Source organism: Klenkia soli, from assembly GCF_900103975.1.
Lineage (GTDB): Bacteria > Actinomycetota > Actinomycetes > Mycobacteriales > Geodermatophilaceae > Klenkia > Klenkia soli.
Map to the genome: position 1 here is coordinate 1 of NZ_FNIR01000018.1, position 57095 is coordinate 57095.

At 74.4% G+C, this 57095-nt stretch carries 53 protein-coding genes and 1 riboswitch (1 of these 54 running past the window's edge); of the genes, 23 read left to right on the forward strand and 30 right to left on the reverse strand.

Annotated elements, in window-relative coordinates:
- The coding region (locus tag BLS67_RS21645; RefSeq protein ID WP_479723818.1) for an NAD(P)/FAD-dependent oxidoreductase at window positions 1-843 on the reverse strand (843 nt) is incomplete at its 3' end.
- Window positions 844-966: 123 nt separating this feature from the next.
- Here BLS67_RS21645 and BLS67_RS21650 point away from each other — a divergent pair.
- Window positions 967-2133 carry a GAF domain-containing protein gene (locus tag BLS67_RS21650; protein ID WP_165617688.1) on the forward strand — a complete coding sequence of 389 codons (1167 nt, stop codon included), beginning with the start codon at window positions 967-969 and terminating at the stop codon, window positions 2131-2133.
- Here BLS67_RS21650 and BLS67_RS21655 read toward each other — a convergent pair.
- From BLS67_RS21655 to BLS67_RS21665, 3 genes are all read right to left on the reverse strand, one after another.
- Window positions 2039-2914: a YhjD/YihY/BrkB family envelope integrity protein gene (locus tag BLS67_RS21655; RefSeq protein WP_242654269.1), complete on the reverse strand. Its 876-nt coding sequence runs from the start codon at window positions 2912-2914 to the stop codon at window positions 2039-2041. The two genes, BLS67_RS21650 and BLS67_RS21655, sit on opposite strands and share 95 nt — an antisense overlap.
- An 80-nt stretch (window positions 2915-2994) precedes the next feature.
- The gene (locus BLS67_RS21660; protein ID WP_131801818.1) at window positions 2995-3870 is read right to left on the reverse strand and encodes a Vgb family protein; all 876 of its coding nucleotides are present in this window, start codon (window positions 3868-3870) and stop codon (window positions 2995-2997) included.
- Between the two features lie 93 nt (window positions 3871-3963).
- Entirely contained in the window at window positions 3964-5994 is a 2031-nt protein-coding gene (locus BLS67_RS21665) for a glycogen debranching N-terminal domain-containing protein (RefSeq protein WP_091249957.1), read from the reverse strand.
- 138 nt (window positions 5995-6132) lie between these two features.
- Here BLS67_RS21665 and BLS67_RS21670 point away from each other — a divergent pair, with 138 nt between their 5' ends.
- Genes BLS67_RS21670 through BLS67_RS21685 form a run of 4 tightly spaced genes read left to right on the forward strand, consistent with a single transcriptional unit; the run spans window position 6133 to window position 10561 of the window.
- Entirely contained in the window at window positions 6133-7209 is a 1077-nt protein-coding gene (locus tag BLS67_RS21670) for a LacI family DNA-binding transcriptional regulator (RefSeq protein WP_091249962.1), read from the forward strand.
- 55 nt (window positions 7210-7264) lie between these two features.
- A complete protein-coding gene (locus tag BLS67_RS21675; protein ID WP_091249965.1) occupies window positions 7265-8503 on the forward strand; it encodes a sugar ABC transporter substrate-binding protein in 1239 nt (412 codons plus the stop codon).
- Window positions 8500-9660 carry a carbohydrate ABC transporter permease gene (locus BLS67_RS21680; protein ID WP_091249968.1) on the forward strand — a complete coding sequence of 387 codons (1161 nt, stop codon included), beginning with the start codon at window positions 8500-8502 and terminating at the stop codon, window positions 9658-9660. Before BLS67_RS21675 ends, BLS67_RS21680 begins: the two co-directional genes overlap by 4 nt.
- A 7-nt stretch (window positions 9661-9667) precedes the next feature.
- A complete protein-coding gene (locus tag BLS67_RS21685; protein ID WP_109504779.1) occupies window positions 9668-10561 on the forward strand; it encodes a carbohydrate ABC transporter permease in 894 nt (297 codons plus the stop codon).
- On the opposite strand, the gene BLS67_RS21690 is transcribed toward BLS67_RS21685, so the two are convergent.
- Both BLS67_RS21690 and BLS67_RS21695 read right to left on the reverse strand, forming a co-directional pair.
- A complete protein-coding gene (locus BLS67_RS21690) occupies window positions 10558-11673 on the reverse strand; it encodes an NDMA-dependent alcohol dehydrogenase (protein ID WP_091249971.1) in 1116 nt (371 codons plus the stop codon). The genes BLS67_RS21685 and BLS67_RS21690 overlap by 4 nt on opposite strands.
- A 1-nt stretch (window position 11674) precedes the next feature.
- The gene (locus BLS67_RS21695; protein WP_091249973.1) at window positions 11675-13201 is read right to left on the reverse strand and encodes a phytoene desaturase family protein; all 1527 of its coding nucleotides are present in this window, start codon (window positions 13199-13201) and stop codon (window positions 11675-11677) included.
- Window positions 13202-13415: 214 nt separating this feature from the next.
- Window positions 13416-13562: riboswitch (cyclic di-AMP (ydaO/yuaA leader) on the forward strand.
- Between the two features lie 15 nt (window positions 13563-13577).
- On the opposite strand from BLS67_RS21695, the gene BLS67_RS21700 reads away from it, so the two are divergent.
- The 3 genes from BLS67_RS21700 (at window position 13578) to BLS67_RS21710 (ending at window position 16432) form a co-directional block, all read left to right on the forward strand.
- Entirely contained in the window at window positions 13578-14654 is a 1077-nt protein-coding gene (locus tag BLS67_RS21700; RefSeq protein ID WP_091249976.1) for a C40 family peptidase, read from the forward strand.
- Window positions 14655-14769: 115 nt separating this feature from the next.
- On the forward strand, window positions 14770-15108 hold the full coding sequence (locus BLS67_RS21705; protein WP_242654270.1) for a DUF3817 domain-containing protein: 339 nt from the start codon (window positions 14770-14772) through the stop codon (window positions 15106-15108).
- A 10-nt stretch (window positions 15109-15118) separates the two neighbouring features.
- Complete coding sequence (locus BLS67_RS21710) at window positions 15119-16432, forward strand: serine hydrolase domain-containing protein (protein WP_091249985.1); 1314 nt, start codon at window positions 15119-15121, stop codon at window positions 16430-16432.
- Here the strand turns inward: BLS67_RS21710 and BLS67_RS21715 are convergent, their stop codons facing one another.
- From BLS67_RS21715 to BLS67_RS21725, 3 genes are read right to left on the reverse strand one after another with little or no spacing between them, the layout of a single operon-like run.
- Window positions 16433-16951 carry a hypothetical protein gene (locus BLS67_RS21715; RefSeq protein WP_091249990.1) on the reverse strand — a complete coding sequence of 173 codons (519 nt, stop codon included), beginning with the start codon at window positions 16949-16951 and terminating at the stop codon, window positions 16433-16435.
- Window positions 16952-16989: 38 nt separating this feature from the next.
- Window positions 16990-18498 carry an alpha/beta fold hydrolase gene (locus BLS67_RS21720; protein WP_091249993.1) on the reverse strand — a complete coding sequence of 503 codons (1509 nt, stop codon included), beginning with the start codon at window positions 18496-18498 and terminating at the stop codon, window positions 16990-16992.
- Between the two features lie 19 nt (window positions 18499-18517).
- Window positions 18518-18988, reverse strand: a complete 471-nt coding sequence (locus BLS67_RS21725; RefSeq protein WP_242654271.1) for an Lrp/AsnC family transcriptional regulator — start codon at window positions 18986-18988, stop codon at window positions 18518-18520.
- A 130-nt stretch (window positions 18989-19118) separates the two neighbouring features.
- Between BLS67_RS21725 and pdhA the strand changes: the two genes are divergently transcribed.
- Genes pdhA through BLS67_RS21740 form a run of 3 tightly spaced genes read left to right on the forward strand, consistent with a single transcriptional unit; the run spans window position 19119 to window position 22727 of the window.
- Entirely contained in the window at window positions 19119-20252 is a 1134-nt protein-coding gene (pdhA, locus tag BLS67_RS21730) for a pyruvate dehydrogenase (acetyl-transferring) E1 component subunit alpha (RefSeq protein WP_242654272.1), read from the forward strand.
- On the forward strand, window positions 20249-21223 hold the full coding sequence (locus BLS67_RS21735; RefSeq protein WP_165617690.1) for an alpha-ketoacid dehydrogenase subunit beta: 975 nt from the start codon (window positions 20249-20251) through the stop codon (window positions 21221-21223). The genes pdhA and BLS67_RS21735 overlap by 4 nt, the downstream gene beginning before the upstream one ends.
- Before the next feature lies 1 nt (window position 21224).
- Window positions 21225-22727, forward strand: coding sequence for a dihydrolipoamide acetyltransferase family protein (locus BLS67_RS21740; RefSeq protein ID WP_091250002.1), 1503 nt, complete (start codon window positions 21225-21227; stop codon window positions 22725-22727).
- Between the two features lie 89 nt (window positions 22728-22816).
- On the opposite strand, the gene BLS67_RS21745 is transcribed toward BLS67_RS21740, so the two are convergent.
- From BLS67_RS21745 to BLS67_RS21760, 4 genes are all read right to left on the reverse strand, one after another.
- Entirely contained in the window at window positions 22817-23077 is a 261-nt protein-coding gene (locus tag BLS67_RS21745) for an HPr family phosphocarrier protein (RefSeq protein WP_091250005.1), read from the reverse strand.
- An 82-nt stretch (window positions 23078-23159) separates the two neighbouring features.
- A complete protein-coding gene (locus BLS67_RS21750; RefSeq protein WP_091250008.1) occupies window positions 23160-25268 on the reverse strand; it encodes a PTS fructose transporter subunit IIABC in 2109 nt (702 codons plus the stop codon).
- Between the two features lie 26 nt (window positions 25269-25294).
- Window positions 25295-26278 carry a 1-phosphofructokinase family hexose kinase gene (locus tag BLS67_RS21755; RefSeq protein ID WP_091250011.1) on the reverse strand — a complete coding sequence of 328 codons (984 nt, stop codon included), beginning with the start codon at window positions 26276-26278 and terminating at the stop codon, window positions 25295-25297.
- Window positions 26275-27042 (reverse strand): DeoR/GlpR family DNA-binding transcription regulator, encoded by a 768-nt coding sequence (locus BLS67_RS21760; protein WP_091250014.1) that lies wholly within the window; start codon window positions 27040-27042, stop codon window positions 26275-26277. The genes BLS67_RS21755 and BLS67_RS21760 overlap by 4 nt, the downstream gene beginning before the upstream one ends.
- 237 nt (window positions 27043-27279) lie before the next feature.
- On the opposite strand from BLS67_RS21760, the gene BLS67_RS21765 reads away from it, so the two are divergent.
- The gene (locus BLS67_RS21765; protein ID WP_091250017.1) at window positions 27280-28989 is read left to right on the forward strand and encodes a phosphoenolpyruvate--protein phosphotransferase; all 1710 of its coding nucleotides are present in this window, start codon (window positions 27280-27282) and stop codon (window positions 28987-28989) included.
- A gap of 230 nt (window positions 28990-29219) precedes the next feature.
- The gene (locus tag BLS67_RS23945) at window positions 29220-29378 is read left to right on the forward strand and encodes a hypothetical protein (RefSeq protein WP_165617691.1); all 159 of its coding nucleotides are present in this window, start codon (window positions 29220-29222) and stop codon (window positions 29376-29378) included.
- A gap of 81 nt (window positions 29379-29459) precedes the next feature.
- Here BLS67_RS23945 and BLS67_RS21770 read toward each other — a convergent pair whose 3' ends face one another.
- Window positions 29460-30284 carry a tyrosine-protein phosphatase gene (locus tag BLS67_RS21770; protein WP_091250020.1) on the reverse strand — a complete coding sequence of 275 codons (825 nt, stop codon included), beginning with the start codon at window positions 30282-30284 and terminating at the stop codon, window positions 29460-29462.
- Window positions 30285-30375: 91 nt separating this feature from the next.
- On the opposite strand from BLS67_RS21770, the gene BLS67_RS21775 reads away from it, so the two are divergent.
- The 5 genes from BLS67_RS21775 to BLS67_RS21795 all read left to right on the forward strand — a co-directional run bounded on the left by BLS67_RS21775 (window position 30376) and on the right by BLS67_RS21795 (window position 35451).
- On the forward strand, window positions 30376-31707 hold the full coding sequence (locus BLS67_RS21775) for an MFS transporter (protein ID WP_091250023.1): 1332 nt from the start codon (window positions 30376-30378) through the stop codon (window positions 31705-31707).
- A gap of 120 nt (window positions 31708-31827) precedes the next feature.
- Window positions 31828-32775: an ABC transporter ATP-binding protein gene (locus BLS67_RS21780; RefSeq protein ID WP_091250027.1), complete on the forward strand. Its 948-nt coding sequence runs from the start codon at window positions 31828-31830 to the stop codon at window positions 32773-32775.
- On the forward strand, window positions 32772-33626 hold the full coding sequence (locus BLS67_RS21785; protein ID WP_091250029.1) for an ABC transporter permease: 855 nt from the start codon (window positions 32772-32774) through the stop codon (window positions 33624-33626). The genes BLS67_RS21780 and BLS67_RS21785 overlap by 4 nt, the downstream gene beginning before the upstream one ends.
- A 41-nt stretch (window positions 33627-33667) precedes the next feature.
- Entirely contained in the window at window positions 33668-34849 is a 1182-nt protein-coding gene (locus tag BLS67_RS21790) for a sensor histidine kinase (protein ID WP_207500800.1), read from the forward strand.
- On the forward strand, window positions 34846-35451 hold the full coding sequence (locus BLS67_RS21795) for a response regulator transcription factor (RefSeq protein ID WP_091250032.1): 606 nt from the start codon (window positions 34846-34848) through the stop codon (window positions 35449-35451). The genes BLS67_RS21790 and BLS67_RS21795 overlap by 4 nt, the downstream gene beginning before the upstream one ends.
- A 98-nt stretch (window positions 35452-35549) precedes the next feature.
- On the opposite strand, the gene BLS67_RS21800 is transcribed toward BLS67_RS21795, so the two are convergent.
- The 9 genes from BLS67_RS21800 to BLS67_RS21835 form a co-directional block, all read right to left on the reverse strand.
- Entirely contained in the window at window positions 35550-37394 is a 1845-nt protein-coding gene (locus BLS67_RS21800) for an acyl-CoA dehydrogenase family protein (protein ID WP_091250035.1), read from the reverse strand.
- A 107-nt stretch (window positions 37395-37501) separates the two neighbouring features.
- Window positions 37502-37783, reverse strand: coding sequence for a lipopolysaccharide assembly protein LapA domain-containing protein (locus BLS67_RS21805; RefSeq protein ID WP_242654273.1), 282 nt, complete (start codon window positions 37781-37783; stop codon window positions 37502-37504).
- A gap of 37 nt (window positions 37784-37820) precedes the next feature.
- The gene (locus BLS67_RS21810; RefSeq protein WP_242654274.1) at window positions 37821-38471 is read right to left on the reverse strand and encodes a TetR/AcrR family transcriptional regulator; all 651 of its coding nucleotides are present in this window, start codon (window positions 38469-38471) and stop codon (window positions 37821-37823) included.
- 163 nt (window positions 38472-38634) lie between these two features.
- Entirely contained in the window at window positions 38635-38760 is a 126-nt protein-coding gene (locus BLS67_RS24855) for a hypothetical protein (RefSeq protein WP_278247156.1), read from the reverse strand.
- Window positions 38761-38825: 65 nt separating this feature from the next.
- On the reverse strand, window positions 38826-39713 hold the full coding sequence (locus tag BLS67_RS21815) for a metal ABC transporter permease (RefSeq protein ID WP_242654275.1): 888 nt from the start codon (window positions 39711-39713) through the stop codon (window positions 38826-38828).
- A 12-nt stretch (window positions 39714-39725) separates the two neighbouring features.
- Entirely contained in the window at window positions 39726-40511 is a 786-nt protein-coding gene (locus tag BLS67_RS21820) for a metal ABC transporter ATP-binding protein (protein ID WP_091250044.1), read from the reverse strand.
- Window positions 40508-41479: a metal ABC transporter solute-binding protein, Zn/Mn family gene (locus tag BLS67_RS21825; protein ID WP_207500801.1), complete on the reverse strand. Its 972-nt coding sequence runs from the start codon at window positions 41477-41479 to the stop codon at window positions 40508-40510. The genes BLS67_RS21820 and BLS67_RS21825 overlap by 4 nt, the downstream gene beginning before the upstream one ends.
- 81 nt (window positions 41480-41560) lie before the next feature.
- Window positions 41561-42571 (reverse strand): TIGR03617 family F420-dependent LLM class oxidoreductase, encoded by a 1011-nt coding sequence (locus tag BLS67_RS21830; RefSeq protein ID WP_091250047.1) that lies wholly within the window; start codon window positions 42569-42571, stop codon window positions 41561-41563.
- Complete coding sequence (locus BLS67_RS21835) at window positions 42571-44100, reverse strand: acyl-CoA synthetase (protein ID WP_091250050.1); 1530 nt, start codon at window positions 44098-44100, stop codon at window positions 42571-42573. Before BLS67_RS21835 ends, BLS67_RS21830 begins: the two co-directional genes overlap by 1 nt.
- A gap of 91 nt (window positions 44101-44191) precedes the next feature.
- Here BLS67_RS21835 and BLS67_RS21840 point away from each other — a divergent pair, with 91 nt between their 5' ends.
- Complete coding sequence (locus BLS67_RS21840; RefSeq protein ID WP_207500802.1) at window positions 44192-45349, forward strand: acyl-CoA dehydrogenase family protein; 1158 nt, start codon at window positions 44192-44194, stop codon at window positions 45347-45349.
- Window positions 45350-45352: 3 nt separating this feature from the next.
- Here the strand turns inward: BLS67_RS21840 and BLS67_RS21845 are convergent, their stop codons facing one another.
- A complete protein-coding gene (locus BLS67_RS21845) occupies window positions 45353-45541 on the reverse strand; it encodes a hypothetical protein (RefSeq protein ID WP_091250054.1) in 189 nt (62 codons plus the stop codon).
- 146 nt (window positions 45542-45687) lie between these two features.
- Window positions 45688-46602, reverse strand: coding sequence for a ribokinase (locus BLS67_RS21850; RefSeq protein ID WP_091250056.1), 915 nt, complete (start codon window positions 46600-46602; stop codon window positions 45688-45690).
- 69 nt (window positions 46603-46671) lie between these two features.
- Between BLS67_RS21850 and BLS67_RS21855 the strand changes: the two genes are divergently transcribed.
- Genes BLS67_RS21855 through BLS67_RS21870 form a run of 4 tightly spaced genes read left to right on the forward strand, consistent with a single transcriptional unit; the run spans window position 46672 to window position 51479 of the window.
- Window positions 46672-47655 carry a LacI family DNA-binding transcriptional regulator gene (locus tag BLS67_RS21855; RefSeq protein ID WP_091250060.1) on the forward strand — a complete coding sequence of 328 codons (984 nt, stop codon included), beginning with the start codon at window positions 46672-46674 and terminating at the stop codon, window positions 47653-47655.
- A 23-nt stretch (window positions 47656-47678) separates the two neighbouring features.
- Complete coding sequence (locus BLS67_RS21860) at window positions 47679-49685, forward strand: glycoside hydrolase family 31 protein (protein WP_242654276.1); 2007 nt, start codon at window positions 47679-47681, stop codon at window positions 49683-49685.
- A gap of 20 nt (window positions 49686-49705) precedes the next feature.
- Complete coding sequence (locus BLS67_RS21865; protein ID WP_242654277.1) at window positions 49706-50428, forward strand: methyltransferase domain-containing protein; 723 nt, start codon at window positions 49706-49708, stop codon at window positions 50426-50428.
- Between the two features lie 22 nt (window positions 50429-50450).
- Window positions 50451-51479: a type III polyketide synthase gene (locus BLS67_RS21870; RefSeq protein WP_091250064.1), complete on the forward strand. Its 1029-nt coding sequence runs from the start codon at window positions 50451-50453 to the stop codon at window positions 51477-51479.
- A gap of 203 nt (window positions 51480-51682) precedes the next feature.
- Here BLS67_RS21870 and BLS67_RS21875 read toward each other — a convergent pair whose 3' ends face one another.
- The 5 genes from BLS67_RS21875 to BLS67_RS21895 form a co-directional block, all read right to left on the reverse strand.
- The gene (locus BLS67_RS21875; protein ID WP_207500803.1) at window positions 51683-52219 is read right to left on the reverse strand and encodes a GNAT family N-acetyltransferase; all 537 of its coding nucleotides are present in this window, start codon (window positions 52217-52219) and stop codon (window positions 51683-51685) included.
- 4 nt (window positions 52220-52223) lie between these two features.
- Window positions 52224-52793, reverse strand: a complete 570-nt coding sequence (locus BLS67_RS21880; RefSeq protein WP_091250067.1) for an NADPH-dependent FMN reductase — start codon at window positions 52791-52793, stop codon at window positions 52224-52226.
- 63 nt (window positions 52794-52856) lie between these two features.
- Complete coding sequence (locus BLS67_RS21885; protein ID WP_091250070.1) at window positions 52857-54635, reverse strand: EAL domain-containing protein; 1779 nt, start codon at window positions 54633-54635, stop codon at window positions 52857-52859.
- Window positions 54632-56149: a GAF domain-containing protein gene (locus tag BLS67_RS21890; RefSeq protein WP_207500804.1), complete on the reverse strand. Its 1518-nt coding sequence runs from the start codon at window positions 56147-56149 to the stop codon at window positions 54632-54634. Before BLS67_RS21890 ends, BLS67_RS21885 begins: the two co-directional genes overlap by 4 nt.
- A 653-nt stretch (window positions 56150-56802) precedes the next feature.
- Window positions 56803-57095: the 3' end of an NAD-dependent epimerase/dehydratase family protein gene (locus BLS67_RS21895; protein ID WP_091250077.1), read on the reverse strand. Its footprint extends 715 nt past the window's final position; the window shows 293 of its 1008 coding nt (coding positions 716-1008); the start codon falls outside the window, past its right edge; it ends in the stop codon at window positions 56803-56805.

Genomic DNA, 57095 nt, shown 5'->3' on the forward strand with positions numbered 1-57095 from the left:
GACGTCCCAGTGCCCGGCGGCCTCGTCGAAGGAGGCGGACTCGACGGTGGTGGAGCTCCAGTAGTTGAGCTCCATGACCTTGGTGTACATCTCCAGCCAGTCGCCGATCTTGTCCTTGGGCGCGAACACCGGCCAGTTCTCCGGGAACGGCAGGTAGGGCAGGTGGTCGTACCAGACCGGGTCGTGCAGGCACAGGGACTTGTAGCGGCTGCGCCACTGGTCCCCGGGCCGGGCGTGCCGGTCCACGACGATGGTGGGGACGTCGAGCTGCCGCAGCCGGGCGCCCAGCGCGATGCCACCCTGCCCGCCGCCGATGACCAGCACGTGCGGCTGACGGGTGTAGCCGAGTTCGGTGGCCTCGGCCTCGCGGCGCTCCAGCCAGGTCTGCCGGTCCTTGTTCGCCCCGTGCTCGGCCCCGCGCGGCCGACCGGGGCCGGCCGGCTCCTCGTGGCCGGTCAGCTCGTAGAGGGTGGTGAGCAGCGTCCAGGCCTGGCCGTCCTGCAGGCGGAGGTGTCCCCGGCCGCGGCCGACGGAGGTGTCGAACTCGATCCACGCCTCGTCGACGCCGTCCGCGCCGGTGGGCTCGGTCCCCTCGGCCACCCGGAAACCGGTCGGGTCGACCCGGTCGGTCACCTCGGTCAGCCGGGCCCGCACGGCGTCGCGGCCCTCGGCGGTGGTGATGTTCCAGGTGAAGGCGATCAGGTCGCGCCAGAAGCAGGTGGTGGCGAACAGCTCGACGGCGGCGTCGGCGTCGCGGGCGGTCAGCGCGGCCTGGAAGCTGTCCAACCAGGTCTCGACGCGGCCGGCGGGGGTGTCGGTGGGCCGTTCCAGGGTCTGGGTCATGCGGGTGCCTCCTCGCTCGGGCGGCCTCGTCGCCGTCCCGGGCCCATGCCACACCTCCGGCGGGCGCTGCGGCAGGGTTGCAGGGGGTTGCGCGATCGGTGGCCCAGGTCACACGCTGGTCCGGTGCCCAGGCCCCTCATCGACGCCTCGTGGCGACGGGTGGCCGCGGCCGGGGTGGACCCGGGCGGCGGCGGAGGGCCGGCGGTGCTCTCGGACGCCGAGATCGCCCGCCGGGTGGTGACCGGCCCGCTCGCGCCGATGATCCCGGTGCTGCGCGAGCGGTTGGAGCCCGTGGCCCGGGCGTGCGGCCAGCTCGTGGTGGTCACCGGTACCGACGGCACGGTGCTCTGGCAGGGCGGCGCCCCGGAGGTGCGGCGGCGGGCCGACGGGCTGGGCTTCGTCCCGGGCGCGGCCTGGGACGAGCCCACCGTGGGCACCAACGCGATCGGCACCTGCCTGGTGCTGGGCACCCCGGTCGGCGTGCACGGCGGGGAGCACTTCGTCGACGGCCACCAGCAGTGGACCTGCGCGGCGGCCCCGCTGCGCGATCCGGTCGGGGGCGGGCTGCTCGGCGTCGTCGACCTCTCGGGCCCGGCCCGCACCGCGCACCCGGGCGCGCTGGCCCTGGTGTCCGCCGTCGCCGCGCTGGCCGAGCACGAGGTGCGGGCGGTGCACGACCGGTCGCTGGACCAGCTGCGCCGGGTGGCCGGCCCACTGCTGGCCCGGGTCGACGGCCGGGCGCTGGTGCTCGCCCCCGACGGGCTGACCGCCGCCGCGACCGGGTTCGCCGGACCGGCGCGGGTGGCGCTCCCCGCGGACCTGGACGGCGGCGGACGCCGGGTGCTGCCGGTGCTGGGGCCCTGCCGGGTGGAACCGCTGCCCGGTGGCTGGCTGGTCCGGCTGGACGACGACGACCCCGCCGTCGCCACCCACGCCGTCCTCGACCTGGCCGGCGACCGGCCGCGGCTGCGGGTCGAGGCGGCCACCGGGTCGTGGACCGACGTCCTCGGCCTGCGGCACGCCGAGATCCTGCTGGCCGTCGCCCGGGCGCCGCGCGGTCTGACCGCCGCCGAGCTGGCCGGTGCCCTGTTCGACGACCCGGCGCGCACGGTCACGGTGCGGGCCGAGGTCTCGCGGCTGCGGCGCACGGTCGGGCCGCTGCTGGCGACCCGGCCCTACCGGCTCGCCGACGGCGTCACGCTGCAGGTCGTGCTGCCCCCGCCGGGCCGGGTGCTGCTCCCGGGGTCGGTGGCGCCGGTCGTGCTAGCCGCTCGTCCACGGCTTGGGTGAGCAGCCACCCGGCGATGACCACCAGGTGCAGCAGGAACAGCCACAGGCCGAGGGCGACCACCCCGCCGACGACCTCCAGCCCGCCGAACGGCGCCCCGATCGACAGGGGGAGCCGGAGGAAGAGCACGAACCCCTGCAGGAACCCGGCCAGCGACGCCGCGGTGAAGAACGCCCCGATGCCGATCGCCCGCCAGCGCAGCATGCCGGCCGCGACCACCCGGAACCCCCACACCAACGGGCCGACCAGCGCGAACAGCACCGCGTAGAAGCCGACGGCGACCTCGGCCACCCGCGACCCGAACCCGCCGGTCTGCAGGTCGGCCAGCACCGGGACCACCAGCAGCACCGGGTGCAGCAGGAACGGCGAGACCAGCAGCAGCGGGACGACGGCCAGCCGGCCCCGCCAGCCGGTGTAGGTGTCCCGCTCGGCGGTGAACCGCAGCAGCGCCCGCCGCAGCCCTTCCCCGTAGAAGGTCATCGGCAGCAGCGCCAGCACCCCGCCCAGGAAGGTCAGCGTGGTGCCCGCCTCGGCGAGGGCGGCCAGCGCGTCGGGCGCCCCGAGCTCGTCGGGCAGCACCCCGCCCAGGGTGTCCAGGTACCCGCGCACCGTCTCCGGGCTGGTGAGCAGCGAGGTCAGCGCGATGGCCAGCAGCAGCAGCGGGACGACGGAGATCCCCGCGTAGAAGGTCAGGCCGGCCGCGATCAGCGCCAGGTCCCGCCCGCGCAGCCCCCGACGCACGGAGCCCATGAGGAACCGGATCTCTGCACGCCACCGGTTCACCGCACCCACTCCACCACCTGCGCCGCCCCACCGCCGTCCCACCTCCCAGAAACCGTGGTTTCCGGGATCCCCGCGGGGCGTCAGGCGGTGCCGGCCACCACGCGGACGAGGGTGCCGGACTCCAGGGCCACCCGGACCGAGCCGTCGGCGGCGACGGCGAGGCCGTGCGGCTCGCTGCCCGTGCCCAGGTCGAGCGAGGTCACGCCGCGCTCCGGGTAGACGTGCAGCAGGGCGCCCTGACCCCAGGCCGTCACCCAGCACCCGCCCGCGCCGTCGTCGGCCACGGCGTGCGGTCGGGGCGTGGTCCCGGGCAGGTCGACGGCGGACACCACGCCCTGCGAGGTCCGGTGACCGATGCGGCCCGCGCCGATCTCGGTCCACCAGATGCCGCCGGAGTCGTCCGGGCAGATCCCCACGGGAGCCGCGGCCGGTCCGGTCGGGTGCAGCTCGACGGGGCTGCCCGGCACCCACCGCGCCAGGGCGTCGGCCTGGTTGAGGGTGCACCAGACCGCGCCGTCGGCGGCGACGGCCACCGCGCCCGGGAACGACCCGGGCGGCAGGTCCACGGCGGCCACGACCCCGCCGTCCCGGATCCGCAGCAGCGCGCCACCCAGCCCGGCGACCAGGAGGTCCCCGCCGGCGCCGGCGATGCCGTACGGGTCGGTGCCCGCGGGCAGGCCGACGTCCTGCAGCACCCCGCCGGGTCCGACCAGGCGCAGGCGCTGGTCGCCGGTGCAGGTGACCCACACGCCCTCGCCGGCGGCGTCGACCGCCAGCACCGACGGCCGGGCGGCGGGGCCGCCGGCGTCGAGGTGGTCGACCCGGGCCCCGGACCCGTCGAACCGCACCCGCGCCACCCGGCCGGAGAACGGCAGCGTCGTCCAGAGGGCGCCGTCCGGCGTCTCGACGACCGCGTACGGCCCGTCGCCGGCGGTCCCGACCGCGACCTCGTCCACGACCCGCACGTCGCCCCCTCCCCCGGGGGGTTGCCCGGCGTCGGCCGATCGTGCGCCGGGGGACCGCGCCGGGGCAACGGGATTCGGCGGGGATCAGCCGACGACGACCTCGCCGGTGAAGCCGGTGACCTCCACCTCGCCCGTGGCGCTGACCGCCACCGTGACGTCGTCCGCACCGACCCGCAGGCCCTCGACGCGCACCGCGCCCAGCGGGGCCGGGCGCAGCGGCCGGACCTCCAGCCGGCCGGCGGGGACGTCGGGGCGCAGCCCGAGCACGGCGGTGAGGACGGCGACCGACGCGGCGGCCGACCACGCCTGCGGCCGGCACGAGGCGGGGTAGGCCAGCGCGCGGCGCACCTCGGTGGCGGCGTCGCCGGCGAACAGCTCGGGCACCCGCCGGTCGAACGACTCGCCCGCCGCCAGCACCCCGCGGGCCAGCGACCCGGCGACCGCGGCGTGCCCCTCGCGGGCCAGCCCGGTCAGCGCGATCGCGGTGTCGTGCGGCCACACCGAGCCGCAGTGGTAGGTCAGCGGCCCGTAGCCGCCCGCGGTGGTGGCCATGGTGCGCAGACCGAAACCGGAGTCCATCGCCGGTGAGCCGACCCGGGCGGCCACCGCGGCCGACTCGGCCGGGTCCAGCAGCCCGGTGCCCAGCAGGTGCGCGATGTTCGAGGTGGGTGCGTCGACGGCGGTCTTGGTGCCGTCGAGGGCGATGGCGGGGTAGCGGCCCTCGGCGTCGGCGACCCAGAACGCCTCCCGGAACCGACCAGCCAGGTCGGCGGCCCACCCGCGCCAGCGGTCGGCGCCGGGTCGGCCGAAGGCGTCCAGCAGGGCGGCCCCGGCCAGGGCGGCCTCGTGCGCGTAGCCCTGCGCCTCGCAGAGGGCGATCGGCCCCTCGGCGATCCGGCCGTCGGCGAACCGCACCGAGTCGTGGCTGTCCTTCCAGCCCTGGTTGGCCAGCCCGGTGCCGGTGCGGTCGAGGTACTCGAGGAACCCGTCGCCGTCCGGGTCGGCGTCGGTGGCCAGCCACTCCAGCGCACGCTCCAGCGGGTCGAGCAGGGCCTCGACCTCGGCGGCGGGCAGACCCCAGCGCCAGGCGTCGTGCAGCAGGCAGACCCACAGCGGGGTGGCGTCGATCGTGCCGAAGTAGACCGGGGGCAGGAAGGGGGTCGTGCCCTCCTCCGCCACGGGGGGCCGGCGGATCTCGTGCAGGATCTTGCCCGGTTCCTCGCCGGTCGCGTCGTCCCGGCGGGTGCCCTGGCGGGCGGCCAGGGTGCGCAGCGTGCCGCCGGCCAGCTCGGTGCCCAGCGGCAGCAGCAGCCGCGCCGTCCAGAGGCTGTCCCGGCCGAAGAGGGTCAGGTACCAGGGCGCGCCGGCCGCGGTGAAGACGTCGTCGGGTTCGGTGGTGGTGGCCATCCGCAACCCGGCGAGGTCCTCCAGCGACTGCTCGACCAGCGGGGCGAGCCGGGAGTCGTCGCAGGTCACCAGCGGGGTCGACCAGCTCGCCGCGGTGCGGGGCGCGGCCGTGACCCCACCGGGGTCGACCACGCGGACCGACCAGTCGACCTCCACCGATCCCCGGGGCGGGACGACGACCGACCAGGTCAGCCGGCCGTGCTGCCCGTCGGTCTCCAGCCCCGGGACGGCGACGACCACCCCGCGGCCGGCCCACCCCTCGCCGTCGGGGGCCACGAGCGGCCGGGTCTGCCCGCTCTTCACCTCCTCGACCGTGGCCAGGTCTGTGGCGAGGGTCAGCACCACCTCGGCCGCCAACGGCTCGGCCGCGGTCGACACCAGGCGCAGCGTCTCGACCAGCCCGTCGTCCCCGAGCGTGCGGTGCGTCTCCAGCCGGATGGTCGGGTCCGGGCCCGGGTCGCCCAGCCCGCGCAGGACGGCGACGTGCCGGCTGGTCCCCGTGCCCGTGCTGCCGCCGCCGATGCCGTCGGGCCGCCGCCCGGCCACGGTCACCTCGACCACCGACAGCGCCCGGACGTCGCCGCAGAACACCCCCTCGGCGCCCTGGCCGCGCACCGCGCCGTCCCGGGCCGACAGCACCGTGACCGGCGCCCGGAGGCAGACGTCGAGCTCGTGGACGGTCGGCTGCAGGGCCGCGGTGCTCGTCATTCGACCGATCCAACCGGAACCAGGTCCCAACTCGCAAGAACCGCGGTTTCTGGGATCGGGTGGGCTTGACAGGCCAGCACCGGGAGGCGCACTGTGCCTGTCGTCACTTGGAACGGTCAAATGGGCAGGGAGGTCTCGGTGGACCCGGACGACGGCGTCGAGCGCCCCACCCTGGCCAGCGTCGCAGCGCTCGCCCAGGTCTCCAAGCAGACCGTGAGCAACGTGCTCAACGCCCCGCACCTGGTCAGCGAGACCACCCTCGACCGGGTCCGCGCCGTCATCGACGAGGTCGGCTACCGCCCGCTGCGGGCCGCCCAGCAGATGCGCAGCCACCGCTCGCAGCTCATCGGCATCCGCATCGACCCGGTGCGCGAGGGCATCGGCGGCATCGTGCTCGACCAGTTCCTGCACGCCCTCACCCGCAGCGCCGAGGAGTCCGGGCACCGCATGGTGCTGTTCACCGCCGACGACGCCGAGGCCGAGGTCGGCGCCTACGACGAGCTGGTCGCCTCGTTCGCCGTCGACGCGTTCGTGCTCACCGGCACCTCGCACGGAGACCCCCGCACCGCCTGGCTGCGCCGCCGCCGGCTCCCGGTGGCCAGCTTCGGCCGACCCTGGGACGACCCGGCCGGCCGCAGCTGGGTGGACACCGACGGCGCCGCCGGAACCCGGGCGGCCGTCGAGCACCTGGTCGCCCAGGGCCACACCCGGATCGCCTTCCTGGGCTGGCCGGCCGGTTCGGGCACCGGCGACGACCGCCGCGCGGGCTGGAGCTCCGCCATGGCCGACGCCGGCCTGCCAATCGCCGGGCTGGACGCCGGGCTGCCCGACGACCCCGCCGTCGCCCAGGCCACCGCGCTGGGGCTGGTCGCCGCCCGCGGCGTCACCGCCCTGGTCTGCGCCTCGGACTCCCTCGCCCTCGGCGCGCTCGGCGCGGTGCAGGAGCTCGGCCGCCGTCCGGGTGCCGACGTCGCCGTGGTCGGGTTCGACGACAGCCCGGTGGCCGCGGCGATCGGGCTCAGCTCCGTGGCCCAGCCGGTCGCCGCCGCCGCGGCCGCCTGCATCGGGCTGCTCCGCGGCCAGCTCGACCCCGGTCCCGGGCAGGTCGCCGACGAGCCCGTCCTGCTGACCCCCCGCCTGGTCGTGCGCGCGTCGTCCGACCGCGGCACGGCCGCCGTCCCCACCGCCACCCCGCCGGTCCTGCCCGCCCCCTGACCAGCCCCGACCGGTGGCACCGAGGCCGCCGGTCCCTCGACGAGGAGGAACCCCCATGAGATCGCCCATCCGCCGGTCCGCGCAGGCGGCCGTCGCCGTCGCCGCGCTCTCCCTGGCCGCCGCCTGCGGCGGCGGGTTCGACGACACCGCCGAGCAGCAGGAGTCCGGCAGCGCCTCGCTGACCATGCTCATCGCCAGCTCCGGCGACGCCGAGACCCAGGCCGTGCAGGACCAGGTCGCCGCCTACGAGCAGGAGTCGGGCAACACCGTCGACGTCCAGGTCGCCGCGGACCTCTCGCAGGAGCTCGCCCAGGGCTTCGCCGGCGGCAACCCGCCGGACGTGTTCTACCTGGACGCCAGCCGCCTGGCCGACCAGGCGGACGCCGGCAACCTGTTCCCCTACGTGGACCAGGTCGACGACGTCGACGACTTCTACCCGAACCTGATCGACGCCTTCACCTACCAGGACACGCAGTACTGCCTGCCCAAGGACTTCTCCACCCTCGCCCTGGAGATCAACGACGCCGCGTGGTCGGCCGCCGGGCTCACCGAGGCCGACTACCCGACCACCTGGGAGCAGCTGGCCACCGTCGCGCAGCGGCTGACCACCGGCACGCAGACCGGTCTGGTCATCGGCGACACCCGCGACCGGGTCGGCGCCTTCATGGTCGAGGCCGGTGGCTGGTTCCTCAACGGCGACGGCACCGAGGCCACCGTCGACAGCTCCGAGAACCTCGAGGCGCTGCAGTACCTGCAGACCAACCTCGCGGCGGGGAGCTTCAGGTACCCCAGCGGGGTGGACGCCGGTTGGGGCGGCGAGGCCTTCGGCACCGGCAAGGCCGCGATGACCATCGAGGGCAACTGGCTGGTCGGCGCCATGGAGGCCGACTACCCGGACGTCGGCTACACCGTCGTCCCGCTGCCCGAGGGCCCCGGCGGCCCCGGCACCCTGTCGTTCACCAACTGCCTGGCCGTCGCCGCCGACAGCGACGCGCAGGACGCCGCGGTCGACCTCGCCACCTACCTGACCGGGGCGGACGCGATGACCGCGCTCACCCAGGACACCGGCGTGCTGCCCTCGCGCCAGTCGCTGGCCGACGCCTACCTGCAGCAGTTCCCCGAGCGGCAGGCCTACATCGACGGCGCCGAGTACGCCCAGGGCCCGGTCAACGCACCGGGTGCCGAGCAGGTGCTGCTGGACTTCGACAGCCAGCTCGGCGGCCTGGCCACCGGTGACCCGCAGGCGATCCTCGACTCGACCCAGACCAACCTCGAGCAGGCGATCGGCGGATGACCGCCGTCCCGGCCCCCGCGGGGGGTCTGCGGACGCGCCCCCGGCGGGAGCCGGGGCGCAGCTCGGCACGCGCCGGCCAGGGGCGCGCCGGGTGGGCCTTCACCGCCCCGCAGGTCGTGCTGATCGGCCTGTTCGTGCTGGTGCCGATCCTCATGGCCTTCTGGGTCAGCCTCACCGACTGGCGCGGCCGCGGCTCGCCGTTCACCGGCCAGGTCGGCTTCGTCGGGTTCGACAACTACGCCACGATCCTCACCGAGCCCGGCCTGGCCCGGCAGGACTTCATGACCGCCCTGCGCAACAACGCCTGGTACGTGCTGCTCGTCGTCCCGCTGCAGACGGCGATCGCGCTGGGCCTGGCCCTGGTGCTCAACTCCAGGATCCGGGCCAAGGGCTTCTTCCGGACGGCGTTCTACTTCCCGACCGTCACCAGCTCGGTGGCGATCAGCCTGGTGTTCATCTTCCTGTTCACCGGCGGCGGTGCGGTCAACGGCCTGCTCGGGCTGGTCGGCATCGACGGACCGAACTGGTTCAGCGACAGCCGCGGCCTGGTGCACCTGCTCGGCGACGGCCTCGGGTTGTGGGACGCCGCCAACCCGCCGGCCGCCCTCACCGACGGCGGCCCGCTCGGGCTCTCGTGGTGGGACTGGTTGAGCGGGCCCTCGATCGCGCTGGCCGCGCTGATCCTGCTGGTGGTCTGGACCTCGGCCGGCGGCTACATGCTGATGTTCCTGGCCGCGCTGCAGGACGTGCCGAACGACGTCCGCGAGGCCGCCGTGATGGACGGCGCCAACGCGTGGCAGCGGTTCCGCGCGGTGACCCTGCCGGCGCTGCGGCCCACCCTGTTCCTGGTGACCACGCTGGGCCTGATCGGCACCTGGCAGGTCTTCGACCAGGTGTACCTGATCAGCCAGGGCAACCCGGCCAAGACCACGCTCACCCCGGCGTACCTGAGCTACACCTCGGCGTTCGAGACCGGGCAGTGGGGCCGGGCCGCGGCGATGTCGTTCGTGCTGTTCGCGATCATCATCGTGCTCACCTCGCTGCAGCGGTTCCTCATGCGCGACAAGGACGCCGCCGCCGAGAAGAAGGCCGTCCGGGCCGCTCAGCGGGCGCGCGCCGCGTCGTCCAAGACCACCTTCTTCCAGGCCGGACGGTGAGGCAGTCGTGACCACCACCCTCGAGACCCCCGTCGCCGAGACCCCGGCGACGCCGCCCCCGCGCACGCGGCGCACCGGCCAGCAGGTGGGTCGCTTCCTGGCCTACGTCGTCCTGGTGTTCTTCGCGATCGTCTACCTGTACCCGTTCCTGATCCAGATCGTGACGTCGTTCAAGACCGACACCGACGCCACCAACACCCCGCTCTCGCTGCTGCCCGACCCGGTGACGACGGCGGCGTTCAGCCGGCTGTTCGACACCGACTTCCTGCTCTGGGGGTTCAACTCGGTCTGGGTGTCGGTGCTGGTCACCGTCGGCCGGGTGTTCCTGTGCTCGCTGGCCGGCTACGCGCTGGCCCGGCTGCGGTTCCGCGGCCGGTCGGCGATCTTCACCGCGGTGCTGGCGGTCATGGCGGTGCCCGGCGTCGTCCTGCTCATCCCGAAGTTCCTGGTGCTCAACCAGCTCGGCATCTACGACACCCCGGTGGCGCTGTTCCTGCCGCTGGTCGCCGACGCCGCGGGCATCTTCATCATGAAGCAGTTCTTCGAGAGCGTGCCGGCCTCGATCGAGGAGGCCGCCCGCATCGACGGCGCGGGCACGTTCCGGGTGTTCTGGTCCGTCGTGCTGCCGATGGCGCGGCCGGCGCTGATCACGCTGACCATCCTGAGCTTCCAGGCGTCGTGGAACGAGCTGCCGCACTTCATCGTGGCCAGCCAGGACCGCGACCTCTACACGTTGACCAAGGGCGTGGCGACGCTGACCACCGGCCAGCTGGGCTCGGGCAACCAGTTCCCGCTGACCCTGGGCGCGGCGCTGCTGATGACCATCCCGGTGGCCGTCGTCTTCTTCGTCTTCCAGCGCTACTTCGTCGGCGGCGCGAACGAGGGCGCCGTGAAGGGTTAGTCCGCGTGCACCAGCAGGCCGCGGATGGTCTCGCCGGCGGCCTGGTCGGCGAAGCCCTGGTGCAGCTGGTCGAGGGAGTACCGGCGGGTCACCAGCCGGTCGAGCTCGAGCTTGCCCTCCTCGGCCAGCCGCAGCAGCATCGGGACGTCGCGGTGGGCGTTGCAGCTGCCGAACAGCGCGCCCTGGATGCGGTGCTCGTAGGCGGTCACGCCGTTGCCCTGCAGCGACAGCGTGACGTCGGAGGCGACGTCGGCCAGCGCGGTCAGCACCAGGGTGCCGCCCTTGCCCAGGCAGCGGGCGGCCAACCGGGTGCTCTCGGCGTCGGTCGAGCCCAGCGTGAGGACGACGACGTCCGCGCCGTTGCCCCACGTCAGCTCGCGGGCCAGCGCCGCGGCCTCCTTCGAGGTCTCCACCGCGTGGGTGGCGCCCACGGTCAGCGCGAACTCGCGCCGGAAGGCCACCGGGTCCACCGCCACCACGTGCGAGGCGCCGGCGTGCACCGCGCCCTGCACCGCGTTGGCGCCGACCCCGCCGCAGCCGACGACCACGACGGTGTCGCCGGGCCGGGTGCCGCCCGCGTAGACCGCCGAGCCCCAGCCGGTGGGCACGCTGCAGGCCATGAGCGCGGCGGTGTCCAGCGGCAGCCACGGGTGGATGCGGATGACCGAGGACTCGTGCAGCAGCGAGTGCCGGGCGAAGGCGCCGACCATGCAGAACGCGCCCAGCTCCTCGCCGTCCAGCCGGAAGGGCCAGGTGCCCGTGGGCAGCTGCCCGGTGGCGATGGTGGCGCCCAGGTTGCACAGGTTCGACCGGCCCGAGGCGCACCACCGGCAGGTGCCGCAGGCGGGCAGGAAGCTCGCGACCACGTGGTCGCCGGGGGCCACCCGGCTCACCCCGGGGCCGACCGCCAGCACCCGGCCGGAGCCCTCGTGGCCGCCGACGATCGGGTACCGGCCGCCGGCGTTGGAGTGCCGGAGGTGCTCGTCGGAGTGGCAGAGCCCGGCGTAGGCCATCTCCACCAGCACCTCGCCGGGGCCGGGGTCACCGACCTCCAGCGTCACGACCTCGTACTGGTCCCCCTGGTTGCGCAGCACCGCGCCCGTGGTCTCCACCTCAGGTGTCTAGCAGGTGGCGGGCCGCGGCGTAGCCGCCCAGGCCGCTGACCGCACCGCCGCGGACGGTCCCGCCGCTGGACGCCGCCACCACGCGCGGGTGGGTCGTGGCCGCGCCCCAGGTGCCGGCGGGCTGGGCGTCGGTGGCCACCGGCCAGCTCAGGTCGCCGTGGAAGATGTGCCCGCCCGGCATGGCCAGGGACGCCTCGACGTCCAGCGGGGACGCCGCCTGCAGGCACGGCCGCCCGTCGGCGTCGGTCGCCAGGCAGTCGGCCAGCGGCTCCTCGAGCTGGGCGTCCAGCTGGGCCACCACCCGGCGCACCGCCTCGTCGCGGGTGCCCGCGGGGTCGGCGGTGAACAGGTCGGCCGGGGTGTGCAGCCCGAACAGGGTCAGCGTGTGCAGCCCCGTCTCCCCGACGATCGAGGGGTCGGTCAGGGAGTGGCAGTACACCTCGAACGGGACGGTGGTCGGCAGGACGCCGCCCGCCGCCTCGGCGTACGCGGCGTCGAGCTGGGAGGCCGCCTCGTCGACGTGGCAGGTGCCCCCGAAGGCCACCGCGGGGTCCAGGCCCGACCGGGGCCGGGGCAGCCGGGTCAGCACCATGTTCACCTTGAGCTGGGCGCCCACCGGCCGTGGTCCCGGCGGCGTCCCGATGAGCTCGTCGAGGACGGCCGGTGCGCAGCCGGCGACCACGTGCTCGGCGTCCACGGCGTGCGTCGTCCCGGCGTCGTCGGTCCAGTGCACGGTGACGCCGTCGTCGCGGGTCTCGACCGCGGTGACCGACGCCCGGGTGCGCAGGTCGGCGCCGGCGCGGCGGGCGGCGTCGGCCATCGCACCGCTGACCGCGCCCATGCCGCCGACCGGTACCCGCCACAGACCCGTGCCGTTGCCGACCAGGTGGTACAGGAAGCACCGGCCGGCCAGGCCGTCGGCGGCGTGGACGTCGGCGAAGGTGCCGATCAGCCCGTCGGTCAGCGCGATCCCGCGGGCGACGTCGGAGTCCAGGTGGTCGGCCACGACGTCGGCCAGCGGGCGCTCGACCAGGTCGCGGTACAGCTGCGGGTCCCGGAGCCGGCGCTCCAGCTCGGCGGTGGTGGGCAGCGGCTCGACCAGGGTGGGGGAGAGGTCCTCGGCGAGGGTGGCGAGCCGGCCGTAGAACCGCTGCCAGCCGGCCCACTCGGCGTCGGACCCGGTCAGCGCGCGGAACGAGTCGGCGGTGGCCGGGCCGGGGTCGCGCTCGACCACCAGCGCGTGGTCGCCGAGCAGCGTCGCCGAGCTCACCGCCCGGTCGGCCAGCACGACGCCCAGGTCGAGGTCCCGCACGACGCGGTCGGGCAGCAGGCTGACCAAGTACGAGTAGGCCGACAGCCGGACGTCGACGCCGGGGAACACCTGCTCGCCCACTGCCGCCCCGCCGAGCCCGGCCCGGCGTTCGAGCACGAGCACCGACCGCCCGGCCCGGGCCAGGTACGCCGCGGCGACCAGACCGTTGTGCCCACCGCCGACCACCACCACGTCGAACCGCATGACGGCATCGTCACCCACCCGAGCGGACGCAGTTGTCCGCTCACGCGTTGTGAGCGTGCTCATGGCGTGTCCCGCGCCGGAACGTGGAGAACTCCACAATCGGAGGGGGCTCACTTGTCACGAGTCGGTAACGCACCTACGGTCTCGGAGTCCGGACGGATCGTTCCGCCACCTCCCCTGGGTGGCAACGGCCGGACGCCGCCGAACCACAGCCGTCCCACCAGCACCACCGGGGCGCGTGGACCGGGGACCCACCGCAGCACTGGGGTGAAGCACCGCAGGCCCGAGAGGGCCGAGGTGCCGGGCGAACTTCCCGCCCGAATCCGTCAGCTAACTCGGTAGGCGGCTCGTTGGAAGAAAGGACCACCCGCCGCACATGGCGAGTACCAGCTCGATCGCGCGCCGCCCTGCCCTCCGCGGGCGCCGCGCCGTCATCACCCTCTTCGCCGCGGCCGGGGTCCTGATGACCACCAGCCCGGCCATGGCCGCCCCCGGTGACACCGCCGCCGAGCCCACCACCGCTGCCGAGGCGGCCCAGCTCATCGTCGACCGCGGGCAGCAGCTCGAGGTCCTCACCGAGCAGTTCAACAGCGCCCGCGTCGCGCTGGAGGCCGACCAAGCCGCAGCCGACCAGGCCACCGCCACCGCGGCCGCCGCGTCGGCCGCGTTCGACACCGCCCGCGGCACCGTCACCGACGTGGCGCGCACCGCCTACCAGGGCGGCAACCAGCTGAGCTCCCTGCAGGCGCTGCTCACCTCGCAGTCCGCCGGTGACTTCGTCGAGCAGACGGCCACGCTGGACCTGCTCTCCGAGCACACCACCGAGGTGCTCACCCAGGCCCAGCAGGCCAACGACGCCGCGGCCGCAGCGCAGGCGCAGGCGCAGCAGGCCACCGCCGACGCGCAGGCCCAGCTCGACGACGTCACCGCCCAGCAGGACGCGCTGAACGCCCAGATCGCCGACTACCAGGCGCAGTACAACGCGCTGAGCGCCGCCGAGCAGGCCGCGGTGGCCTCCACCGGCAGCGTCTCGAGCAGCAGCGGCGGAAGCAGCAGCGCCGCCGCCAGCTCCGTGGGCTCGGTCGTGGCGAACTCCGCCGCCGCCCAGACCGCCGTCGACACCGCACTGGCCCAGCAGGGCGACCCCTACGTGTGGGCCGCCTCCGGTCCCGACAGCTTCGACTGCTCGGGCCTGGTCCAGTACGCCTACGCCGCGGCCGGCATCTCGCTGCCGCACTCGAGCGCCTCGCAGGCCTCGATGGGTCAGTCGGTCTCCCGCGCCGACCTGCAGCCCGGCGACCTGGTCGCGTTCTACTCGCCGGTCAGCCACATCGGCATCTACATCGGCAACGGCATGATGGTGCACGCCCCCACGTCCGGTGACGTGGTCAAGGTCGCCAGCATCGACGCGATGGGCTCCTCTCCCACGGCGTACCGCCGCCTCGCCGGCTGATCGCCGCAGGCGCCCCGACGGAGCCCCGCTCACCAGACGGTGAGCGGGGCTCCGTCGCGTGCGGGGTCCGTCACACCCGGGGACGACGTCGTCCGGCCGGTCGTTGGGACCGGTCGTGGCCGCACTCCTCGCTCCCCGCACCGTCGCCCGCGCGTTCCGCGTCGTCGCCCTCGCCGAGGCGGTGAGCTGGGCGCTGCTGCTGGCCGGCATGTTCGTCAAGTGGGTGCTGCGCACCTCCGAGGTCGGGGTGCAGGTCGCCGGCCCGATCCACGGGGCCGTCTTCGTGGCCTACGTCGTCGTCGCGCTCGTCGCCTGGCGGGTGCTGCGCTGGGACCTCCCCACCGTCGCCCTGGCCCTGGTCGCCTCGGTCCCGCCGTTCGCCACCGTCTGGTTCGAGCGCCGTGCGGCCCGCACCGGTCGCCTCCCGCTCGGTCAGCCGGTCACCACCCCCTAGCCTCCAGGGCATGGTCGAGCCCACCACTGCCCGCACCCTGCTCGCCCGCACCGCTCGGGTGCAGCGCGACGGCCGGGCGCCCAGCCTGGTCGCCGGTGTCGTCCGGGACGGCGGGCTGGCCTGGTCCGCGGGTCGGGGCGAGGTCGCCGACCCGCACACCGACGTCCAGTACCGGCTGGGCTCCATCAGCAAGTCGATCACCGCGGTGGTGGTCATGCGGCTGCGCGACGAGGGCCGGCTGCGCCTCGACGACCCGCTGGAGCGGCACGTCCCCGGCACCCCGCTGGGCGACCGCACGGTGGGGCAGCTGCTGTCGCACCTGGCCGGCGCCTCCAGCGAGAGCCCCGGCGGGTGGTGGGAGCGGGTGCCCGGCGGGTCGCTGGCCGACCTGCACCTGGGCCCCGAGCACGTCGTGCTCGGTGCCGCCCGCCGGTTCCACTACTCCAACCTGGGCTTCGGCCTGCTCGGCGAGCTGGTCGCCCGGCACCGCGGCCGGTCCTGGGTCGACGTCGTCACCGCCGAGGTGCTCGGCCCCCTGGGCATGGCCCGGACGACGCCCCGGCCCACCGGCGCGGCGGCCCGGGGGACCGCCGTCCACCCGTGGGCCGACGTCGTCCTGCCCGAGCCCGAGCACGACGCCGGGGTGATGGACGCCGCCGGTCAGCTGTGGGCCACGCTGGCCGACCTGGGCCGGTTCGCCGCGTTCCTGCTCGGCGACACCGGCGACGTCCTGGCCGGGGCGACGCTGGCCGAGATGGCGGTGCCCGCCGGCGTCGACTCCTCCGCCGCCGGCTGGTCGGCCTACGGGCTCGGCCTGCAGGTGCTGCGGGTCGACGGCGCCACGCTGGTCGGGCACGGCGGCTCGATGCCCGGGTTCCTGGCCGGGGTGTTCGTCGACCGGTCCGAGCAGGCCGGTGCGGTGATGCTGGCCAACACCACCAGCGGCCTGGACCCGTTGGTGCCGGGGTTGCTCGCCGACCTGCGGGCGGCCGAGCCGTACGTGGGGGCGGCGTGGACGCCGTCGCCGCCCCCGGTGCCGCTGGACGTCCTCGGGGTGTGGTTCTGGGGGCCGGCGCCGTACGTGCTGCGCGCCCAGGGCGGCGGACTGCTGCACCTGGGGCCGCTGCCCGGGCGCGGTGGCCGGGCCAGCCGGTTCGCCCGGCGCGCCGACGGCGCCTGGATCGGCCTGGACGGCTACTACGCCGGGGAGACCCTGCGCATCGCGCCCGACCACCTGGACCTGGCCACGTTCGTGTTCACCCGCACGCCCTACGACCCCGCCGCGCCCGTGCCCGGCGGGGTCGACCCGGCCGGCTGGCGCTGATCAGGCGCGGTCGAGGGCGGCCAGCGTGGAGTGGGTGGCGAAGCCGTAGGCCAGGTGCGGCACGACGTCGGCGGCCCAGTCGGTGGTCGACCAGGTGCGCGGGTCGCTGATGCCCAGCGCCGCCATCGGGCCGTTCGCGCCGACCAGCGCGCCGACCGTGGCCACCAGACCGCCGACCACCGGGTTGGGACGGAAGCCGGCCGCCCGGGCCAGCCCGGCGAGCACACCGACACCCACCCCGGCGACGATCCCGGTGAGCGGGCCGAGACCGGCCACCCGGTTGTCGCGGGTGTCGCCCTGGCCGGGGATGCCCACGTGCGCCTTGTCGGCCAGGGCCTCGACCGTCTGCTCCGGGGTGTCGCTGGTGCCGCGGCCGCGCACGGCCATGTCCAGGTAGGTCACCGTGTTCAGCACGGTCGTCCCGGCGGCGCCGGCGGCCGCACCGCGGACCAGCCACCCCCCGGTGGAGATGCCGCGTCTGCCCTTGCCGATCGCACCCAGGGGTGTCTTCTTCGCCATGGCCTCGCGCTACCCGGGCCGGACCCAGGCGGAAACGGTCACCAGGTGCAGAGGGTGACCCGCTGGGCCGGGAGCTCGCCGGTCTCGACGAAGGAGTGCACCGGGTCGTCGACGCACGGGTCGCCGTAACCGTAGATGACGTGCGGGCCGTACCGCTGGATGATCGCCGCGTCGGCCGGCCCGGCGTCCGGCACCAGGCGGCCGAACACGGCCCGGGCGCCGACGAACGGCGTGTTGGCGTCGGTGTCGGAGTTCAGCACCAGGACCGGGTAGGGCGGGTCGGTGACCGGCTCCGGGCGGGCGAAGTCGGGGTCGGTCGTCGACCCCGGCCAGAACAGGCAGTCCTCGTCGCCGTAGTAGTAGGACAGCCGCAGGTCGTCGACACCCGCCGCGGCGGCGACGCCCAGCCAGTCGTCCAGGGCAGCGCGGGGGTCACCACCGGCCGGCACGAAGTCGTAGTCCTGGCACTCCACCGCCAGGTAGAGGGCCTCGGAGAAGTCCGCCGTCGGGCCGGAGGAGCCGTTGCCGAGCTCGTCGAGGCCGGCGACGTCCCCGTTCAGCGCGTCGTTGAGCGCTTCGGTGAAGTCCTCCCGCGAGTACGGGTCGCTCATCGACGCAGAGGCCGCCGACCGCAGCGTGTAGTCGTCCACCGGGTAGCCGCCGGGCGGCGTCACCGGGTCGTCGGCCAGCTGGTCGAGCAGCGCGTCGTAGTCGGCGAGGGAGTCACCGGGTGCGGCCGCAGCGCAGGTCGGGTCGGCATCGCACCGCGCGAGGGTGGCCTCCAGGACGGCCGAGATGCCCTCGGCCTGCTGGACGGCGAAGGCCGTCTGGTCGGTGGTCAGGTCCACCACCCCGTCGAGGACGAGGCGCTCGACCCGGTCGGGGTGCGCCGCGGCGTAGGTCTGCACGTACTGCGTGCCGTAGCTCTCGCCGTAGAGGATCAGCTGCGGGGCGTCCAGCCACTGCCGGAAGTCCTCGAGGTCCTCGACCGCCTGCGCGGTGGCGTAGCGGGGCGCGGTGGCGGGGTCGACACCGGCCTCGGCGAAGCAGTCCTCGCCGAAGCGGGTGCTGTCCTGCGCGAAGGCGTCCCGGTCGGCGGCCGAGGACGAGCTGTCGACGAACGCGTAGTAGTCGAAGTAGGTGTCGTCGCAGCGGAACTCCTGGGACAGCCCGATGCCGCGCTGGTCGAAGAAGACCACGTCGAAGTCCCGCCAGAGCTCGTCGGGGAACTCGGTGGAGTAGGCCTCCGCGAGGTCGAGCCCGCTGGAACCCGGGCCGCCGGTCGACGTCACGAACACCCCCCGGCGCTCGCCCTCGGCGCGGTGCACGCCGAAGGTGACGTCCCAGTGCTCACCGGCCGGTCGTGCGTGGTCGACCGGGACGCTCAGGGTCACGCAGGAGAACTCGTCGGCGCCGCTGGCCGTGGTCTCGGCGCAGGGGCGCTCGGAGACGAACTCCCAGCCGTCGGGGGCGGGGGACGCCGTCCCGTCGATCCGGCACCCGGCCAGCAGCAGGACGACGAGGACGAGGAGGGGCCGGATCCGCACGGCGCACCCTAACCAGCCCTCAGCGGTCGGCGGCGCGCCTGAGCAGCGGTGTCATGCGGTGGTCGACGAACCGGCGCAGCGCCAGGTTGGTGTCGGTGCGCTGCACGCCGGGGATGGCCAGCACCTGCTCGCTGATCCGCCACAGGTCGTCGGCGTCGCGGGCGACCACCTGCACGAGCAGGTCCGCCGCACCGGACAGCCCGATCACCTCGAGCACCTCGGGGATGTCGGCCAGGCCCGCGCTCACCTCGGCCAGCGACGTCTGCACCACCGTCACCGTGACGTAGGCGCCCAGGGGGTAGCCGAGGGCCTCGGGGCGCACCCGGCGCTCGAAGGGGTCCAGCACCCCGCCGGACTCCAGCCGGGCCAGCCGGGCCTGCACGGTGTTGCGGGCCAGCCCGAGGGACTGCGACAGCGCCATCACGGTGGCCCGGGGGTCCTGCGACAGGGCGAGCAGCAGTCGGGCGTCGGTGGCATCGATCCCGCTCACGGTGCTCAGTGTGCCACGCCACACCGGTCGTCCACTGAACATCCTGCTCAGATTCGTCGACCCGCCTTGCGCATCTCGGCGCGGGAGTGATGTGCTGCACACGGAGCTCTGCGACGTGAGGAGAACGACGGTGACCGCAGTACGCGAGATGGTCGACCCGGTACCGGGGGCGGGTGCACCGCACCTGCCGGCCCAGCCGGACCTGGTCCAGCTGCTGACGCCCGAGGGCGAACGGGTCGAGCACCCCGACTACGCGGTGGACGTCACCGACGACGAGCTGCGCTCCCTGTACCGCGACCTGGCCCTGGTCCGCCGGTGGGACGTCGAGGCCACCGCCCTGCAGCGGCAGGGCGAGCTGGGCATCTGGGCCTCGCTGCTGGGCCAGGAGGCCGCCCAGATCGGCGCCGGCCGGGCGCTGACCGACCAGGACATGGCCTTCCCGACCTACCGCGAGCACGGCGTCGCCTGGGCCCGCGGGGTCGACCCGCTGCACGTCATCAGCCTGTTCCGCGGCAACGACCTCGGCGGCTGGGACCCGGTGGCCACCAAGTTCAACCTGTACACCGTCGTCATCGGTGCGCAGTGCCTGCACGCGACCGGCTACGCGATGGGCATCCAGCGCGACTCGGGCACGGCCGGCGGCGACGGGGCCGCCATCGCCTTCCTGGGCGACGGCGCGACCAGCCAGGGCGAGGTCAACGAGGCGATGATCTGGGCCGCCACCTTCGACGCCCCGGTCGTCTTCTTCTGCCAGAACAACCAGTACGCCATCTCGGTGCCGATCGAGCGGCAGTCCAAGGTGCCGCTGTTCCGCCGCGCCGCGGGCTTCGGGTTCCCGGGCGTCCGGGTCGACGGCAACGACGTCCTCGCCGTCCTGGCCGTCACCCGGGCCGCGCTGGCCCGGGCACGCGAGGGCTCGGGCCCCACGTTCATCGAGGCGTTCACCTACCGCATGGGCGCGCACACCACCTCCGACGACCCCACCCGCTACCGGCTGGCCGACGAGCTCGAGGAGTGGAAGCTGCGCGACCCGGTCGCCCGGCTGAAGGCCTACCTGTCGCGGTCGGGCAAGGCCGACGCCGACTTCTTCGCCGGCGTCGAGGCGGAGGGCGACGAGCTCGCCGTCCGGATCCGCAAGGGCACCCTGGAGATGCCCGACCCGGCCGGCACCGAGATGTTCGACCACGTCTACGCCGAGCAGACCGACGAGATCGCCGCCCAGCGCGCGGAGTTCCTCGCCTACCAGGAGGGCTTCGCCTCGTGACCACGCTGACGCTGGGCAAGGCCCTCAACACCGGCCTGCGCAAGGCCATGGAGGACGACCCGAAGGTCGTGCTCATGGGCGAGGACATCGGCAAGCTGGGCGGGGTCTTCCGCATCACCGACGGCCTGCAGAAGGACTTCGGCGAGGCGCGGGTGGTCGACACCCCGCTGGCCGAGGCCGGCATCCTGGGCACCGCGGTCGGGCTGGCCATGCGTGGCTACCGGCCGGTGGTGGAGATCCAGTTCGACGGGTTCGTGTTCCCCGCCTACAACCAGATCGTCACCCAGGTGGCCAAGATCCACGCCCGCTCGCGCGGGAAGCTGCCCATGCCGATCACCATCCGCATCCCGTTCGGCGGCGGCATCGGGGCGGTCGAGCACCACAGCGAGAGCCCCGAGGCCTACTTCGCGCACACCACGGGGCTCAAGGTGGTCGCGGTCTCCAACCCGGCCGACGCCTACTGGATGCTGCAGCAGGCCATCGCCAGCCCCGACCCGGTGGTGTTCTTCGAGCCCAAGCGCCGGTACTGGGACAAGGCCGACGTCGACCTCGAGGCCACCCCGCCGCCGCTGTTCAGCTCCCGGGTGGTGCGGGCCGGTGACGACGTCACGCTGCTGGCCTACGGCCCGATGGTGAAGACGGCGCTGCAGGCCGCCGAGGCCGCCGCCGACGAGGGCCGCTCGCTCGAGGTGATCGACCTGCGCACGCTCTCGCCGCTGGACCTCGGCCCGGTCGAGGAGTCGGTGCGCCGCACCGGCCGCTGCGTCGTCGTCCACGAGGCGCAGACCAACCTGGGCCTGGGCGCCGAGATCGCCGCCCGCGTCACCGAGAGCTGCTTCCACTCCCTGGAGGCCCCGGTGCTCCGGGTGGGTGGCTACGACGTCACCTACCCGCCGTCCAAGCTCGAGGAGGAGTACCTGCCCGACCTGGACCGGGTGCTCCACGTCGTCGACCGCGCGATGGAGTTCTGAGATGCCGGACCTGCGTCAGTTCAAGCTGCCCGACGTCGGCGAGGGCCTGACCGAGGGCGAGATCCTGCAGTGGCTCGTGGCGGTCGGCGACGTCGTCGTCACCAACCAGCCGCTGTGCGAGGTCGAGACGGCCAAGGCCGCCGTCGAGCTGCCCTCGCCGTACGCCGGCACGGTGGTCGAGCTGCTGCACGAGCCGGGGACGACGGTCGACGTCGGCGCCCCGATCATCACCATCGACCTCGGTGGTGACGACGCCCCTGCCGCGGACGACGACACCCCGGCCGCCGGGCTGATCGGCGGCCCCGCGCCGGGTGGCCGCACCTCGGTGCTGGTCGGCTACGGCCCGAAGAACACCGAGGCCAAGCGCCGGCCCCGGCACTCCAGTGCCGCGGTCGCCGAGCGGGCGACCGCGCCGCAGGTGATCCCCGAGGCCGACTACGGCAGCGGCACCGACCGGCCGCCGCTGCTGGCCACCGCCCCGGACGCCACCAGCAAGCCCGTGCGGCACGGTGGCCTGGAGATCGGTCGGGCCGCCGAGCAGCACGCCACCGACGCCGAGGCGGCCTCCGCCCAGGCCGTGGCCCCGGGCCGGCGGGCACCCCGTCCGCTGGCGAAGCCGCCGGTGCGCAAGTACGCCAAGGACGCCGGGGTCGACCTGGCCACGGTGACCGGCACCGGCGCCGGCGGGGTCATCACCCGCGCCGACGTGGACGCCGCCCGGGGCTCCGGCGCGCGCACCCCTGCCGAGGTGGCCGCCGACGCCGGCACGGTCGTCCGGTTCCCCGCGGCCGAGGCCGGCACCGAGGGCCGCGAGCAGCGGATCCCGATCAAGGGCGTGCGCAAGCACACCGCCGCCGCGATGGTGTCCAGCGCCTTCACCGCCCCGCACGTCACGGAGTTCCTCACCGTCGACGTCAGCCGGATGATGGCGCTGCGCACCCGGCTGGCCGCACGCCCCGAGCTGGCCGGCCTGCGGGTCAGCCCGCTGCTGTTCGTGGCCAAGGCGCTGCTGCTGGCCGCGCACCGGCACCCGATGGTCAACAGCTCGTGGGACGACGCGGCGCAGGAGATCGTGGTCAAGGACTACGTGAACCTGGGCATCGCGGCGGCCACCCCGCGCGGGCTGATCGTGCCCAACATCAAGGACGCCGGGCGGCTGTCGCTGGCCGAGCTGGCCGGCGCGCTGGCCGATCTCACCGCGACCGCGCGGGAGGGCAAGACGTCGCCGACCGCGATGTCGGGCGGCACGATCACGATCACCAACGTGGGCGTGTTCGGCGTCGACACCGGGACCCCGATCCTCAACCCCGGCGAGTCGGCGATCCTGGCCTTCGGCGCGATCCGCGAGATGCCCTGGGTGCACAAGGGCAAGATCAAGGTCCGCCAGGTCACCCAGCTGGCCCTCTCGTTCGACCACCGCATCATCGACGGCGAACTGGGCAGCCGCTTCCTCGCCGACATCGGCGCGGTCCTGCACGACCCAGGCGTGGCCCTGACCCTGTAGCCGCCCACCACATGACGCCGGGGACCCACTTCCCGCAGGAAGTGGGTCCCCAGCGTCATCCGACGGCCACCCGTGGGCGGCCGATCGCGTTACTCCGCGTCGAGGTCGCGCTCGACCATCGCGGCGATCTCGGCCAGGGCGGCCTCGTCGTCGCTGGACACCTCGACCTCGGCGCCCTTCTTGGCGCCCAGGGTCATGATCATCAGCGGGGAGCCGGCGTCGACCGGGTTGCCCCCGGGGGTGGCCAGGGTGACGGGCACCCCGGCCTTGCCGACGGCCTCGGCGATCAGGGCGGCGGGGCGGGCGTGCAGGCCGACGGCGGAACCGACGGTCACGGTCTTGCTGGGCATCGAGGTGCGCTCCTCTTCGGTGAGTGAGGTGCCGGGGCGCGGACGGCGGACCGCCCGCGCCCCGGGTTCGGGGTCGATCCTGTCAGCTCGCGGCGACGGCGGCACCCGTGGTGGGGACGGCGTGGCCCACCATGGCCGCCTCGGTGGCGTCGGCGGGGGCGACCGGCTTGCTGCCCACGCTCTTGGCCACGGTCACGGCGACCGCGCCGACGATGGTCCCGATGATCACCGCGAGGAAGAACAGCAGGGCGTTGCTCATCGCGAAGAACACGAAGATGCCGCCGTGCGGGGCGCGGAGCTGGACGCCGAAGCCGGCGACGAGGGCACCGGTGGTGGCACCGCCGAGCATCATCGAGGGGATGACCCGCAGCGGGTCGGCCGCGGCGAACGGGATGGCGCCCTCGGAGATGAAGGAGGCACCCAGCAGCCAGGCGGCCTTGCCGTTGTCCCGCTCGGCGGCGGTGTACAGCTTGGGCCGGATCGCGGTGGACAGCGCCATCGCCAGCGGCGGGACCATGCCCGCGGCCATGACCGTGGCCATGATGACCAGCTGCTGCCGGCCGCCGTCGCCGGCGATCGCGGCGGTGAGGCCGGTGGTGGCGAAGACGTAGGCGGCCTTGTTGACCGGGCCACCGAGGTCGAAGCACATCATCAGGCCGAGGATGATCCCGAGCAGGATCGCCGAGGTGCCGGTCAGCCCGTTGAGGAAGTTGCCGAGACCGGTGAGGGCGGCGGCCAGCGGGCGGCCGAGGAACAGCACCATGATGCCGCTGGAGATGATCGTGGCCAGCAGCGGGATGATCACGACCGGCTGCAGCCCGCGGACGCCCGAGGGCAGCTTCCACGAGGAGATCCACTTGGCCGCGAAGCCGGCGATGATGCCGCCGACGACGCCGCCGAGGAAGCCGGCGCCCACGGTGCCGGAGACCGCGCCGACGACGAAGCCGGGCACGATGCCGGGGCGGTCGGCGATCGCGTAGGCGATGTAGCCGGCCAGGGCCGGGACGAGGAACCCGAACGCCGCTCCGCCGAGGACGAAGCACAGCGCGCCCAGGTAGCCGAGCAGGCCGTCGTTGAGGCCGGTGCCGGCGTCGGCGACGGGCAGGTTGAAGAAGCTGTTGTTCAGCGCCCAGTTCAGCGCGTAGCTCTGACCCGAGGCGGACGCCGGGTCGGTGAGCACGATCTGGTACCCGCCGAGCAGGAAGCTCAGGGCGATCAGCAGACCGCCGGCGGCGACGAACGGGATCATGTAGCTGACACCGGTGAGCAGCCAGCGGCGGATCTCCGAGCCGACGCCCTGGCCGCCGGAGCTGGCGGTGGAGGCCTCGGCGCCGGTGCCACCGGGCACGCGGCGGGCGTTCGGGTCGGTCGCGGCGGCGAGCGCCTCGCGGATCATGACCTCGGGCTCCTGGATGGCCCGCTTGGTGCCGGACTGGATCACCGGCTTGCCGGCGAACCGCTCGCGGTCCTTCACCCCGACGTCGACGGCGAAGATGACCGCGGCGGCCTTGCTGACCACCGAGGGGTCGATCGGGGTGGACCCCGAGGAACCCTGGGTCTCGACGTGCAGGTCGACGCCCATCTCGCGGGCGGCGGCGGCCAGCTTGTCGGCGGCCATGTAGGTGTGCGCGATGCCGGTCGGGCAGGCGCTGATCGCGATCAGCGTCGGACCGCCGGCGGGGGTCTTGGCCAGGCTGGGGGCCGGCGCGGCGGCCGGGGCGGCGGCGGTGGCGGCCGGGGCGGGGGAGACGACGTCCTGCACCAGGGCGACGACCTCGTCGGCCGAGCGGGCGCTGCGCAGCGAGGCCACGAACTCCGGGCGGACCAGGGCGCGGGCCAGCGAGGAGAGCAGGGTCAGGTGGTCGGCGTCGCCGGCGGCCGGCGCGGCGATCAGGAAGACCAGGTCGGCCGGGCCGTCGGAGGCGCCGAAGTCGACACCCGGGGTGAGCCGGGCGAACGCCAGGGAGGCCTCGGTGACCGCGGCGGAGCGGCAGTGCGGGATCGCGATGCCGCCGGGCAGGCCGGTGGCGACCTTGGCCTCGCGGTCCATCGCGTCGGAGTACAGCCCCTCGGCGGAGGTGGCCCGGCCGCTGCGCGCGACCAGATCCGACAGCTGCCGGATGACGGCCGTCTTGTCGGCGCCCGGGCTGACGTCGAGCGCCACCAGGTCGGGGGTGATGAGTGCGGACACGGAGGTGCTCCTGTTGGGGTCGGGTGTCAGTGGGACAGGGACGGTGCGGAACCGGCGAAGCCGGGGGTGACCCGTACTGCTGGACCGTCCACCTGGGTCGGGGTGGGGACGGCGGATCCGGGGAGCGACGCCGAGGCCGCTCCGTAGGCGACCGCGTTGCGCAGCCGGTCGGCGGCGGGGGCGCCCGCGAGGTCGGCCAGCAGGTAGCCGGCCAGGCTGCAGTCGCCGGCGCCGACCGTGCTGCGCACGGTGATCGCGGGCGGGCGGGCGGAGAAGAGCTCGCCGTCCGCGGTCGAGAGCAGCGCTCCGTCGGCGCCGAGGGTCAGCAGCACCTCGCGGACGCCGCGCTCGTGCAGCGTGGCGACGGCGGCCAGGGCGGCCTGCGGGTCGGCGACGACCTCGGCCTCGGTGACGCCGGCCAGCTGGGCCAGCTCCTCGGTGTTGGGCTTGAGGAGGTCGGGGGCCGCGTCGGGGCCGGCGGCGAGCAGGGCCAGCAGCGGCGCCTCGGAGGTGTCGACGGCGATCCGGGCCCCGGTGGGGCGGACGGCGCGGACCAGCTCGGCGTACCAGTCCAGCGGCGCGCCGGGCGGGAGGGATCCGCACAGCGCCACCCAGCGCGCACCGGCGGCGTGCTCGGCGACCGCGGCGGCCAGCGCGGCCCGGGTGGCGTCGTCCAGGGTGGCGCCGGGCTCGTTGAGCTTGGTGGTGGTGCCGTCGGGCTCGGTCAGCGTGTAGTTCGTGCGCACCGGGGTCGAGATCGGCACGGTGGCCAGGCGCAGGCCCAGCGAGCGCAGGGCGCGGACGATCGGGTCGTCGTCGGCGGCCGGCAGGACCGAGACGACGTCGGCGCCGGCGGCGGCGACCGCGCGGGAGACGTTGACGCCCTTGCCGCCGGGCTCGGTGCTGCTGGGGGCCAGCCGGGCCACGCTGCCGCGCTCGAGCGCGCCGGGCAGCGCCAGCGTGCGGTCCAGGCTGGGGTTGGCCGTCAGGGTCACTATCGAGCCGGTCATGCGGTGAGGACCTCGATCCCGTGCGATTCGATCTCGGTGACGACGTCCGGGTCGGCCTCGTCGTCGGTGATCAGGACATCGACGTCGTCGATGCCGGCGAAGCGGACCAGGTGCTCGCGGCCGAGCTTGGAGCTGTCGGCCAGCACGACCACCCGCTGGGCGGCGCGGACCATGGCGCGCTTGGAGGCGGCCTCGGTCTCGTCGGGGGTGCTGAAGCCGAAGGTGCCGGTGACCCCGTTGGCGCCGAGGAACACGACGTCGGCGCGCAGGTCGGCGAGGGCGGCGACGGTGGACTCGCCGACCGCGGTCTGCGTGATGCCGCGGACCCGGCCGCCCAGCACGTGCAGGTCGATGCCGGGGGCGACGGACAGCCGGTGCGAGATCGGCACGGAGTTGGTGACCGCCAGCAGGCGACGGCCGGCGGGCAGCACCTCGGCCAGGGCCGCGGTGGTGCTGCCGCCGTCCAGGATCAGGCTGCCGTCGTTCTGGGGCACGAAGTCGACCGCCGCTGCGGCGATCCGCCGCTTCTGCTCGGTGCGGGTGCTCCGCCGCTCGCCCAGGTTGGGCTCGAGCACGGTGAGCGCACCGCTGGGGACGGCGCCGCCGTGCACCCGGCGCAGCATCCCCGAGCGCTCCAGCAGGGCCAGGTCGCGCCGGACGGTCTCGGTCGTGACCCCGAAGCGCTCGGCGACGGCGGTGACCGCGACCCGGCCGCGCTGGGCGACGAGACCGGCGATGGCCTGCTGACGTTCCTCGGCGTACATCGACCCTCCCCGTTGCGCAGCTCACGCTTTCGTGCCCGTTCATGTGGTTTCGGGCTTGCGTTGGTGTTGTTCTACGTGGGATTTGTTGACAAGTCAAGGCATTGTCGTGACCCTGGTCACCGGCGAGTCGTGCCCAGGGTCCACCCTGGTGTCGACGGCGCGCCAGCACGTCGTCACGATTCAGTCCACCCCGCGCCACCGACGCCGCGTCCACCGTTCCTGCAGAGAGGTCCCTCGATGTCGACCACCCACCCCGAGGCCAGCAGCACCGACGTCGGTGGGCCCACGGTGCTCACCGGTACGCCGGTGGTGCCCGGTGTCGCCCTCGGCCCGGTCATCCGGCCGCACGGCGCGGTGCAGCTGCCCGCCGAGGACGCCGCGCCGGTCGCCGAGGGGGACCGGGCGGCCGAGCGGGAGCGCTTCAGCGCCGCCGCCGAGCTGGTGGCCGGGCGGCTGACCGAGCGGGCCGCGGCGGCCAGCGGGGTCAGCGCCGCCGTGCTGACCACGACGGCCGGGCTGGCGAAGGACCGCGGCCTGCTCTCGACCGTCGAGCAGCGCATCGACGGCGGCGCCTCGGCCGCGGTGGCCACGGTGGGTGCCGCCCAGCAGTTCGCCGAGCTGTTCGCCAGCCTCGGCGGGCTGATGGCCGAGCGGGTCACCGACGTCAACGACGTCCGCGACCGGATCGTGGCCGAGCTGACCGGGCAGAGCGAGCCGGGCGTGACCATGCCCGACACGCCCTCGGTGCTGCTGGCCGACGACCTCGCCCCGGCCGACACCGCGGGCCTGGACCCGGCGCGCGTGGTCGCGCTGGCCACCCGGCTCGGCGGCTCGACCAGCCACACCGCGATCATCGCCCGCCAGCTCGGGCTGCCCTGCGTGGTGGCCGTGGGTGGCCTGGACGACGTCCCCGAGGGGGCGGTCGTGCTGGTCGACGGCGAGCAGGGCACCGTCACGGTCGACCCCGACCCGACCGACGCGCAGACCCGGGTGCAGGCGGCGAAGGAGGCCGCGGCGGCCCTGGCCGGCTACGAGGGCCCGGCCACCACCGCCGACGGCCACGCCGTCCAGGTGCTGGCCAACGTGCAGGACGGCGCCGGCGCCCGCGCCGCGGCGGCCGCGCACGCCGAGGGGGTCGGGCTGCTGCGCACCGAGCTGGCCTTCCTCGGCCACAGCGAGGAGCCCTCGGTCGACGAGCAGGCCAAGGGCTACGCCGCGGTGTTCGAGGCCTTCGCCGGGCGCAAGGTCGTGCTGCGCACCCTGGACGCCGGGTCGGACAAGCCGCTGGCCTTCGCCACCCCGGCCGACGAGGCCAACCCGGCCCTGGGCGTGCGGGGGCTGCGCACCACCCGGCTCAACCCGGGCATCCTGACCCGCCAGCTCGACGCCGTGAAGCAGGCCGCCGACGCCACCGGGGCGGCGCCGTGGGTCATGGCCCCGATGGTGTCCACCGTGGTCGAGGCCGCCGAGTTCGCCGCGCTGGTGCGCGAGCGGGGCATGGTGCCCGGCGTCATGGTCGAGGTGCCCTCGGTGGCGCTGCTGGCCGACCGGTTCCTCGAGCACCTGGACTTCCTGTCCATCGGGACCAACGACCTGTCGCAGTACACGCTGGCCGCCGACCGCCTCTCCGGCGACCTGGCCGACCTGACCGACCCGTGGCAGCCCGCGCTGCTGCGCATGGTCCAGCTGACCGCCGAGGCCGGGCAGCGCACCGGCAAGCCGGTCGGCGTCTGCGGCGAGGCCGCGGCCGACCCGCTGCTGGCCTGCGTGCTGGTCGGGCTGGGCATCACGTCGCTGTCCTGCGCGGCTTCGTCGGTCGCGGGCGTGGGTGCCAAGCTCGGCACGGTCACCCTGGCGACCTGCCAGCGGGCCGCCGAGGTGGCCCTGGCCGCCGACGACCCGCAGGCCGCCCGGGCCGCCGTGCGGGAGGTCCTCGACGCGGCCTGACCGCAGCGGTCCAGCTCCACCGGGACCCCCGTACCCCTCGCTCGACGAGGAGTACGGGGGTCTCGTGCGTCGCAGGGGTGGCCTGCACCACGTTTCTCAGGCTTCTGCTGCTTTCGGGTGAACATTCGTAGATCAAGGACCGACATCACCTTCGTTCCGCTGGAACAAACGGCGATCTGCCTGGTTTGATGTAGATGCAACCCCGCGCACGAAGGAAAGAAGGAACCACCATGAGCAGCGTGACCAGCACCTGGCGTCAGCGTCGTCAGGCCGCCCGCAACCGTCGGGCCCTCGACCGCGCGCTGGCCGGCTCCAACACCCCGGCCATGCACCACGAGCTGTCGACCCTGGCCCTCACCAGCGGCCAGTTCTCCAGCGTCACCCGCTGACCGAGGACCCCCTCGCCCCCACGACGCGCTCCGCACGCCGCGGGCCCCGGCGAGGGGGCCGTCCCAGCACGTCGCGAGGCGTCAGGCCCCGGTGAGCTTGGTGCGCAGGACGGCCTGCTCGTCGGCGCCGAAGCCGTGGGCGTCCAGCCAGCCCAGCGGGCCGCCGTGCCGTTCGTCGAGCAGGTCCAGCACCCGCCGCATGGTCTCCGCCTGCGGGGTGTGGCTGGCGACGTCCCGCCGGGTCATGTCCTCGGCGTAGGTCGGACGGGCGGCCAGCTTGGCCACCACGCCCTCGATCCGCTGGGCGGTGAGCGCGTAGTCGGCCACGACCGCCTCGCGCTGCACCCCCGCCACGCTGAGCGCCAGCGCGCACACCACCCCGGTGCGGTCCTTGCCGGCGGCGCAGTGCACGACCGCCGAGCCCGGTGCCGCGGTGACCGCCCGCAGGGCGCCGACCACGTTGTCCGCGCCGTCGGTGAGGTAGCCGAGGTAGGCCTTCACCCCGGGCGGCTCCTCCTCGTCGCCGGGCGCGGCCGTGCGGGGGAGCAGGGTCTCCACCCAGTCGCCGGGCAGGTCGACGTCGGCGGCGGCGTCGTCGTCGGCGAACACGTCGGTGTACTCGCCGACCTCGGGGATCAGCGTGAAGTGCCGGTGGGCGACGGCGGCCTCGTCGCGCAGCGGACCCCGGCCCTCCATGCGCACCTCGGCGCTGGTGCGCAGGTCGACCACGTCGGTGAGGCCGAGCTGCTCGGTGAGCAGGGCGACGTCGCCGGGGGTCAGCTCCTGCAGGTCGTCGCTGCGCAGCACCCGGCCGGGCACCGTCGTCCCGCCGTCGGCCAGCGGCAACCCGCCCAGGTCGCGGGTGTTGGCGGTACCGGCGAGGGGGATCCAGCGGTCGTCGGCCATGCCCCGAACGTAGTCAGCCGGCTCGGGTCGCGGCTCCTAGGGTGGGCTCCGGCCACGACGCGGTGGCTCCGGACCTCGGGGAGGTGCGTCGATGACGACGCAGCAGACGGACACCGGCATGCAGGCCAGGGTGGTGCGCAAGGTCGCCCTCCGGCTGATCCCGTTCCTCGGGCTGGCCTACTTCCTCAACTACGTCGACCGCACCAACATCGGCTTCGCCAAGCTGACGATGAGCGCCGACCTCGGGCTGACCGAGACGATGTTCGGCCTGGCCAGCGGCCTGTTCTTCATCGGCTACCTGCTCTTCGAGGTGCCCAGCAACATCGCGCTGCACCGGTTCGGCGCCCGCCGCTGGATCGCCCGCATCCTGGTCACCTGGGGCATCGTCGCCGCGGCGATGGCCTTCGTGCCGAACGCGACCACGCTGTACGTGCTGCGGATCCTGCTGGGCATCGCCGAGGCCGGGTTCTTCCCCGGGATCATGCTGTACCTGACGTTCTGGTTCCCGCGGTCGGTCCGGGTCCGGCTGACCGGGTTGTTCATGATCGCGCTGCCGGCCTCGAGCGCCTTCGGGGCGCCGGTCGCCGGGGCGATCCTGCAGTACGCCGACGGGTTCCTCGGCCTGGCCGGCTGGCGGGTCATGTTCCTGGTCCTCGGCGTGCCCGCCGTCCTGCTGGGCGTCGCGGCCTGGTTCTACCTGACCGACCGCCCGAAGGACGCCGACTGGCTGGCCCCGGACGAGCGGCGGTGGCTCGACGACACCATGGCCGCCGAGCAGCAGGCCACCGAGGCGACCGGCAAGCACCGGGTGCGGGACTCCCTGCGCGACCCCCGGGTGTGGGCGCTGGGCCTGGTCTACTTCGGCGTCACCTACGGCCTCTACGCGCTCAGCTTCTTCCTGCCGACCATCGTGGCCGGGTTCGCGGAGTCCTTCGACACCAGCTTCTCGATCCTGGAGAACGGGCTGATCGTCGCCGTCCCCTTCGCCGTCGGGGCCGTGGCGATGGTGTTCTGGTCGCGGCACTCCGACCGCACCGGCGAGCGGGTGTGGCACGTGGCCCTGCCGGCCCTGCTGGGCGCGGTGAGCATCCCGGTGGCGCTGTACATGGAGTCCCCGCTGGCCACGATGGCCGTCATCACCGTCACCGCGATCGGCGTCTTCTGCGCGCTGCCGGTGTTCTGGTACCTGCCCTCCACCTTCCTGGCCGGCGCGGGCGCCGCGGCCGGCATCGCGCTGGTCAACACCCTGGGCAACAGCTCCGGCTTCGGGGCGCCCTACATCACCGGCTTCCTGCTCGACGCGACCGGCAACTCCCGGGCGGGGCTGTGGGTGGTCGGGGTGATGATGCTGGTCGCCGGCCTGACCGTGCTGGCCCTGCGCGGCCGGCTGCGCGCCGCCGACACCGACCGCGTGCGGGCATGAGGTTCGTCATGGGTGGACCGTGCAGGAGACGCCGCAGGTCGTGAGACCTGGCACCTGCCCGGGGGCGGGACGGCGGGCAACGTCAGGGGTGACCGCAGAGGACACCCCAGGAGGACGACGATGCAGCCCGCCACCGCAGCACCCCCGACCCGCTCCGGCGAGCCCCTGGCCGTCGAGGTCACCGACCTGCGCCGCAGCTACGGCGACTTCGAGGCCGTCCGCGGCATCTCCTTCGAGGTCCGCCCCGGCGAGGTGTTCGCCCTGCTCGGCGTCAACGGCGCCGGCAAGACCTCCGCACTGGAGGTGCTGGAGGGCCTCGCCACCCCGGGCGGGGGCACCGTGCGGGTGTTCGGCGCCGACCCGGTGCGCGACCGCGCCGCCGTCCGCGCCCGCATGGGCATGCTGCTGCAGAGCTCGGGGCTGCCCGGCGACCTGACCGTGGCCGAGACCGTGCGCACCTGGGCCGGCACCCTCAGCGCACCGCGGGACGTCGACGAGGCGATCGCGCAGGTCGGGCTGACCGGCCGGGCCGACGTCCGCGTGCGCAGCCTGTCCGGGGGCGAGCGGCGTCGGCTGGACCTCGCGCTGGCCGTGCTGGGCCGGCCCGAGGTCGTCGTGCTCGACGAGCCCACCACCGGGCTGGACCCCGAGAGCCGCCGGCAGGTCTGGCGGCTGGTGCAGGACATGGTGGACGGCGGCACCGCCGTCGTGCTGACCACCCACCACCTGGAGGAGGCCGAGGAGCTGGCCGACCGGGTGGCCATCCTCAAGGCCGGCCGCATCGTGCTGTCGGGCACCCAGGAGGAGATCGCCGAGACCCAGCCGGCCGTCGTCCGCTTCACCCTCGACGCCGGCACACCCGAGCCGCCGGTGCCGGCCGCCGTCCAGGTGGTGTCGGCCGGGCCGCGGCACGAGTGGCACACCCGGGCGCTGCAGCCGGTGCTCGCCGAGCTGCTGGCCTGGGCCGCCGAGCACGGCGTGGTGCTGCGGTACCTGCAGGCCACCGCCGCCTCGCTCGAGCAGGCATTCCTGGCCGTCGCCGAGGGCCGGGTCGGGGACGCCGCATGAGCGCCGCACCCACCACCCGCCCCGCCACCCCCGAGAGGACCGCCATGACCACCGCCACCCGCTCCGCCGCCCCCTCCCGCCGGGCCCGGCTGCGCTCGGCCGCCGGCGCCGAGGCCCGCCTGCTGGTGCGCAACCGCACCGCCGTCTTCAACTCCGTGCTGATGCCGCTGCTGCTGGTCGCGGCGGTGCCCGCGCTGGGCATCGGCGGCGGCGAGGTCGGGCTCGGCCCCACGCTGCTCACCGCGGCCGTGGTGATCAGCCTGGTCTACCTGACCTACTACAACCTGGTCACCACCTACGTGGCCCGCCGCGAGGACCTGGTGCTGCAGCGCATGCGCACCGGCGAGCTCTCCGACGGCGAGGTGCTCACCGCCACCGCCGTGCCGACCCTGCTGGTCACCGTGGGCCAGCTGGTCGTGGTGACCGCCGGCGTTGTGGCGCTGGGCGAGTGGTCGGCGCCGGTGCAGCCGCTGCTGGTGGCCTTCGGCGTGCTGGCCGGGCTGGTGCTCATGGTCCTGCTGGCCATCGCCAGCACCGGCTTCACCCGCACCGCGGAGTCCGCGCAGATCACCACCCTGCCGATCGTGCTGGTCTCGACCGCCCTGTCGGGCATGTTCTTCCCGCTGAGCGCGCTGCCCGAGTGGCTGTCGGGGATCGCCCGGTTCCTGCCCGTCACCCCGGTCGTCGACCTGCTGCACCTGGGCTTCTCCGGCACCACCTGGGAGGGCGACCCGGTCGGCGACGTCTCCGTCTGGACCTGGGCGGTCTTCCCCGCCGGCGTCCTGGTCGCCTGGATCGTGGTCGGCACGGTGCTGGCCCGCCGCGGCTTCCGCTGGGCGCCGCGCCGGTGAGCGACCTGCCCGGTCGGGCCCGGCACGGCAGCATGGCTGCCGTGCCGGGCCTGACGCGTTGGTGGAGCAGCCGCTCCGACACCGACCGGATCGAGATCTACACCCGCTGGTCCTTCCACGTCGCACTGCTGGGCCTGCCGTTCGTGCTGCTGCTGGCCACCGTGTCCACCTACCGGGGGCGCGGCGTGGCCTGGGACCTGGTGCTGGCCGTGGGCGCCCTGGTCACCACCGCCGCCTGCATGGTGGTGGCCGAGACCGGCTTCCGCCGCGGCGTCGTGCCCCGGGTCCCGCTGGGCACCGCGCTGGTGGCTGGGGCCGTCACCGTCGGCACCGGGCTGCTGGTCACCGCGCCCCGCACCGCCGAGGGCGTGCCCACCCCGACCGGGCCCTGGTACCTGGCCCTGGTGGGCGCGGCGGTGGTCGTCGCCCTGTCGGTCACGGTCCCGTACCGGCGCCTGCTCGGCTGGACGGCGCTGGTCGCTGCGCTCACCACCGTCCTGGCGGCCGTCCGCGGCACCCCGCTGGTGGGGGCGGTGGTCGTGGGGCTGTCGATCGCGGTGGCGATCGGCGGGTTCGTCGGTGCGTTCCGGTTCAGCGTCTGGCTGCTGGACGTCGTCCGCGAGCAGGAGCGCGCCCGCGGCGTGCAGGCGCAGCTCGCCGTGGCCGAGGAACGGCTGCGCTTCGCCCGCGACCTGCACGACGTGATGGGCCGCAACCTGTCGGCGATCGCGGTGAAGTCCCAGCTCGCCGAGCAGCTCGTGCGCCGCGGCCGGCCCGGGGCCGCCGACGAGGTCGCCGCCATCGGCGCGCTTGCCGGGTCGTCGCTGGCCGAGGTGCGCGAGGTGGTCCGCGGCTACCGGGCGGTCGACCTGCGCTCCGAGCTCGCCGGGGCGCGCTCGGTGCTGCGCGCGGCCGGGATCGACTGCGTGGTGCAGGGCGAGGAGGCGGCGCTGTCCGAGCAGGCCCAGGTGGTGCTCGGCTGGGTGGTGCGCGAGGCGGTGACCAACGTGCTGCGGCACGGGACCGGTGGGTCGTGCACCATCGCGGTCGTGGAGTCGGGCCCGGACGTGTCGCTGACCGTGACCAACTCCGCCGCCGGGGACGTAGGCGCCTGGGGATCGGGGCTGACCGGCCTGTCCGAGCGGTTGGCCGCCGCCGGTGGCCGGTTGTCCGCGCAGCAGCACGGACCGGAGTTCGTGCTGGCCGCCGAGGTGCCCGCATGATCCGGCTGCTGCTGGCCGACGACGAGAACCTGATCCGCACCGCGCTGGCCACCCTGCTCGGCCTGGAGGACGACCTCGAGGTGGTCGCCCAGGCCGCGTCGGGCTCCGAGGCGCTGGCCATGGCTAGGGCGCACCGGCCCGACATCGCCGTCCTGGACCTGCAGATGCCCGACCGGGACGGCATCTCGGTGGCCGGCGAGCTGGCCGAGGCCCTGCCCGCGTGCGGTGTGGTCATCGTGACCGGCCACGGGCGGGCGGGGCACCTCAAGCGGGCGCTGTCGGCCGGCGTGCGCGGGTTCCTGCCGAAGACGGTGAACGCCGCGGTGCTGGCCCAGGTGGTGCGCACCGTGCACGCCGGTGGCCGCTACGTCGACCCGGAGCTGGCCGCGGAGGCGATCAGCGCCGGTGACTCACCGCTCACGCCGCGGGAGGCCGACGTCCTGGAGCTGGCCGCCGGGGGCGCGCCGGTCGAGGAGATCGCGGCCAAGGTCCACCTGTCGGTGGGCACCGTGCGCAACCACCTGTCCTCGGCCGCCGGCAAGCTGGGCGCGGCCAACCGGCACGCCGCCGTCGACGCCGCCCGCCGGCACGGCTGGATCTGACGCGGGACGCCTCGTGATCATGCAGAACCGCAACGGGCACACGCTGGGGTGCGGCGTGCCGCCGTTGCGGTTCTGCACGATCGACGGGGGAGCGGCCCCTAGAAGGCGGCTTCCGCGACGTCCATCAGGCTGTTGTCCGTGGCGTCCACGACGGCGCGCTCGGCCGTGAGCTTCGGCAGCACCTGGGTGCAGAAGAAGCGGGTGGCGGCGAGCTTGCCCTCGTAGAAGTGCCGGTCGCGCTCGCTGACCTCGCCGGACAGCGCGGCCAACGCCACCTCGGCCTGCCGGACGAGCAGCCAGCCGGTGACCAGGTCTCCGGCGGCGAGCAGGAACCGCGAGGTGTTCTGGCCGACCAGGTAGGCGTTGCGCATGTCCTGCGCGGCCTCGCCGAGGTGGCCGAACATCGTGGTCAGCATGCCCTGGACGTCGTCCAGCGCGGTGGCCAGCAGGGCCCGCTCCTCCTTGAGCCGGCCGTTGCCGGCCTGCGCGTCGAGGGTCTGCTGGATCTGCGACGACAGCCAGCCGATGGCGACCCCGCCGTCCTTGACGATCTTGCGGAAGAAGAAGTCCTGGCCCTGGATCGCGGTGGTGCCCTCGTAGAGCGTGTCGATCTTGGCGTCGCGCACGTACTGCTCGACGGGGTAGTCCTGCAGGAAGCCCGACCCGCCCAGCGTCTGCAGCGACTCGGCGGCCAGCAGCTGCGAGGCCCGCTCGGAGCCGTAGCCCTTCACGATCGGCAGCAGCAGGTCGTTGACCTTGGCGGCCAGCTTCGCCTCGTCGGAGTCGGCGGTGCCGGCTGCCTCGGCCTCCATGACCAGGTCGCGGAAGGTCGCGGTGTACAGGTACAGCGCCCGCAGACCCTCGACGTGCGCCTTCTGCAGCATCAGCGACCGGCGGACGTCGGGGTGGTGGGTGATCGTGACCCGCGGGGCGTCCTTCGACGTCGCGGTCATGTCCGCGCCCTGCACCCGGGTCTTGGCGTAGTCCAGCGCCACCCGGTAGCCCGCCGACAGCGTGGCGATGGCCTTGGTGCCGACGAACATGCGGGCGTACTCGATGATCCGGAACATCTGCGCGATGCCGTCGTGCACCTCGCCGACCAGCGTGCCGACCGCGGGCACCGGGCCGTCGCCGAAGGTCAGCTCGCAGGTCGTGGAGACCTTGAGGCCCATCTTCTTCTCGACGCCGGTGACGTGGGCGCCGTTGCGCTCGCCCAGCTCACCGGTCTCGAGGTCGACGTGGAACTTGGGGACGACGAACAGCGACAGCCCCTTGGTGCCCGGGCCGTGGCCCTCGGGGCGGGCCAGCACCAGGTGCACGATGTTGTCGCTCATGTCGTGCTCGGCGGAGGTGATGAACCGCTTCACGCCGTGGATGTGCCAGGTGCCGTCGGGCTGCTGCACCGCGCGGGTTCGGCCGGCGCCGACGTCGGAGCCCGCGTCGGGCTCGGTGAGCACCATGGTGGCGCCCCAGCCGCGCTCGATCATCAGCTCGGCCAGCTTCTGCTGCTCGGGGGTGCCGACCTCGTGCAGCACGGTGGCGAACGACGGCCCGGAGCCGTACATGAAGATGGCCGGGTTGGCGCCCAGGATCATCTCGTAGGCGGCCCAGCGCATGCTCGGGGGAGCGCCGAACCCGCCGAGCTCCTCGGGCAGGTCGAGGCGGAACCACTCGCCGTCGTTGATCGCCCTGATGCTCTTCTTGAACGACTCGGGCATGGTCACCGAGTGGGTGGCCGGGTCGAACACCGGCGGGTTGCGGTCGGCGTCGACGAAGCTCTCGGCCAGCGGACCCTCGGCCAGCCGGCGGACCTCCTCCAGCACGCCGCGGGCGGTCTCGGCGTCCATCTGCGCGAACGGGCCGGCACCGAACCGGTCCTTGGTCGACTGGAACTCGAAGAGGTTGAACTCGAGGTCCCGCAGGTCGGCGGTGTAGTGCCCCATGTGCTTGCTCCCGGCGCGTCTGGCTGTCGGCGGGCCGGTTCGTACCCGCCGGTAACAAAGCCTATTACTCGTCGGTAACAAGTGTCGAGGCGGCTCGCCCCGAGGGGTCAGCGTTCGCGGCGCCGGGCGCGGATGCTCAGCAGGGCCACGATCAGCGCACCGAGGACGGCGGCGGCCAGCAGGGCGACGACCAGCGGCAGGTCGACGACGCCGAAGACCAGCGAGACGCGCACGGTCTGGGTGTTGAACACGACGAACAGCACCAGGACCACCGTCAGGGTCACCAGTGCGACCAGGGACAGGGTGCGGCCGAGGTTGCTGCCGCGGCGCTTCGCGGTGGGCGCCGGGGCGGGGGTGGTCGGGTCGCCGGCGGGGAACGAGGAGGTCACGCGGAGGACGGTAGGGCGCAACCGGCCTCCCCGCGCGTCAGGCGAGGGCGACCGCCGCGTCGACCAGGCGCTCGGCCAGCTTGCGGCCGTGGCTGGCCGGGCCGTCGGGGCCGAGCAGGCCGCCGGAGAGCTGCATGCCGTCGATGATCAGGTGCAGCTGCGCGGCCAGGTCGTCGCCGTGCCCGGGGACGAGCTCCTCGGCCAGGTGCACCAGCCGCATGTGCAGCTCGTACTTGTAGTCCGCCGCGGCCGAGCGGGCCGGGTGCTGCGGGTCGTCGTACTCGCTGCTGACGTTGGTGAACGGGCAACCGCGGAAGCCGGTGCGGGTGACGTCGCGCTCGACCACGTCGACGACGGCCAGCAGGGCGCCGCGGGGGTCGTCGGCGAACTCGCCGAGCTGGGTGTCGATGTAGGCCAGCAGCGTGGCGGCCTTGCGGGAGAGGTAGGCCCCGACCAGGTCGTCCTTGCTCTTGAAGAGCCGGTAGACCGTCATCTTGCCCAGCCCGGTCTCGCGCACCAGCTCGTCCATGCCGACGCTGCGGGAGCTGCGGCCGGCGAACAACCGCTCGGCGGTGTCCAGCACGATGGCCTGGCGCTCCTCGCGGCTGCGGCGCACCGGGATCGGTGCGGACAGCGACTCCGAGGGGTCGGCGTCGGCGCTGTAGGTGAGGGAGAGGGCGGCGGTCACGTCAGCGATGGTGCACGCCGACGTGACGGAGCAGTTCGCGGCACGCCGGTGTGTCGGCATGACAACGCAGCGTCATACGTACTGGTGAGCCGCCCGAGCATCGGGAGACGACTGGGACCGTTGTGACTGGCCGGTCACGGTCCCGCGAACTCTGCCGAGGGGGTCAGGCCCGCCGTACCCGGCGGGGGTTCGCCAGCATCCGGGAGAGCGGGACGGCGGGGGCCTCGGCGCCCTCGGCGGGGTCGGCCGACGTGGTGCCGCTGCGCTGCGGCTGGTCCTGGTGGGTCATCCCCAGAGGATGCACCCGGTGACCGGGCGCTGACCAGGGGTTGCCTGCGATCTCCCTGGAAGGGGTCAGTGCGTGTGCTCCGGCACGGCGGGCAGCGTGTCGTGCCCACCCGTGACCGGCTCGCCCGGACGGGCGCCGTGCCGCTCCCGGGTGACGACCAGCACGACGCCCCAGATCAGGACGGCGACGCTGACCACGAAGAAGCTCGGCGGCAGGTCCACCATCGCCGACAGCACCAGGCCCACCCACACCGAGGCCAGCGCGAACCCGACCGACAGCGCCGCCACCAGCCCCGGTCGGGCGGTGAGCCGCAGCGCCGCCGCGGCCGGGGTGACCACCAGGGCGAACAGCAGCAGGGTGCCCACGACCTGCACGGCCATGGTCACCGTCAGCGCCAGCAGGACGACGAAGGCCACCCCCAGCGCGCGCACGGGCACCCCGCGGGCCTCGGCCACGGCCGGGTCGACCGAGGCGAACACCAGCGGGCGGGCGATCACCGCCAGCGCGAGCACGACGAACAGGGTGAACCCGCCGAACAGCCACAGCTGGTCGACGCTGATCGCCAGCAGGTTCCCGAACAGCACGTTCGTGGTCGTGGACGCGTTGGCCGTCGCGAGGGAGGCGAACAGCACGCCCAGACCGGTGGCGAACGCGAGGATCGTGCCGGTGGCGATCTCGCGCTCGGCCACCCGCTTGCCGAACAGGCCGATCAGCAGCCCGCCGCCGACGCAGAACACGGCCAGGCCCAGCGTGACCGGTGCGCCGACCAGGATCGCGCCGGTGGCCCCGGGGAACCCGATGTGGGCCAGGGCGTGGGCGGCGAAGGCGTTCTGCCGGGTGATGACGAAGTAGCCCATCAGGCCTGCGGTCAGGGCCACCAGGCTGCCGCCCACCAGGGCGTGCTGCATGAAGGTGGTCTGCAGGATCTGGAGCCAGTTCTCCTGGAAGCGCACGGGAGGGCTCCTTCAGCCGCTGCGGGTGAACAGGTCGCCCTGCGCGGTCCGGACGACGCGCACGCGGGTGCCGTAGAGGTGGGTGAGCAGCTCCTCGGTCACGACCTCGCCGATGACGTCGTGGTGCGGGTGCCCGTCGAGCAGGTAGACCGCGTCGGTGAGCACCGGGAGCAGCGGGTTGAGGTCGTGGGCGACCACCATGATGGTCACCGCCCGCTCGCGCCGGAGCTCGCCGAGCAGGGTGACGATCTCCTGGGAGTTGCGGAGGTCGAGGTTGGCCAGCGGCTCGTCGAGCAGCAGCAGGTCGGCGTCGTCCACGATGGCCTGGGCGATGGCCACGCGCTGCTGCTGGCCGCCGGACAGCTCGCTCATGCGGCGGTCGGCGTAGCCGGCGGCCCCCACCCGGCGCAGCGCGTCGTCGACCCGGGCCCGCTCGTCGGGCGTGCTGCGCCGGATGCCGAACCGGTTGCCGGTGAGGCCCAGGCCGACCAGGTCGCGGGCCCGCACGGCCTCGCCGAGCGCGGCGGTGTAGTTCTGCGGCACGTAGCCGATGCGCCGGTTGCCCCGCCGTGGCGGGGCACCGAGCACCTCGATCCGGCCGGTGGCCACCGGCAGCAGGCCGAGCGCCAGCTGGAAGAGGGTGGTCTTGCCCGCGCCGTTGGGGCCGATCACGCCGACGACGGCACCGGCGGGCACCGCGAGGTCGCCCTCGGTCCACACCGTGCGGCCCCCGCGGACGACGGAGACCCCGTCCAGCACGAGTGCCGGCGGGGTCCCCTGCGTCGGTCCCTGCGTCACTGACCCCCACCGAGTGCGTCCGCGAGCTGCTGCAGCTGGCCCAGCTGCCACTGCACGAACGAATCATCCCCGTCGGGCACCGATTCCGTGACCTCGACCACCGGGACGCCCGCGGACTCGGCCGCGGAGCGCAGCTGCTCGGGCACGCTGCCCTCGGTCTGGGTGTTGTAGACCAGCACGTCGATGCTGCCGTCGGCCAGCGCGGCCTCGAAGGCGGCGACGTCGCCCGACGACGGGTCGCTCTCGTTGCTCGCGGCGTCCCGGTAGCCCTCGGGGGTGGCGTCGGTGAGCCCGACCGCGGCGGCGGTGTAGTCGAAGACCGTCTCGGTGGCGGCGTAGGTCTTGCCGGCGGTCAGGCCCTGCAGGGTGGTCAGCTCGTCGGTGTAGGGCTGCAGGTCGGTCTGCCAGGCCGCGGCCCGGTCGGCGAAGTAGTCGGCGGCGCCGGGGGAGAGGTCGCTGAGCGCGTCGGTGATCGCCGTGGCGGTCTGCGCCACGTACTCGGGGGAGTACCAGAGGTGCGGGTTGACCGAGCCGTGGTCGGCGTCGTCCGCGTGGTCGGCGTCGTCCGAGTGGCCGTCCTCGACGCCCACGACGTCGGCGGCGTCCACGACCGTGGGCTCGGGGTCCAGGTTGTCGACGGCGTCCGACGCCCAGTGGTCGTAGTCGGCGCCGTTGACCACGACCAGGTCGGCGTCCTCGAAGGAGGCGATGTCGCCGGTGGTGGGCTCGTAGTCGTGCGGGTCCAGGGCCGTGGAGTTGATGACGGTGGTGACGTTCGCGCAGTCGCCGCCCAGGGCCCGCACGATGTCCCCCCACTGGTTCACCGAGACGACCACGTCGAGCACGTCGCCCGGGCAGTTGGCGGCGTCGGCCTCGGTGGTGGCGGTCGAGTTGCCGCCACCCCCGCACGCGGCCAGGCCGAGGGTCGAGGCGGCCAGCAGGGCCAGGACGGTGGGACGGCGGGACACGATGGCGCTCCTGTGCAGCTTCTTGACAATGATTCTCGGAACCAATGTCACCACACCGGTGCGGGCCGCGTCCAGCCGGGGTCACGCCAGGGCGCGCACCACCGGGTCCCAGGCGTCCAGCGGCACCCCGGTGCCCGGGTAGATGCTGAACCGGTCGACCAGGCCGTCGAACCGGGCGAGCAGGGCGGCGCCGGCCTCGGCGGGGTCGGCCACCACGGCGAAGGTGCCCAGCACCTCGTCGTCGACCAGGTCGGCCATCGCCTGCCACTTGTCCTCGCGGCGGGAGGTGGACAGCGCGTGCAGCTCGTCGCCCAGGTCGCCCCAGCCGTGCAGCTCGAGCACCGGGCGGTAGGCCGGCGTCGACCCGTAGAACGCGATCTGCCCGCGGACGGCCGCCGCCGCCCGGGCCCGCTCGGCGTCGTCCCGACCGCCGACCACGAAGCCCGGCAGGCTGACCTGCACGTCGGCCCGCGACCGCCCCGCGGTGTCCAGGCCCTCCTGCAGCGCCGGCAGGGTGCGCTCGCGCAGGTACCGCTCGGTGGTGAACGAGTGCGCCAGCAGCCCGTCGGCGGCCTCGCCCGCGAGCCGGGTCATCAGCGGGCCGACCGCGGCCAGGTGCACCGGCGGCGGAACCCACGCGTGCCGGGCCGGGGTGAACATCGGCGTCATCAGCGTGTGCCGGTAGTGCTCGCCGCGGAACCGCAGCGGGACGTCGTCGGTCCAGGTCGCCCAGATCGCCCGCAGCGCCCCGATGTACTCCCGCATGCGGGCGGCGGGGGCCGACCACGGCATGGAGAACCGGCGCTCGACGTGCGCCTGGATCTGGGTGCCCAGGCCCAGCACGAACCGGCCGTGGCTGTACCGCTGCAGGTCCCAGGCGGTGTAGGCCAGGGTCATCGGCGAGCGGGCGAAGGCCACCGCGATGCCCGACCCCACCGACACCCGCGTGGTGGCCAGGGCCGCGGCGTGCAGCACCAGGAACGGGTCCTGGGCCACCTCCGAGGCCCACACGCCGGCGTAGCCGCGCCCCTCGAGCTCGCTGGCCGCGGCCGCCGGGTCGTCGGCGCTGGTCAGCGAGGCGTCCAGCAGCATCAGCGGTAGACCTCCGTCAGCCGGCGCTTGACCAGCTTGCCGGTGGCGCTGCGCGGCAGCTCGGCCTGGAACTCGATGCGCCGCGGCACCTTGTAGCCGGCCAGCCGCTCGCGGGCGAAGCCGATCAGGTCGGCGGCCAGGTCGGCCGAGGGCTCCACCCCCTCGACCGGCTGGACGACGCCCAGCACCGCCTCGCCGAGGTCGTCGTCCGGGATGCCGATGACGGCGACGTCGGCGACCGCCGGGTGCATGACCAGGACGTCCTCGGCCTCCTGCGGGTACACGTTGACGCCGCCCGAGATGATCATGAACGCCTTGCGGTCGGTGAGGTAGAGGTAGCCCTCGTCGTCCACCCGGCCGACGTCGCCGACGGTCGACCAGGTCGGGTGGTCGGGGTGCTGCGCCTCGGCGGTCTTCCCGGGGTCGCCGTGGTAGCTGAAGGGCATCGCGTCGCGCTCGACCCAGACGGTGCCGATCTCGCCCACCGGCAGCTCGGCGCCCTCGTCGTCGCAGACGTGCAGCACGCCCAGGGCGGCCCGGCCGACGCTGCCGGGGTGAGCCAGCCAGTCCTGCGCGCCGATGATCGTGACGCCGTTGCCCTCGGTCGAGGAGTAGTACTCCTGCAGGATCGGCCCCCACCACTCGATCATCTGCTGCTTGACCTCGACCGGGCACGGCGCGGCGGCGTGGATGGCCACCTCCTGGCTCGAGACGTCGAAGCGCTCGCGGACCTCGGCGGGCAGCTTGAGCATGCGCACGAACATCGTCGGCACCCACTGGCTGTGCGTGATGCCGTACCGCTCGATGTGCCCGAGCGCGGTCTCGGCGTCGAACTTCGCGGCCATGACGACGGTGCCGCCCGAGCGGTGCTGCATGCCGCCGAACCGCAGCGGTGCCGCGTGGTAGAGCGGCGCGGCGGAGTAGTAGACGGTGTCGGGGTCGAAGCCGTACAGCGGGCCGAAGACGGCCGTGAACACGTCGCCGGGCTCGTCGATGCGGTGGGTGGGCAGGTTCGGCAGCACGCCCTTCGGCCGGCCCGTGGTGCCCGAGCTGTAGAGCATGTCCGCACCCGAGGGCTGCACCGCCGGCCGCTCGGGCGAGCCGGTGGCCAGGGCGGCCTCGTAGTCGTCGAACCCCTCGACCGGTCCGCCCCAGGCCAGCCGCAGGCCCAGGTCGGGGCACAGCCGGGCGGTGTCGCGGGCCAGGGCGGCGACCCCGGCGGAGGCGAGGAGGACGGTCGCCCCGCAGTCGTCGACGATGTAGGCCGCCTCGGCCGGGGTGAGGTGGTGGTTGACCCCGGTGACGTACAGCCCCGAGCGCAGCGCGGCCCAGTAGACCTCGAAGACCTCGGGGGTGTTGTCGGCGACGAAGGCGACGTGGTCGCCGGCGCCCAGACCCTGCTGCCGGAACACGTCGGCCAGCCGGGTGGACCGCTCGTCGAGCTCGGCGTAGGTCAGCACGGCGCCGGTCTCGGCGACGACCACGGCGGCCTTGTCGGGGGTGCGGTCGGCGTAGGTGCCGGGGTACATGGGTGTGCTCCGTCGTCGTCGGCGGGAGGGGATGCCCGGATCCTGGACGTGACTACGCTCACGGTCAACCCTGACTGTCCCGGAGGCATCGATGGCGCTGGACTTCGACGAGGGCGACGAGCTGCGCGACCTGCGTGCGGCGGTCGCCGACCTGGCCGGCCGGTACGGGCACGCCTGGTTCCTGGAGCAGGCCCGCACCGGCGGCACGGTGCAGGCGCTGTGGGACGAGGCGGGCAAGGCCGGGTTCCTGGGCGTCAACCTGCCCGAGGAGCACGGCGGCGGTGGCGGCGGCATGGTCGAGCTGGCCGTGGTGCTCGAGGAGCTCGGCGCGGCCGGCTGCCCGCTGCTGATGATGGTGGTCAGCCCCGCGATCTGCGGCACGATCATCACCCGCTACGGCACCCCCGAGCAGCGCGACCGCTGGCTGCCCGGCATCGCCGACGGCTCGCTGACCATGGCCTTCGCCATCACCGAGCCCGACGCCGGGTCCAACAGCCACGAGATCACCACCACCGCCCGGCGCGAGGGCGACGGGTGGGTGCTGAGCGGCCAGAAGATCTGGATCAGCGGGGTCGACGTCGCCGACGCCGTCCTCGTGGTCGCCAAGCTCGCCGGCTCGGCCAAGGGCACGCTGCGGCCGGCGCTGTTCGTCGTCCCCACCGATGCCCCCGGCCTGTCGCGCACGCCGATCCCGATGGAGCTGGTCAGCCCGGACAACCAGTTCCAGCTCTTCCTGGACGACGTCCGGTTGCCCGCCGACGCCCTGGTCGGCTCACCCGACGCCGGCATCGCGCAGCTGTTCGCCGGCCTCAACCCGGAGCGGGTCATGGGGGCCGCGTACTCGCTGGGCACCGCCCGGCTGGCGCTGGACCGGGCCGCCGCCTACGCCCGCGACCGCCGGGTGTGGGGCACGCCGATCGGCGCCCACCAGGGCGTCTCGCACCCGCTGGCCGCCGCCCAGGTCGAGGTGGAGCTGGCCCGGCTGATGATGCTGAAGGCGGCGTGGCTCATCGACCACGGCGAGGACGCCGGCACCGCGGCCAACAGCGCCAAGTACGCCGCCGCCGAGGCCGTGGTGCACGCCGTGGACGCCGCCGTGCAGACCCACGGCGGGTCGGGGCTGTCGCAGGAGAACGGCATCGGCGCGCTGGTCACGGCGTCGCGGTTCTCCCGCATCGCGCCGGTCAGCCGCGAGATGGTGCTGAACTTCGTCGCCCAGCACGACCTCCGGCTGCCGCGCTCGTACTGAGGGTCAGGCCTCGCTGATCCGGTTGGCGGGGTCGACGCCCGAGGCGGCGTCGGCCTCGTCGTCGGTCGTGCCGGCGGTCGGGTCGGCGCCCTCGGCGGGCTGCTCGGCGTGCGGGGTGCGCCCGGCGTCGGCAGTGGTGTCGGTGTCGGCGCCCTCGGCGGGGTCCTCGGCGTGCGGTGTGCTCTCGGTCATGCCCCTGGTCCTGCCCGCCGGGTGCGCGGGCCAACCTTCCCGGGCGCCGACGGGCGCGTCTCCCTGCGCCGACGTCCGTCCCCCGCCACCAGATCTGGGCGAGGGGGAGGGACGATGATCAGGGCCCCTGATCATCGCTGCGCGGGTCAGACCTCGCGGGCCCCGGGCAGCCGGGGGAGGGCGGCGCGCACCGCGGCGTCGTCGGGCAACCCGCCCCGCGCGCCGGGGCCGGTGGTGGACAGGGCCGCGGCGACGGCGGCGTAGCGCACCGCCTCGGCCAGGGCGGCCCCCCGGGAGAGAGCGGTGGACAGGGCGCCAGTGAAGCAGTCCCCGGCGCCCGTCGTGTCGACCGGGGAGACCTCGAGCGGCGGCTGGTGGAGCGCGGGGCCGTCGGCCGGCACCACGAGCACGCCGTTGCCGCCGAGGGTCACCACGACCTCGCGGGCAGCCAGCCCCCGGGCCACCTCGACCAGCCCGGGCAGGTCGTCGGCGGGGGTGCCGGCGAGGTCGACCAGCTCGTGCTCGTTGGGCACCAGGACGTCGACCTCGGCCAGCAGCTCGGCCGGCAGCGGCTGGGCCGGTGCCGGGTTGAGCACGACCGTGCCGGTGCAGGCCCGGGCGGCGGCCAGCACGGTGGGCAGCGGTGTCTCCAGCTGCAGCAGCAGGACGCCGGCGCCGCGCACTGCGGGTACCTCGACGTCGGCGGGCTCCAGCGCACCGTTGGCCCCGGGCACGACGACGATGAGGTTCTCGCCGCCCTCGGCCTCGACCGGGATGGTGGCGCTGCCGGTGGGCACACCGGGCGTGCGGTGCACCAGGTCGGTGTCCACCCCGGCGTCGCGCAGGGCGGCCAGCTGGCGGGTGCCGGCGTCGTCGTCCCCGACCCGGCCGACCATCGCCACGCCGTCCCCGAGCCGGCCCGCCGCGGCCGCCTGGTTGGCGCCCTTGCCGCCGGGCAGCACCTCGACCGCCGACCCGATCACCGTCTCGCCGCGTCCGGGCAACCGGCGCACGGTCACCACCACGTCCTCGTTGAGGCTGCCGACCACCGTCACGCTCACCCGCCGGAGCCTAGGGCTCGACCGCCGCTAGCATGCGTCGAACCGGTTCGACGAGTGGAGGGGTGCGCGGTGGACATCGGCGAGATCGCCCGGCGGGCCGGCGTCGCCCGCAGCACCGTCTCGTACGCGCTGAGCGGCAAGCGGCCCATCTCCGCGGCCACCCGGGCCCGCATCGAGGCGGTCATGGCCGAGGCCGACTTCGTGCCCAACGCCGCGGCCCGCACCCTGGCCCGCGGCCGCTCGCAGATGATCGGGCTGGCGGTGCCGCCGGTCGACGGCCACCTCACGGCCGGGCAGCTCACCCTGGTCGGCGCGGTCGCCGAGGTGGCCGCCGACGCCGACCACGACGTCGTCCTGGCCCCCGCGGGCGTGCGGCACGCCTCGTTCGAGCGGCTGGTGCAGACCCGCCGCGTCGACGGCGTGCTGGTGGTCGAGGCCCAGGTCGACGACCCCCGCGTCGAGCGGCTGCAGCGCTCGGGGATGCCGTTCGTCGTGCTCGGCCGCACCGGGGTGACCGAGGGCTACGACTGGGTGGACGTCGACTTCGCCGCCATGGTCCGCCGCTGCGTGCAGCACCTGGTCGGCCTGGGCCGGCGCGAGCTGGTGCTGGTGAACCGCTCCCCGGCCCTGGTCGACGCCGGCTACGGGCCCGCGGTCCGCTCGGCCCGCGCCTTCGTCGACGAGTGCGCGCGCCACGGCGTCCCCGGTGCGGTGCTGCCCTGCGCCGACGACCCGGCCGCCGGGGCGGCGCTGGCCGCCGAGCTGGCCGACCGCCACCCCGGCTGCGACGGGCTGGTCACCGTCAACGACGAGGCGCTGCCCGGGCTGCTCGCCGCCCTGCCGGCCCGGGGTCGGGACGTCCCGGGTCGGGTGTCGGTCTGCGGCGTGGTCCCGGGCCCCCGCGTGACCGGCTGCGACGTCCCGCTGCGCCAGCTGGCCGAGGTCGGCGTCGCCGCCCTGCTGGCCCGGCTGGACGGCGGCACCGCCCCGGTGGCCGCCCTGCTCGAGCTCCCCCTGGTCGAGCGCGGCACCACCGCGCCGGCTCGGCCCTGACCACCCCCGACGAGAGGCGCCCCGTGTCCGACCAGCTCACCGTCCTCCCCGACCGCCTGGCCTGGGTCGAGGAGACCCACCGCCTCGAGGTCGTGCCCTGGGGGCCCGACGCCGTGCGGGTGCGCGCCGCGGTCGGCCCGCTGCGCGACGGGCTGCTGGGCGCGCTGGAGCTGCCGGTCATCCCCGGCGAGGTGCGCACGCAGCGGCACGAGGACGGGACGGCGACCCTCACCCACGGCCGGCTGCAGGTGCGGGTGGACGCCGTCGGGGAGCTGACCTTCACCGACGTGGTGACCGGCGTCGAGCTGCTCCGCGAGGAGCGCACCCACTTCTCCTGGCCGCGGGCCCGCAACTTCACCGACGCCGGCGGCGGGCTGTTCACCCTCTCCCAGAACTTCGCCGCGCACGAGGACGAGAAGCTGTTCGGCCTGGGCCAGCACCAGCACGGGTTGTTCGACCAGAAGGGCGCCGTCGTCGAGCTGGTGCAGCGCAACGCCGAGGTGTCGATCCCGTTCCTGGTCTCCAGCCGCGGCTACGGGTTCCTGTGGAACAACCCGGCGCTGGGCCGGGTGGAGCTGGGGCGCACCGGCACGCGGTGGATCGCCGACGCCGCGCAGCAGATCGACTACTGGGTGACCGCCGGCCCGACCCCGGCCGACGTCCTGCAGCACTACGGGGCGGTCACGGGCACCCCGCCGGAGTTCCCCGACTGGGCCTCGGGGTTCTGGCAGTCCAAGCTGCGCTACCGCAGCCAGGACGAGCTGCTGGCCGTGGCCCGCCGGCACCACGAGCTGGGCCTGCCGATGTCGGTGATCGTCAACGACTTCTTCCACTGGCGGCAGGTCGGCGACTGGGACTTCGACGCCGAGGCCTGGCCCGACCCCGAGGGCATGGTCGCCGAGCTCGCGGAGATGGGTGTGCGGCTGCTGACCTCGGTGTGGCCGCTGGTCTCGCCGCTGAGCCGCAACTTCGAGCCGATGCGCCGGCAGGGCTTCCTCACCCGCACGCGCAACGGCATGCGGTACTCGATGGACTGGGTCGACCGCGGCGTCGACCGGCCGATCGGGGCCAGCTACTACGACGCGTTCGACCCCGGGGCGCGGGCCTACGTGTGGGGCCAGGTCAAGCAGCACTACTACGACCGCGGCCTGCGCACCTGGTGGCTGGACGCCTGCGAGCCCGAGGTCTTCCCCGGGCACCACCACAACTTCGTCTACGCCGCCGGCACCGGCTCCGAGGTGGCCAACGCCTACCCGCGCGAGCACGTGCGCGGCTTCGACGAGGCCATGCGGGCCGAGGGCGAGACCGCCCCGGTGATGCTCATCCGCTCGGCGTGGGCGGGCAGCCAGCGGTTCGGTGCGCTGCTGTGGTCCGGCGACGTCCCGACCACGTGGGCCAGCCTGCGCAACCAGGTGGTCAGCGCCCTCAACGTGGGCCTGTCGGGCATCTCGTGGTGGAACAGCGACATCGGCGGGTTCCACGGCGGCCACGTCGAGGACCCCGACTACCGCGAGCTGCTGGTGCGCTGGTTCCAGTTCTCGGTGTTCTGCCCGGTGCTGCGGCTGCACGGCGACCGCGAGCCGCGCATCGAGCGCGACGCCGAGGTGAACGTGGGCCCGGACATGACCGGCGGGCCCAACGAGGTCTGGTCCTACGGCCCGGAGGTCCAGGAGGTGCTGACCGACCAGCTGCAGCTGCGCGAGCGGGTGCGGCCCTACCTGCACGAGCAGATGGCGCACGCCTCGGCCACCGGCGTCCCGCCGATGCGGGCGCTGTTCCTGCAGTTCCCCGACGACCCGCGGTGCTGGGAGGTCGAGGACCAGTTCCTGCTCGGCCCCGACGTCCTGGTCGCGCCGGTGCTGGCGGCCGGCGTGCGTGAGCGGTCGGTGTACCTGCCGGCCGGCGCCGACTGGGTCGACGCGTGGGACGGCACCGAGCACGCCGGCGGGACGACGGTCACGGTGGCCGCCCCGCTGGACCGCATCCCGGTGCTGCTACGCGCGGGCAGCGGCGTCGACCTGCGGGGCTGAGGGCCGTAGCGTCGGCTCCCGTGGCGCTGCCCCGCAACGACCCCGCCCAGTACGACCAGCTCGCCGACCAGTGGTGGGTGCCGGCCGGCGGGTTCGCGATGCTGCACTGGCTGGCCGCCTCCCGCGCCGAGCACCTGCCGCCCGCGCCCTCACCCGACGCCGTCCTGGTCGACCTGGCCTGCGGCGGCGGGCTCATGGCCCCGCACGTGCAGCGCCTGGGCTACCGGCACGTCGGCGTCGACCTCGGTGCCGCCGGGCTGGGGCTGGCCCGCGAGCACGGGGTGGGCGCCGTCCGCGGGTCGGTGCTGGCCGTGCCGTTGGCCGACGGGTGCGCCGACGTCGTCGTCTGCGGCGAGATCCTCGAGCACGTCGAGGACGACGTCGCGGTGCTCGCCGAGTGCGCCCGGCTGCTGAAGCCCGGCGGGGCGCTGGTGATCGACGCGATCGCGGACTCCTGGCTGGCCGGGCCGGTCGCCGTGGGCATCGCCGAGCGGATCCCGGGCGGCCCGCCGCCGGGCATCCACGACCGCGCCCTGTTCGTCGACCGCGCCCGGCTGCTGGCCGCGGCCGACCGCCTGGGCCTGGACCTGCGGCTGGTCGGGCTGCGGCCCTCGGTGCGCGACCTGGTCGCCTGGAAGCGGGGACGACGCCCGGGCGTGCGCATGGTGCCCATGCGCTGGAGCGGCATCCTCTTCGCCGGGTACGGCCGGAAACGCCCGGGCCCCGTACCGTCGGAGAAGTGACGCTTCCCCAGGACCCGGCCCGATGAGCGGCGCCGTCATCACCGGCGCGGGCCGAGCCCTGCCGGCGTCCTACACCCAGGACGAGGTGTGGGAGGGCTTCTTCGCCCAGCACTACACCGGTCTGCGGTCGGCCCGCCGGGTGTTCTCCGCGGCCGGGGTGCGCACCCGGCACGCCGTGGTCAACCCGGTGCACGAGGACATCTCCGGGTGGGGCACCGGCGCCCGCATGGAGCGCTACGTCGACGAGGCGCTGCCGCTGGGCAAGCAGGCCGTGGCCGCAGCGCTGGACTCCGCGGGCCTGGCCCCCGGCGACGTCGGCCTGTTCGCCGTCGTCACCTGCACCGGGTACGCCACCCCGGGGCTGGACATCCGGCTGGCCAGCGACCTGGGCATGCCGGCCGGCGTGCAGCGGCTGCTGGTCGGCCACATGGGCTGCTACGCCGCGCTGCCCGGGCTCGGCGCGGTCGGCGACTACGTGACCGCGCGGTCCCGGCCGGCGGTGCTGCTGTGCTGCGAGCTGACCAGCCTGCACGTGCAGCCGGCCCGCGACGACCTGTCCCAGGTGGTCGCGCACGCGCTGTTCAGCGACGCCGCCAGCGCCGTGGTCCTCCAGCCCGACGCCCGGCGCGGCATGCGGGTCGCGGCCACCGTGGCCCGCACCGACCACTCGACCGCCGACCACATGACCTGGGACGTCACCGACCTCGGCTTCAAGATGGGGCTCTCGCCGCGGGTGCCCGACGTCCTGGCCCGGCACGTGGGCGACGTCGTGCAGGAGCTGCTGGACACCGCCGGGCTGCGGGTCGAGGACGTCGCCGGGTGGGCGGTGCACCCCGGGGGGCCGCGCATCCTGGACGTCGCCCGCGACCAGCTCGGGCTCACCGAGGAGCAGATCGCGCCCTCGCGGCGGGTGCTGGCCGAGCACGGCAACTGCTCGTCGGCGACCGTGCTGCTGGTGCTCGAGGAGCTCGGCGAGGTGGACGGACCGGTGGTGGCCATGGCCTTCGGGCCGGGGCTGACGCTCTACGCGACCCTGCTGCTGCCGGCCTGACCGCTGGGTCGACCGGGCGGGGGCAGGGCCCGGTCTGGCGGTGGGACGGAACGAGTCCGTCTCCCATCCGCCGGGAGGATCGTGGCCCCTGCGCGGTGCGGCCGCCACTCCCGTCGACGCCAGGTGGGACGGGGTGCATCGCGGGTCCCACGTGCCCTGCGGGTCGGCACGCTCCGCAATCGGTCGCGCACAACCGGCATGGCTCACCAGAGGCTGCCGCGCCGCCAGTCGCAGATCAGCGGGAGGTCTCCGGTGCCCGCGTCGATGCCGGGGACCGGGAGGACGTAGACCCAGCTGCCGTCGCCGTCCACGACGCCGTCGGGGGTGAGGCAGCGCAGCGGACCGGTCCACCGGGTCCACCCCCGCGCGTCGTAGAGCGCGGCGCCGTCGGCGCTGGCCGCGAGGGCGCCGAGCTCGAACCCGCCGCGGATCAGCCGCTCGACCTCGGCCATGAGGGCGCCGGCGATGCCCTGCCGACGGGCCGCGGCGGCGACGGCCACCGCCTCGACGTACCCGGTGCGCAGCGTGCGGCCGCCGGCGATCAGCTGGCGCCCCACCACGGCGGCGTGGCCGAGCAGCTCGCCGTCGCGCGAGGCGAGCACGTGCACCCCGCCGAGGGCATGACCCCAGTCCTCGTCGTCGAAGGGGTCGTCGCCGGCGAAGGCGCCGTCGAGGAGGTCGCGCAGCGCGGTGCGCTCCGCCGCGGTCAGGTTGGCGGTCGGCAGGGTGCGCAGCTCCACCCGGTCAGTCTCGCGGGCCCCGGAGCTTGCCGGTCAGGCGGGCGATCTCGTCGAGCATCGCGGTGGCGCCGGCCTGCAGCTCGGCGTTGCCGGTGAACACGCCGTCGTCGTCGATGAACTGGGTGAAGAACGGGATCGTGGCGGCCTCGACCACGGGGACGACGCGCAGCGCCCCGAGCACCGGCTTCAGCGCGGCGGCCGAGCGCGTGCCGGCGGAGACGCCGCCGTAGGAGACCAGGCCGGCGGCCTTGTCGGCCCACTCGTGGAAGAGGAAGTCGATGGCGTTCTTGAGCCCGCCGGGGATCGAGTGGTTGTACTCGGGGAAGACGAACACGAAGGCGTCGGCCCGGGAGACGGTGGCCGACCAGTCCTTGGTGTGCTGCTGCGTGTACTGGCCCAGGCGCGGGTGGTTGGGCTCGTCGAGCACCGGCAGGCCGGCGTCGGCGAGGTCGACCAGCTCGACGTCGAACCCGCCGTGGGCCTCCGCCTGCTGCGCGACCCAGCGGGCCACGGCGATGCCCTTGCGGCCGGGGCGGGTGCTGCCGGCGATCACCTGCAGGACGGGACGGGACACGGGGGAGCTCCTGGGGACGACGCTTGGTTGAGCCCTCAAGCTACTCCGTGGACCGGTCCGCCCTCACACGGCCGCCGGGGTGCGTCGGAGCGCACGGGGCGGTGCCGGGCGGGGGAAGAGGTCGTCGACCGGCTGGGGGCGGCCGAGGAGGTACCCCTGGCCCAGCGGCGCCCCGAGGGCGAGCAGCTGGTCGCGCTCGGCCGGGGTCTCGATGCCCTCGGCGACGAGGGTGGCGCCGGTCTCGCCGGCGTAGGCGATGAGCGCACGGGCGATGGCCCGACGGTTGCGGTCGGTGTCGACGTGCCGCACGAAGGCGATGTCGAGCTTGATCACGTCGGGGCTCAGCTCCGTGACGTGCTGCAGGCTGGCGTACCCCGAGCCCGCGTCGTCGACGGCGATGCGGATGCCGCGGTGGCGCAGGTGCCCGGTCAGCCGGGCCAGGGACCGGTAGTCCGGCACCGCCTCGTGCTCGGTGATCTCCAGCAGCAACCGGTCCCCGGGGACCGAGGTGAGGAGGTCGTGGGTGGCCGGGTCGGCCAGTGCCCGCGGGGAGACGTTGACCGACAGGTAGCAGGTGTCGGGGATGCGCGGCAGCAGCTGCAGTGCTGAGGCGAGCGCGGCCTGCTCGAGCTGCGGGCCCAGCTGCAGCCGGGTGGCCTCGGCGAAGACGAGGTCCGGGCGCAGGGCTCCGCCGTGCACGTCGGTGAACCGGGACAGGGCTTCGTAACCCACCGGGTGGCCGGTGGCCAGGGCGACGATCGGTTGCAGCACCGTGGTCCGGCGCGAGCCGTCGAGCAGCGGGGCGAGGACCGCCCGGTCCCCGTCGCTGCGGCGACGTTCGGCGCGGTGGTGGTCGATCCGGCCGGCGACCAGCCGGGCCAGCACCTGCAGCGTCTCGGTGCGCGACGCGCTGTCGGCCACCGTGGTGCCGGCCCCGTCCAGCGCGCAGAGGGTGCCGTGCACGCTGCCGTCCTCGAGCGTGACGGGGACCCCGTTGTAGGAACCCGCGCGCAGGGTCGGGGAGACCGGGATGGCCGAGGCGACGGGGTGCGCGGCGACGTCGGGGATCGAGGAGGGCAGGTCGCCGCGCAGCACCGCCGCGCAGTAGCTGGCCGCGGTCGGGACGAGCATCCCCGGGCTGAGGCCTGTCGTGCCGGGGCGGGCGCTGACGTGGCTGACCGTCTGCCGTGCGTCGTCCAGGTGGGACAGGAAGGCGACGTCGACCCCCAGCGCGGCACGGGCGGCGTCCACGAGCTGGTCGATGGAGGCGGCCGTCCCCAGCGGTCCACGCTCTGCGGTCTCGGTGAGCCCCAGGCCCATGGTGACCAGGCCGTCCAGGGCGTCGCGTCGGCCGATCATCCGGCGGCGGACGGCGACGACCAGCCCCGCCATCCGGGCCAGCGCCAGCACCTCGGCCTCCTCCTCGGCGCTGAACGCCCGCTCGTCGGGGCTGCGGGTCAGGTACAGCGCGCCGAGGACGGTGTCGTCGACGGTGATGGGCGCCGCCAGCAGCGCTCCCATCGCGACGTGCCCGACGGGGAACCCGACCGAGGCCGGGTGGTCGGCCATCCGGGTCAGGCGCAGCACGGTCCCCGCCAGGACGACCCCGACCAGCCCGACGGGTCGGGGCAGGTGCGGCATGGCGCCGACCTGCTCCTCGGTCATGCCCTGGTGGGACAGGGCGGTGGGCGTGCCGTCGGCGGAGACGAGCAACGCGATGCCGAACGGCGCCGACAGCAGCCGGCGGGCCGTGCTCACCAGCTCGTCGAGGATGCCGGGCTCGCCCGGGACCTCGGCGATCGCGACCATCGAGCGCAACGCGTCCAGCCGCCCGGTAGTCATCCGAGGATCGCCCGGGTGACCGCGACCTGCTCGGTCAGCACCCCGCCGATGACGGCCTGGGTCTCGTTGATCGTCTCGATCACGGTGCCGATGGACGCCAGGGCGGCCACCACGGCGTCCACCTGCTCCTGGATCGCGGTGATCTTGTCCGTCACGTCGGTGGTGGCCACCGCGGTCTCGCGGGCGAGCTCCTTGACCTCGTTGGCCACGACGGCGAAGCCCTTGCCCGCCTCGCCGGCGCGGGCGGCCTCGATGGTGGCGTTGAGGGCCAGCAGGTTGGTCTGGGCGGCGATGCTGCTGATGGTGTGGGCGACCTGGCCGACCTGCTGGCTGGACTCGCCGAGCTGGGCGACGACCCGGTTGGCCTCGTCGGCCAGGGTGCGGCCCTGCCCGGCCACGTCGGTCGCGGACAGCACGTTGCGCTCGACCTCCTCGATGGAGATCACCAGCTCCCGGCCCGCGGTGCTCAGCTGCTCGGTCGCGGCGATCCGGTCGAGGGCCTGCCCGAGCAGGAACGCGGTGTTGCGCAGCGCGGCCTCGCGACCCGGGGACAGCACCATCGTCCAGGTGGCGAAGAAGTCCATCGTGCCGATGATCTCGCCGCCGCAGACGATGGGCAGGCAGACGCCGGACTTCACGCCGGCCTTCTGGGCGACGGGGGCCCGCACGCAGTCGGTCATCTGCCCCAGGTCGGGGACGAAGAAGAGGTCCTTGTTGCGCCAGGTCCGCCCGGACAGGCCCACCCCCGGGGCGAAGGTGGCCGACAGGGTGACGGCGCGGAACTCCGGCCCCACGTCGCCGGACTCCCGCTCGAAGCGCAGCACTCCGGCCGAGGGGTCGACCCGCCAGAAGGAGCCGTAGGCCCAGCCGAAGCCGCTGCGGATGCTGTCGAGGGCCATCCGCAGGGCGGTCTCGGCGTCGCCGGCGGTGGTCAGCTGCTGGAGGACCTGGGTGACGGTGGCGACGTCCTGGGCGGTCTTCTGGTCGGCGGCGACCGCCTGGAAGCGGGCGATGGCCTGGGAGACCAGGGTGCCCACGCAGCGCAGGGTGGCCAGCCGCCGGGGTGAGGGGGTGAGCTCCTTCATGCAGAAGAAGTCCATCGTGCCGGTGACCTGGCCGTCGGCGAACAGCGGGAAGCAGATGCCCGAGCGCACGCCCACCCGCAGGGCGACCGGGGCGCGCACGCAGTCCTTCATCTCGCCGAGGTTGGCGGTGACGACGAGGTCCTTCGCCGCCCAGGCGCGGCCGGACAACCCGACGCCGCGGGCGAAGGTCGCCGTCGCGGTGACCCGGGCGAACTCGTCGCTGACCGAGCCGCTCTCGGAGGAGAACCGCAGGGTGTCCGTGGCGGGGTCGATCACCCAGTGGGAGCCGTAGGCGTAGCCGAACGCCTGGCGCACCGCCGTGAGGGCGGCGACCACGGCGCCCCGGGTGTCGGTGGCCGCGGCCAGGGCGGTGATCACCGCGGTCACCGCGTCGACGTCCTCGGTGTGGTCCTCGACGAGAGTGCCCACGGCCGACCGCGAACCACGACTGCTGAACATGGAGAACCCCGCTCTGCCCCGCCCGGTGGACCTGCTCCTCCGGTCAGGGTCTCTACGGCCGTCACCGCCGGGCGTTGAGCCGAAAGCGAAGATAACGACCCAGAATCGGCCGCAATGGGTGATGCCGCGTTCCGGAACCGCCGTTGCACAGGCCCACGCCCATCGATGCACCGGCTGGACGCTCGGCTCGTCGTCCGGAGCGGGGAGGTCGCTCAGCCGCCGCACCGGGCTGGTGAGGCAGAACGACGCCCGGGATCACGTCGATCGTGTCCACCCGGCCAGGCCGGCCCCGGGGGTAGAGGTCGACCCGCTGCCGACCGCCACCCCGGCGGCGACCGTGCTGCCGAGGAACACCGGACGACGGGGCAACCGGTCCGCGTCTGCAGGGCGACGAGCGGGAACGCGACGACGGTGACCGCGCCGCCGACCGCGCTGACGGTGTCCTCCGCCCGCAGCGGTCGACCGTCCTCTGCATGGGCGCTGGCCGACCTGGGCTGCTGGGTGGAGCGGGTGACGAGAGTCGAACTCGCACTGTCAGCTTGGGAAGGACCAGTGCGGCGCGCGAAAGCCCAGGTCAGAGTGCCTGTTTCGGCTTGTCACCCCAGCTGTGACCTCGGAATGACCTAACTCTTCGGGCCGGGGCGCTCGGCGTGCGGGGTTGTCGCGGCGTCCGGCGCGGTGCCTGCGGTGGCCTTGCCTGGGCGCGGGTGTCCCGCCCCCATCAGTTCGGCGATGCCGGACCGGTAGGAGGTGACCGTGAACTCGGGGAACCGGGTGGCGAACTTGGTGGCCTCGAAGATGTTGTCCTGCCGGTACCGGGGGAGCAGTTCGCCGGCTTCCCGGATGGCGGGGTTGAACAGTGCACCGAGCGTGAAGAGCGCAGCCGGGACGGTGCGGTAGCCGAGGTCGGTTCCGA

Coding starts and splice junctions, on each gene's coding strand:
- BLS67_RS21665 (WP_091249957.1), bottom strand. CDS start 5,994: ATGACGAGCACCGCGGCCCTGCAGCCGACCGTCCACGAGCTCGACGTC.
- BLS67_RS21675 (WP_091249965.1), top strand. CDS start 7,265: ATGAGATCGCCCATCCGCCGGTCCGCGCAGGCGGCCGTCGCCGTCGCC.
- BLS67_RS21680 (WP_091249968.1), top strand. CDS start 8,500: ATGACCGCCGTCCCGGCCCCCGCGGGGGGTCTGCGGACGCGCCCCCGG.
- BLS67_RS21695 (WP_091249973.1), bottom strand. CDS start 13,201: ATGCGGTTCGACGTGGTGGTGGTCGGCGGTGGGCACAACGGTCTGGTC.
- BLS67_RS21700 (WP_091249976.1), top strand. CDS start 13,578: ATGGCGAGTACCAGCTCGATCGCGCGCCGCCCTGCCCTCCGCGGGCGC.
- BLS67_RS21710 (WP_091249985.1), top strand. CDS start 15,119: ATGGTCGAGCCCACCACTGCCCGCACCCTGCTCGCCCGCACCGCTCGG.
- BLS67_RS21715 (WP_091249990.1), bottom strand. CDS start 16,951: ATGGCGAAGAAGACACCCCTGGGTGCGATCGGCAAGGGCAGACGCGGC.
- BLS67_RS21740 (WP_091250002.1), top strand. CDS start 21,225: ATGCCGGACCTGCGTCAGTTCAAGCTGCCCGACGTCGGCGAGGGCCTG.
- BLS67_RS21745 (WP_091250005.1), bottom strand. CDS start 23,077: ATGCCCAGCAAGACCGTGACCGTCGGTTCCGCCGTCGGCCTGCACGCC.
- BLS67_RS21755 (WP_091250011.1), bottom strand. CDS start 26,278: ATGACCGGCTCGATAGTGACCCTGACGGCCAACCCCAGCCTGGACCGC.
- BLS67_RS21760 (WP_091250014.1), bottom strand. CDS start 27,042: ATGTACGCCGAGGAACGTCAGCAGGCCATCGCCGGTCTCGTCGCCCAG.
- BLS67_RS21765 (WP_091250017.1), top strand. CDS start 27,280: ATGTCGACCACCCACCCCGAGGCCAGCAGCACCGACGTCGGTGGGCCC.
- BLS67_RS23945 (WP_165617691.1), top strand. CDS start 29,220: ATGAGCAGCGTGACCAGCACCTGGCGTCAGCGTCGTCAGGCCGCCCGC.
- BLS67_RS21770 (WP_091250020.1), bottom strand. CDS start 30,284: ATGGCCGACGACCGCTGGATCCCCCTCGCCGGTACCGCCAACACCCGC.
- BLS67_RS21775 (WP_091250023.1), top strand. CDS start 30,376: ATGACGACGCAGCAGACGGACACCGGCATGCAGGCCAGGGTGGTGCGC.
- BLS67_RS21780 (WP_091250027.1), top strand. CDS start 31,828: ATGCAGCCCGCCACCGCAGCACCCCCGACCCGCTCCGGCGAGCCCCTG.
- BLS67_RS21785 (WP_091250029.1), top strand. CDS start 32,772: ATGAGCGCCGCACCCACCACCCGCCCCGCCACCCCCGAGAGGACCGCC.
- BLS67_RS21795 (WP_091250032.1), top strand. CDS start 34,846: ATGATCCGGCTGCTGCTGGCCGACGACGAGAACCTGATCCGCACCGCG.
- BLS67_RS21800 (WP_091250035.1), bottom strand. CDS start 37,394: ATGGGGCACTACACCGCCGACCTGCGGGACCTCGAGTTCAACCTCTTC.
- BLS67_RS24855 (WP_278247156.1), bottom strand. CDS start 38,760: ATGACCCACCAGGACCAGCCGCAGCGCAGCGGCACCACGTCGGCCGAC.
- BLS67_RS21830 (WP_091250047.1), bottom strand. CDS start 42,571: ATGCTGCTGGACGCCTCGCTGACCAGCGCCGACGACCCGGCGGCCGCG.
- BLS67_RS21835 (WP_091250050.1), bottom strand. CDS start 44,100: ATGTACCCCGGCACCTACGCCGACCGCACCCCCGACAAGGCCGCCGTG.
- BLS67_RS21840 (WP_207500802.1), top strand. CDS start 44,192: ATGGCGCTGGACTTCGACGAGGGCGACGAGCTGCGCGACCTGCGTGCG.
- BLS67_RS21845 (WP_091250054.1), bottom strand. CDS start 45,541: ATGACCGAGAGCACACCGCACGCCGAGGACCCCGCCGAGGGCGCCGAC.
- BLS67_RS21870 (WP_091250064.1), top strand. CDS start 50,451: ATGAGCGGCGCCGTCATCACCGGCGCGGGCCGAGCCCTGCCGGCGTCC.
- BLS67_RS21885 (WP_091250070.1), bottom strand. CDS start 54,635: ATGACTACCGGGCGGCTGGACGCGTTGCGCTCGATGGTCGCGATCGCC.